The sequence below is a fragment of the Streptomyces sp. CB00455 genome, assembly GCF_001905445.1.
Taxonomy (GTDB): Bacteria; Actinomycetota; Actinomycetes; order Streptomycetales; family Streptomycetaceae; genus Streptomyces.
In genome coordinates this window covers 566,061-621,452 of the sequence record NZ_LIVQ01000005.1, presented here as the reverse complement: position 1 = coordinate 621,452, position 55,392 = coordinate 566,061, and the positions used below count along the sequence as shown (strand labels likewise).

52 protein-coding genes and 1 pseudogene (1 of these 53 cut by a window edge) are annotated in these 55,392 nt (G+C 73.2%); 23 read left to right on the top strand and 30 right to left on the bottom strand.

From position 1 onward, the window contains the following. From AMK16_RS23055 to AMK16_RS23045, 3 genes are all read right to left on the bottom strand, one after another. Positions 1-45, bottom strand: partial view of a 6-phosphofructokinase gene (locus AMK16_RS23055; RefSeq protein WP_073918618.1) — the start only. The gene continues 981 nt to the left of window position 1, outside the view; only the first 45 of its 1,026 coding nucleotides appear in the window; its start codon is at positions 43-45; its stop codon lies off the left edge, out of view. A 193-nt stretch (positions 46-238) separates the two neighbouring features. After that, on the bottom strand, positions 239-967 hold the full coding sequence (locus AMK16_RS23050) for a type 1 glutamine amidotransferase (protein ID WP_073918616.1): 729 nt from the start codon (positions 965-967) through the stop codon (positions 239-241). Between the two features lie 30 nt (positions 968-997). Then, positions 998-2,236 carry a MurT ligase domain-containing protein gene (locus AMK16_RS23045; RefSeq protein WP_073918614.1) on the bottom strand — a complete coding sequence of 413 codons (1,239 nt, stop codon included), beginning with the start codon at positions 2,234-2,236 and terminating at the stop codon, positions 998-1,000. A 123-nt stretch (positions 2,237-2,359) separates the two neighbouring features. On the opposite strand from AMK16_RS23045, the gene def reads away from it, so the two are divergent. Then, positions 2,360-2,914, top strand: coding sequence for a peptide deformylase (gene def, locus AMK16_RS23040; RefSeq protein ID WP_073918613.1), 555 nt, complete (start codon positions 2,360-2,362; stop codon positions 2,912-2,914). A gap of 46 nt (positions 2,915-2,960) precedes the next feature. Here the strand turns inward: def and AMK16_RS23035 are convergent, their stop codons facing one another. After that, on the bottom strand, positions 2,961-4,190 hold the full coding sequence (locus AMK16_RS23035; protein WP_073918611.1) for an acyl-CoA dehydrogenase family protein: 1,230 nt from the start codon (positions 4,188-4,190) through the stop codon (positions 2,961-2,963). 205 nt (positions 4,191-4,395) lie between these two features. Here AMK16_RS23035 and AMK16_RS23030 point away from each other — a divergent pair, with 205 nt between their 5' ends. Continuing rightward, the gene (locus AMK16_RS23030) at positions 4,396-5,040 is read left to right on the top strand and encodes a TetR family transcriptional regulator (protein WP_073918610.1); all 645 of its coding nucleotides are present in this window, start codon (positions 4,396-4,398) and stop codon (positions 5,038-5,040) included. 24 nt (positions 5,041-5,064) lie between these two features. Here the strand turns inward: AMK16_RS23030 and AMK16_RS23025 are convergent, their stop codons facing one another. Further along, a complete protein-coding gene (locus AMK16_RS23025) occupies positions 5,065-5,889 on the bottom strand; it encodes an LppU/SCO3897 family protein (protein WP_073918608.1) in 825 nt (274 codons plus the stop codon). Between the two features lie 66 nt (positions 5,890-5,955). Next, positions 5,956-6,393, bottom strand: coding sequence for an SRPBCC family protein (locus tag AMK16_RS23020; RefSeq protein WP_073918933.1), 438 nt, complete (start codon positions 6,391-6,393; stop codon positions 5,956-5,958). A 155-nt stretch (positions 6,394-6,548) separates the two neighbouring features. Here AMK16_RS23020 and AMK16_RS23015 point away from each other — a divergent pair, with 155 nt between their 5' ends. Next, complete coding sequence (locus tag AMK16_RS23015; protein ID WP_073918607.1) at positions 6,549-6,734, top strand: DUF5999 family protein; 186 nt, start codon at positions 6,549-6,551, stop codon at positions 6,732-6,734. Between the two features lie 144 nt (positions 6,735-6,878). Here the strand turns inward: AMK16_RS23015 and AMK16_RS23010 are convergent, their stop codons facing one another. Both AMK16_RS23010 and AMK16_RS23005 read right to left on the bottom strand, forming a co-directional pair. Beyond that, positions 6,879-8,975, bottom strand: a complete 2,097-nt coding sequence (locus AMK16_RS23010) for an ATP-binding protein (RefSeq protein WP_242438850.1) — start codon at positions 8,973-8,975, stop codon at positions 6,879-6,881. Positions 8,976-9,037: 62 nt separating this feature from the next. After that, positions 9,038-9,985: a fibronectin type III domain-containing protein gene (locus tag AMK16_RS23005; RefSeq protein ID WP_242438849.1), complete on the bottom strand. Its 948-nt coding sequence runs from the start codon at positions 9,983-9,985 to the stop codon at positions 9,038-9,040. A gap of 258 nt (positions 9,986-10,243) precedes the next feature. Between AMK16_RS23005 and AMK16_RS38335 the strand changes: the two genes are divergently transcribed. Together AMK16_RS38335 and AMK16_RS23000 are read left to right on the top strand one after the other, a co-directional pair. Continuing rightward, on the top strand, positions 10,244-10,408 hold the full coding sequence (locus AMK16_RS38335; RefSeq protein WP_158071234.1) for a hypothetical protein: 165 nt from the start codon (positions 10,244-10,246) through the stop codon (positions 10,406-10,408). A gap of 99 nt (positions 10,409-10,507) precedes the next feature. Next, positions 10,508-10,702 carry a hypothetical protein gene (locus AMK16_RS23000; protein WP_073918604.1) on the top strand — a complete coding sequence of 65 codons (195 nt, stop codon included), beginning with the start codon at positions 10,508-10,510 and terminating at the stop codon, positions 10,700-10,702. 50 nt (positions 10,703-10,752) lie between these two features. On the opposite strand, the gene AMK16_RS22995 is transcribed toward AMK16_RS23000, so the two are convergent. From AMK16_RS22995 to AMK16_RS22970, 7 genes are all read right to left on the bottom strand, one after another. Further along, on the bottom strand, positions 10,753-11,370 hold the full coding sequence (locus AMK16_RS22995) for a cytochrome b/b6 domain-containing protein (RefSeq protein WP_073918602.1): 618 nt from the start codon (positions 11,368-11,370) through the stop codon (positions 10,753-10,755). Next, positions 11,354-12,076 (bottom strand): molybdopterin-dependent oxidoreductase, encoded by a 723-nt coding sequence (locus tag AMK16_RS22990; RefSeq protein WP_073918601.1) that lies wholly within the window; start codon positions 12,074-12,076, stop codon positions 11,354-11,356. Before AMK16_RS22990 ends, AMK16_RS22995 begins: the two co-directional genes overlap by 17 nt. Before the next feature lie 63 nt (positions 12,077-12,139). Then, positions 12,140-13,273: an LLM class flavin-dependent oxidoreductase gene (locus tag AMK16_RS22985; protein WP_073918599.1), complete on the bottom strand. Its 1,134-nt coding sequence runs from the start codon at positions 13,271-13,273 to the stop codon at positions 12,140-12,142. A gap of 11 nt (positions 13,274-13,284) precedes the next feature. Continuing rightward, a complete protein-coding gene (locus AMK16_RS35240) occupies positions 13,285-13,428 on the bottom strand; it encodes a hypothetical protein (protein WP_199885525.1) in 144 nt (47 codons plus the stop codon). Then, positions 13,425-14,807 (bottom strand): NtaA/DmoA family FMN-dependent monooxygenase, encoded by a 1,383-nt coding sequence (locus AMK16_RS22980; protein ID WP_073918597.1) that lies wholly within the window; start codon positions 14,805-14,807, stop codon positions 13,425-13,427. Before AMK16_RS22980 ends, AMK16_RS35240 begins: the two co-directional genes overlap by 4 nt. 90 nt (positions 14,808-14,897) lie before the next feature. Continuing rightward, a complete protein-coding gene (locus tag AMK16_RS22975; protein WP_073918596.1) occupies positions 14,898-16,106 on the bottom strand; it encodes an LLM class flavin-dependent oxidoreductase in 1,209 nt (402 codons plus the stop codon). A 533-nt stretch (positions 16,107-16,639) separates the two neighbouring features. Beyond that, entirely contained in the window at positions 16,640-20,611 is a 3,972-nt protein-coding gene (locus tag AMK16_RS22970) for an nSTAND1 domain-containing NTPase (protein ID WP_073918594.1), read from the bottom strand. Between the two features lie 345 nt (positions 20,612-20,956). Here AMK16_RS22970 and AMK16_RS22965 point away from each other — a divergent pair, with 345 nt between their 5' ends. Beyond that, positions 20,957-22,018: a right-handed parallel beta-helix repeat-containing protein gene (locus AMK16_RS22965; RefSeq protein ID WP_073918593.1), complete on the top strand. Its 1,062-nt coding sequence runs from the start codon at positions 20,957-20,959 to the stop codon at positions 22,016-22,018. Between the two features lie 35 nt (positions 22,019-22,053). Continuing rightward, the gene (locus AMK16_RS22960) at positions 22,054-23,166 is read left to right on the top strand and encodes a methyltransferase (protein WP_073918591.1); all 1,113 of its coding nucleotides are present in this window, start codon (positions 22,054-22,056) and stop codon (positions 23,164-23,166) included. 75 nt (positions 23,167-23,241) lie between these two features. On the opposite strand, the gene AMK16_RS22955 is transcribed toward AMK16_RS22960, so the two are convergent. Continuing rightward, a complete protein-coding gene (locus tag AMK16_RS22955; protein WP_073918589.1) occupies positions 23,242-23,499 on the bottom strand; it encodes an acyl carrier protein in 258 nt (85 codons plus the stop codon). A gap of 13 nt (positions 23,500-23,512) precedes the next feature. After that, positions 23,513-24,634 carry a SchA/CurD-like domain-containing protein gene (locus tag AMK16_RS22950; protein ID WP_073918588.1) on the bottom strand — a complete coding sequence of 374 codons (1,122 nt, stop codon included), beginning with the start codon at positions 24,632-24,634 and terminating at the stop codon, positions 23,513-23,515. Between the two features lie 146 nt (positions 24,635-24,780). Between AMK16_RS22950 and AMK16_RS22945 the strand changes: the two genes are divergently transcribed. Beyond that, positions 24,781-26,427, top strand: a complete 1,647-nt coding sequence (locus AMK16_RS22945) for an FAD-dependent oxidoreductase (RefSeq protein ID WP_073918586.1) — start codon at positions 24,781-24,783, stop codon at positions 26,425-26,427. Positions 26,428-26,476: 49 nt separating this feature from the next. Here the strand turns inward: AMK16_RS22945 and AMK16_RS22940 are convergent, their stop codons facing one another. The 4 genes from AMK16_RS22940 to AMK16_RS22925 form a co-directional block, all read right to left on the bottom strand. Then, positions 26,477-27,232, bottom strand: a complete 756-nt coding sequence (locus tag AMK16_RS22940; RefSeq protein ID WP_073918584.1) for a metallophosphoesterase family protein — start codon at positions 27,230-27,232, stop codon at positions 26,477-26,479. Continuing rightward, complete coding sequence (locus AMK16_RS22935; RefSeq protein WP_073918583.1) at positions 27,229-27,483, bottom strand: hypothetical protein; 255 nt, start codon at positions 27,481-27,483, stop codon at positions 27,229-27,231. The genes AMK16_RS22940 and AMK16_RS22935 overlap by 4 nt, the downstream gene beginning before the upstream one ends. Continuing rightward, positions 27,480-28,151, bottom strand: a complete 672-nt coding sequence (locus tag AMK16_RS22930; RefSeq protein ID WP_073918581.1) for a nucleotidyltransferase family protein — start codon at positions 28,149-28,151, stop codon at positions 27,480-27,482. The genes AMK16_RS22935 and AMK16_RS22930 overlap by 4 nt, the downstream gene beginning before the upstream one ends. A 71-nt stretch (positions 28,152-28,222) precedes the next feature. Then, positions 28,223-28,783 (bottom strand): type 1 glutamine amidotransferase domain-containing protein, encoded by a 561-nt coding sequence (locus tag AMK16_RS22925; protein WP_073918929.1) that lies wholly within the window; start codon positions 28,781-28,783, stop codon positions 28,223-28,225. A 472-nt stretch (positions 28,784-29,255) separates the two neighbouring features. On the opposite strand from AMK16_RS22925, the gene AMK16_RS22915 reads away from it, so the two are divergent. Next, a complete protein-coding gene (locus AMK16_RS22915) occupies positions 29,256-30,371 on the top strand; it encodes a carboxylate-amine ligase (protein ID WP_073918578.1) in 1,116 nt (371 codons plus the stop codon). Between the two features lie 66 nt (positions 30,372-30,437). Continuing rightward, a complete protein-coding gene (locus AMK16_RS22910; RefSeq protein ID WP_073918577.1) occupies positions 30,438-32,099 on the top strand; it encodes a PP2C family protein-serine/threonine phosphatase in 1,662 nt (553 codons plus the stop codon). Between the two features lie 22 nt (positions 32,100-32,121). Here AMK16_RS22910 and AMK16_RS22905 read toward each other — a convergent pair whose 3' ends face one another. The 3 genes and pseudogenes from AMK16_RS22905 to AMK16_RS22895 form a co-directional block, all read right to left on the bottom strand. Further along, positions 32,122-32,361, bottom strand: coding sequence for a DUF6213 family protein (locus AMK16_RS22905; protein ID WP_073918575.1), 240 nt, complete (start codon positions 32,359-32,361; stop codon positions 32,122-32,124). Between the two features lie 188 nt (positions 32,362-32,549). Next, positions 32,550-33,122: pseudogene (locus AMK16_RS22900) on the bottom strand (TetR/AcrR family transcriptional regulator); the annotation flags it as partial. Between the two features lie 100 nt (positions 33,123-33,222). Beyond that, on the bottom strand, positions 33,223-35,289 hold the full coding sequence (locus AMK16_RS22895) for a galactose-binding domain-containing protein (protein ID WP_199885524.1): 2,067 nt from the start codon (positions 35,287-35,289) through the stop codon (positions 33,223-33,225). Positions 35,290-35,716: 427 nt separating this feature from the next. On the opposite strand from AMK16_RS22895, the gene AMK16_RS22890 reads away from it, so the two are divergent. The 4 genes from AMK16_RS22890 (at position 35,717) to AMK16_RS22875 (ending at position 39,429) form a co-directional block, all read left to right on the top strand. Beyond that, positions 35,717-35,944, top strand: a complete 228-nt coding sequence (locus AMK16_RS22890; protein WP_073918574.1) for a hypothetical protein — start codon at positions 35,717-35,719, stop codon at positions 35,942-35,944. Between the two features lie 201 nt (positions 35,945-36,145). Continuing rightward, positions 36,146-37,111 carry an LLM class F420-dependent oxidoreductase gene (locus AMK16_RS22885; RefSeq protein ID WP_073918572.1) on the top strand — a complete coding sequence of 322 codons (966 nt, stop codon included), beginning with the start codon at positions 36,146-36,148 and terminating at the stop codon, positions 37,109-37,111. 109 nt (positions 37,112-37,220) lie between these two features. Continuing rightward, entirely contained in the window at positions 37,221-38,627 is a 1,407-nt protein-coding gene (locus AMK16_RS22880; RefSeq protein ID WP_073918571.1) for an NADP-dependent succinic semialdehyde dehydrogenase, read from the top strand. Positions 38,628-38,763: 136 nt separating this feature from the next. Then, positions 38,764-39,429: an HAD family hydrolase gene (locus AMK16_RS22875; protein WP_073918569.1), complete on the top strand. Its 666-nt coding sequence runs from the start codon at positions 38,764-38,766 to the stop codon at positions 39,427-39,429. A 96-nt stretch (positions 39,430-39,525) separates the two neighbouring features. Here AMK16_RS22875 and AMK16_RS22870 read toward each other — a convergent pair whose 3' ends face one another. Next, complete coding sequence (locus AMK16_RS22870; RefSeq protein ID WP_242438848.1) at positions 39,526-40,137, bottom strand: hypothetical protein; 612 nt, start codon at positions 40,135-40,137, stop codon at positions 39,526-39,528. Next, entirely contained in the window at positions 40,134-40,676 is a 543-nt protein-coding gene (locus AMK16_RS22865; RefSeq protein WP_073918566.1) for a hypothetical protein, read from the bottom strand. Before AMK16_RS22865 ends, AMK16_RS22870 begins: the two co-directional genes overlap by 4 nt. Before the next feature lie 184 nt (positions 40,677-40,860). Here AMK16_RS22865 and AMK16_RS22860 point away from each other — a divergent pair, with 184 nt between their 5' ends. After that, positions 40,861-41,067, top strand: coding sequence for a DUF6479 family protein (locus AMK16_RS22860; RefSeq protein WP_073918565.1), 207 nt, complete (start codon positions 40,861-40,863; stop codon positions 41,065-41,067). A 301-nt stretch (positions 41,068-41,368) separates the two neighbouring features. Here the strand turns inward: AMK16_RS22860 and AMK16_RS22850 are convergent, their stop codons facing one another. After that, positions 41,369-42,733: a PP2C family protein-serine/threonine phosphatase gene (locus AMK16_RS22850; protein WP_242438847.1), complete on the bottom strand. Its 1,365-nt coding sequence runs from the start codon at positions 42,731-42,733 to the stop codon at positions 41,369-41,371. Positions 42,734-43,056: 323 nt separating this feature from the next. On the opposite strand from AMK16_RS22850, the gene AMK16_RS22845 reads away from it, so the two are divergent. After that, on the top strand, positions 43,057-44,334 hold the full coding sequence (locus tag AMK16_RS22845) for a glycoside hydrolase family 16 protein (RefSeq protein WP_073918560.1): 1,278 nt from the start codon (positions 43,057-43,059) through the stop codon (positions 44,332-44,334). Between the two features lie 79 nt (positions 44,335-44,413). Here the strand turns inward: AMK16_RS22845 and AMK16_RS22840 are convergent, their stop codons facing one another. Both AMK16_RS22840 and AMK16_RS22835 read right to left on the bottom strand, forming a co-directional pair. Beyond that, positions 44,414-44,737 (bottom strand): DUF427 domain-containing protein, encoded by a 324-nt coding sequence (locus AMK16_RS22840; protein WP_073918558.1) that lies wholly within the window; start codon positions 44,735-44,737, stop codon positions 44,414-44,416. 41 nt (positions 44,738-44,778) lie between these two features. Beyond that, positions 44,779-45,255, bottom strand: a complete 477-nt coding sequence (locus tag AMK16_RS22835; RefSeq protein WP_073918925.1) for a DoxX family membrane protein — start codon at positions 45,253-45,255, stop codon at positions 44,779-44,781. Between the two features lie 168 nt (positions 45,256-45,423). Between AMK16_RS22835 and AMK16_RS22830 the strand changes: the two genes are divergently transcribed. The 4 genes from AMK16_RS22830 to AMK16_RS22815 all read left to right on the top strand — a co-directional run bounded on the left by AMK16_RS22830 (position 45,424) and on the right by AMK16_RS22815 (position 49,892). Beyond that, positions 45,424-46,728, top strand: a complete 1,305-nt coding sequence (locus AMK16_RS22830; RefSeq protein ID WP_242438846.1) for a pyroglutamyl peptidase — start codon at positions 45,424-45,426, stop codon at positions 46,726-46,728. A 131-nt stretch (positions 46,729-46,859) separates the two neighbouring features. Then, positions 46,860-47,645: a methyltransferase domain-containing protein gene (locus tag AMK16_RS22825; protein WP_073918556.1), complete on the top strand. Its 786-nt coding sequence runs from the start codon at positions 46,860-46,862 to the stop codon at positions 47,643-47,645. Positions 47,646-47,747: 102 nt separating this feature from the next. Next, the gene (locus AMK16_RS22820; RefSeq protein WP_073918555.1) at positions 47,748-49,202 is read left to right on the top strand and encodes a glyceraldehyde-3-phosphate dehydrogenase; all 1,455 of its coding nucleotides are present in this window, start codon (positions 47,748-47,750) and stop codon (positions 49,200-49,202) included. A 177-nt stretch (positions 49,203-49,379) separates the two neighbouring features. Further along, positions 49,380-49,892: an SRPBCC family protein gene (locus tag AMK16_RS22815; protein ID WP_073918553.1), complete on the top strand. Its 513-nt coding sequence runs from the start codon at positions 49,380-49,382 to the stop codon at positions 49,890-49,892. Positions 49,893-50,010: 118 nt separating this feature from the next. On the opposite strand, the gene katG is transcribed toward AMK16_RS22815, so the two are convergent. Next, complete coding sequence (katG, locus tag AMK16_RS22810) at positions 50,011-52,242, bottom strand: catalase/peroxidase HPI (protein WP_073918551.1); 2,232 nt, start codon at positions 52,240-52,242, stop codon at positions 50,011-50,013. Between the two features lie 214 nt (positions 52,243-52,456). On the opposite strand from katG, the gene AMK16_RS22805 reads away from it, so the two are divergent. From AMK16_RS22805 to AMK16_RS37395, 3 genes are all read left to right on the top strand, one after another. Next, positions 52,457-52,867 carry a Fur family transcriptional regulator gene (locus AMK16_RS22805; RefSeq protein WP_073918550.1) on the top strand — a complete coding sequence of 137 codons (411 nt, stop codon included), beginning with the start codon at positions 52,457-52,459 and terminating at the stop codon, positions 52,865-52,867. A gap of 182 nt (positions 52,868-53,049) precedes the next feature. Then, the gene (locus AMK16_RS22800; protein WP_073918548.1) at positions 53,050-54,873 is read left to right on the top strand and encodes an ABC transporter ATP-binding protein; all 1,824 of its coding nucleotides are present in this window, start codon (positions 53,050-53,052) and stop codon (positions 54,871-54,873) included. 88 nt (positions 54,874-54,961) lie between these two features. Beyond that, a partial coding sequence (locus tag AMK16_RS37395) for a DEAD/DEAH box helicase (RefSeq protein ID WP_242438845.1) occupies positions 54,962-55,392 on the top strand: 431 nt, incomplete at its 3' end.

Sequence of the window (55,392 nt, the reverse complement as noted above, 5' to 3'; positions counted from 1 at the left end):
GAGGCCGGGGCAGTCGCCACCGGAAGTGAGCACACCTATGCGCATGGCAGGGACAGACCTTTGCAACGTGGGCCGACGACCGGACCACGTCGTCCGGTTGGAACTACCCGTCACCCTACAAGCGGAAGCGGGCTCGGCTGAACCATCCTCCACATGCTGGTCCGGCAGGTCGTGCGAACGCACGCCGGCCCGGTCCCACCAAGGGATCCGGGCCGGGCGTGGGGTGACGGGCGCCGCGCTACGCGGGCTGGGTCGCCGCCGCGATGCGCTCGGCGCGCAGCGCCTCGTACCAGCGGTCCTCTATGGCCGGCAGCGCGTTCACGTCGAGGGCCAGCTTCAGCAGCAGGTCCGCGATCTGCGGGTTGCGGGCCATCACGGGGCCGTGCATGTAGGTGCCGAAGACCGTGTCGTTGTACGCGCCTTCGGTGCCGTCGCCGGTGCCGTTGCCGCGGCCCATGGTCACCCGGGCGAACGGCCGCGCCGTCGGGCCCAGGTGCGTGATGCCCTGGTGGTTCTCGAAGCCCGTCAGCTGGGGCAGGCCGAGCCTCGGGTCGATGTCCCCGAGGACGTCCCCGACGCACCGCTCGCCCTCACCGCGGACGGTGACGACGTCGAGCAGGCCCAGACCCTCCTGGCGCTGCCCGATGTCGTTGACGAACTCCTGGCCGAGGATCTGGTACCCGGCGCAGACGGAGAAGACGATCGCCCCGTTGGAGACGGCGCGCTCCAGGCCGCCGTCGCGCAGCAGGCGCTCGGCGGCCAGCCGCTGCGGCCGGTCCTCACCGCCGCCGATCAGGTAGATGTCCCCCGAGGTGGGGATCGGCTGGTCGCTGCGCACGTCCACGCGGTGCACGTCCAGGCCCCGCTGGCGCGCCCGGCGCTCCACCACCAGGGCGTTGCCCTGGTCTCCGTACGTGCTCAGCAGGTCGGGGTAGACCCACACCAGACGCAGGCTGTTGTCGCTCATGCTCTTGTCCTCTGCGGTTCTGAAGGGGCGCTAGTTGCCGACGCGGCGGCGGACGTCCTGGAAGGCGGTGTAGTTGGCGATCAGCTCGATCTGACCGGGCGGCGCGAGCTGCACGGCTTCGTCGAGGGTCTCGCACACCCGGAAGTCCAGGCCCGCGACCTCGAGGCGGACCGCGAGGTCCAGCTTCCGGTCGCCGATCACGAAGATCGGGTGGCCTGCCAGGCGCGGGTAGTCCACGTCCCACAGCCAGGAGGTGTCGGTGCCGTCGGCGCCGCGCGCGTTCACCGAGAGGATCACCGGAGTGGGCGGCGGGTCGATCAGCGAAAACGTTTCGAGCCAGCCCGCCGGGTTCTTCGCGAGCAGCAGCCGCAGCTCGCGGCCCTGGAAGTTCACCACGTCGTAGCGGCCGGCGACGGCCTGCACCTGGTACATCCGCTCCAGCGCGACCTGCGGCGGGACGCCGAAGACGGCGGCGACGGCGGCCGACGTCGCGGCGTTGGCCTTGTTGGCCCTGCCGGGCAGCTGGAGGTGGATCGGCCAGGCGCTGCCGTGCGGGTCCAGCACGTGGTCGCCGGAGAGCACCCAGCTGGGGGTGGGACGGCGGAAGCCGCACTCGCCGCAGAACCAGTCGTCTCCCGGGCGCTGCATGACGCCACCGCAGGAGGGGCACGACCAGGCGTCGTCCTTCCACTCCTGGCCGGCCGCGACCCACACCACGTTCTGGGAGGAGGAGGCGGACCACACGATCAGCGGGTCGTCGCAGTTGGCGACGATGACGGCCTTGGAGCCCTGGAGGCCCTCGCGCCACTTCTCCGCGAGCATGCGGGTCTCTGCGGCGCGGTCCAGCTGGTCGCGGGAGAGGTTCAGCAGGGCGATCACCTTGGGGGTGACGTCCCTGGCGACGCCGGCGAGGTACTTCTCGTCGACCTCGATGACGCCGTACTTGGAGTCCGAGCCGCCCGCCAGCGCCGAGGTGATGCCGGCCGGCATGTTCGCGCCCAGCGCGTTGGAGACGACCGGACCGCTGGCCCGCAGGGCCTCCGCGATCAACCGGGTCGTCGTGGTCTTGCCGTTCGTCGCGGAGACGAGGACGACGTCGAGATGCTGCGCCAGCGCGCCGAGGAGATCCGGGTCCAGCCTGAGTGCGACCTTGCCCCCGATCACCGATCCGCTTCCGCGTCCCGCGGCCCGCGACACCGCCGCCGCGGCCTTGCCCGCCGTCACGGCCAGCTTGGCCCGCGGCGAAAGCGGCTCCGTGTTGCCTGCCATCGTCCCTTGTCCTCCTTGCGTCGGTCGCCCCCAGCCTATCCAGTACCGGCCGGGGCCTTGACCGCGGCGCCCCCGCGCCACGTCGGATCTCCTCATATATTCGCCCGTCGTACCCTTACGGCCATGCGACAGCGCCCCCTTCCCGGTACCACCGGACTCGTCCGCACCATGAGCCTGCTGGGCGATCCGGTGCTCCACTCCGTCTGCGCGGAGGTCACCGCATTCGGGCCGGACCTCGGCCGGCTCGTGGAGGACATGTTCGCGACGATGTACGCAGCCGAGGGGGTAGGTCTCGCCGCGAACCAGATCGGGGTGGGGCAACGGGTCTTCGTCTACGACTGCCCCGACGACGAGGACGTCCGCCACGTCGGACACGTCGTCAACCCGCGGCTGGTGGCCGCCGACGGGGAGGAGTTCACCGGACCCGAGGGGTGCCTGTCGCTGCCGGGGCTGGAGGCGGCTACCCCGCGGTTCGACCGGGCGGTCGTGGAGGGGGTCAGGTCGGACGGGACCCCCGTGCGGATCGAGGGGACGGGGTTCTTCGCGCGCTGCCTCCAGCACGAGTGCGACCATCTCGAGGGAACGGTGTACGCGGACCGGGTCACGGGGCTGCGCGGGCGTCGCCTGCGGCGGGCGATCCGCAAGACCCCCTGGGGCGCCGAGGCGCTGCGCGGCTAGGCCGGGCCGCCGCCGGGGCCGGGACCGGCCCCGGCGGGGTCCGTGCCTAGCGGATCGGCATGCCGGAGATGGTGCGGGCGATCACCAGGCGCTGGATTTCGCTCGTCCCCTCGAAGATCGTGTAAATGGCGCTGTCGCGGTGCATCCGCTCCACCGGGTATTCGCGGGTGAAGCCGTTGCCGCCGAGGATCTGTACCGCCTGCGCGGTCACCTTCTTCGCGACCTCGCTGGCGAAGAGCTTGGACATCGAGCCCTCTGCCGAGGTGAACGGACGGCCCGCGACCGCCATCCACGAGGCACGCCACACCAGCAGCCGGGCCGCGTCGATCTGCGTCCGCATGTCGGCCAGTTGGAAGGCCACGCCCTGGTTGTCGATGATCGGCCGGCCGAACTGCGTCCGCGTCTTGGCGTACTCCAGGGCGACCTCGTAGGCCGCGCGGGCGGTGCCCACCGCCATCGCGCCGACCGCGGGCCGGGACGCCTCGAAGGTGGCCATGGCGGCGTTCTTCACGCGCTCGCCGCCACCGCTGCGGGCCCGCTCACGGGCCCGCGCGAGCCGCTCGTCCAGCTTCTCCTTGCCGCCGAGCAGGCAGGAGCCGGGGACGCGGACGTCCTCCAGCACCACCTCGGCCGTGTGCGAGGCGCGGATGCCGTGCTTCTTGAACTTCTGGCCCTGGCTCAGGCCGGGGGTGTTCGGCGGCACGATGAAGGAGGCGTGCCCCTTGCTGCCGAGCTCCGGGTCGACGACGGCGACGACGATGTGGACGTTGGCGATGCCGCCGTTGGTCGCCCAGGTCTTGGTGCCGTTCAGCACCCACTCGTCCTTGGCCTGGTCGTAGACGGCCCGGGTGCGCATGGAACCCACGTCGGAGCCGGCGTCCGGCTCGGAGGAGCAGAAGGCGGCGACCTTGACGTCGTTCTGGTCGCCGTACATCTGCGGGATCCAGGTGCCGATCTGCTCCTCGGTGCCGTTGGCGACGACGCCGATGGCCGCGAGGCCCGTGCCGACGATGGACAGGGCGATGCCCGCGTCGCCCCAGAAGAGCTCCTCCATGGCCATCGGGATGCCGAGGCCCGTCGGGTCGAAGAACTGCTGGGCGTAGAAGTCCAGCGAGTAGATGCCGACCTTGGCGGCCTCCTGGATGACGGGCCAGGGAGTCTCTTCGCGCTCGTCCCACTCCGCGGCCGCGGGGCGGATCACGTCGGCGGCGAAACCGTGGACCCAGTCCCGTACCTGCTTCTGGTCGTCGTTGAGCTCCATGGTGAACTCCGCCATGTCCCCTCCAGCTGTCTGTGCTCGTCCATGCGTAAGTTACTAGCGGTAACCACACGAAGGCCACAGTCTGTTACCGGTCAGTAAGCAGTGTCAAGCAAGGGCCGGGGGCCAGTCGCGGCCGCTGCCGCTTCGATCGTCCGGGTGTGCGGGGTGTTACGTTGCGTGGGCGTCACGCACATCGCAAGGGCGGGGAGAGAAACACATCATGGAGACCACGCAGCAGACAGGCGAGCCCGGAGCGGCCGAGCGCCGCCGCCGGGAACTGCTCGAAGCCGCCGACCGGGTCGTGCTCAGGGACGGCCCGAGGGCCTCCATGAACGCCATCGCGGCCGAGGCCGGCATCACCAAGCCCATCCTCTACCGGCACTTCGGCGACAAGGCGGGCCTCTACCAGGCCCTCGCCGTCCGGCACACCGACGCCCTGCTCGACTCCCTGCGGGCCGCGCTCGACGCCCCGGCGGAACGCCGCCGCAGGGTGGAGGCCACCCTGGACACCTACCTCGCCGCCATCGAGGCCCGGCCGCAGGTCTACCGCTTCCTGATGCACCCCGCCGAGGACTCCCATTCCGCCGAGCGCGGTTTCGACGTCGGCCTGCACTCGGCCCCGCTGCTGCGCCGGCTCGGCGAGGAACTGGCGGAGGTGATCGGCGAACGCGTCGACCTCGGTCCCGGCGGCGACCGCCTGGCCCGCGTCTGGGGCCACGGGATCGTCGGCATGATGCACGCCGCCGGCGACTGGTGGCTCGGCGAGCGCCCCTGCGACCGCGCGGAACTGGTCACCGGCCTGACCGACCTGCTGTGGGGCCGCCTCGGCACCGCGGGCAACCGCCCAGACGGTCCGGGCTTCTGACCCCACCGGGCGGCCGCCCGGCCGTCAGCGGAGCGCCCTGAGGCAGGCGGCGGTCCAGCCGTCCTCGCTGTATTTCGGGTCTCCGATGTACTCGCCGGGGGCGCAGGTGGCTCCCGGAGTGCCGAGCAGCCCCGTCACCTCGTACTCCGCGCTGACCGAGCCGCACCCGGTCACCCGCAGGTCCTGCTCGCTCCAGTCGCCCGCGTTGCGCACGCACTGGCCCACGCTCAGCCGGGACGGGTCGCCGCCGCCCAGGACGGCGACCAGGATCAGGACCGGGACGGCGAGCGTCACGGCCAGCAGCGGAACCAGGACGGCGAGCGCGGCCGGGCGCCGCCACAGCGGCCTGCCCGGGTCGAGCGCGGGCACCGCGCCGCCCACCGGCGGGCCGAGCCTGCGCAGCCGGCTCCACGGGCCCAGGTTCGTCAGCAGGGTCACCGGCGTGACGAACAGCGACAGCGGCCCCCACCACCCCTGCCACAGCGTTCTGGCCGTCATGTCGCGCAGGACTGCCAGCCCGCAGTCCCGGCAGAAGGGGCCCTTGCGGCTGAGGAAGCGCATCAGCACGACCATGCCCTGGTGGCCGTGCACGGTCGTGTCCGCGACCGGCAGCGCCCCGCAGAGGCGGCACCCGTACGCCCCCTGCTCCGGGGTGACCGGCGCGTAGGACGTGAAAGGGGCCTGGGGAGCGTGGGCGGGGAGGGGCGGGCCGGCGTACGGAGCGTACGGACCGGCCTGCGGCCCCGTGCCCTGCTGTGGGTACGGACCGGTGTGCCGCCCCGCGCTCTGCTGCGGGTACGGGTGGGCGTGCGGGCCTGCGCCCTGCTGCGGCGGTGGCGGGGTGGCCACGGAGATCCCCCTCGGTTCTCGCGGTGATCACCGGTCGTGGTGACGGGGGAACCCTAACCCCGGGCGCTACCCGGCCAGCAGGCGGTGCAGGGCGCGGGAGAAGACGAGCCGTCCGGCCCATGCGACCAGCGGGTCGAGCGCCCGGGGCAGTCCGCGCAGGCTCAGGTCCTCGATCCAGTGGACCTCCGCGCCGCCGGCCGCGACGGGGCGGACCTCGATCTCCGCCCCGCCCCGCACCACCCGGCCGCGCTTGACCAGCTTCACCAGCCCCGCCGAGGACCCGTCCGGAGGCTGCCAGTGGACCACTTCCATCGGGTCGTCGAAGGTGATCCCGCCCACTCCCGTGCGCGCCGTGAAGAGCGTTCCCACGTCCGTCGGGGGCGCCGTCCCCACGATCGTGCGGGTGAAGGGGACCTGGGCGCCGTGGCGCTCCCAGTCCGTCAGGCGCCGCCACGCCTCGGCCGGCGGGAGCTGGGTGCGGCGAATGATCCGGATCGCTGGCATGAGCGCATCGTAATCGGGCATACACACCGTGAACTGGACCGTCAATATGGGTTCCGTCCGGGGGCGGCGATCAGCAATACTCACCGCCACCGTGGATCGCGGATTCGACCGGGTGACCACCGGCCCTCCCGCCCCACTTCGCGAGGAGGTGCGCCATGTGCTCCCACCAGCCCCCCTGCCCTGCCGCAGACAGCGCCGACCACGATGCCGCCCGCACCGTGGCCTTCCACCCCGAGCAGGGCTGGAGCCTGCTGTGCAACGGCGCGGTGATCTTCGATGACACCGGTGAACTGCTCCCCGACGGCCGCTCGGTGGAACCCCGCCGACCGGCCCTGGTCTGAGCCAGGAGGCAGCATGCGCCAGCAGCTGATCCGCAAGCCCGTCCCCAAGCCCGCCCCCCGAGACCTGGACCTGCGCACACCGTCGGGAAGGACCCTCCCGTACTGACGGGAGCCCCCCGAGTCACGCGGCCCACCGGCGCGCAGTCAGCCGGTGGACGCCGCAGCGCCGCCCAGGAACGCCGTCTCGAAGGCGGCGTCGCCGATCGCCTCCCTCGCCTGCCGCTCACCCTGGTCCCGCAGGGCCGTCAGCGAGGGTGAGCCGCCCATCTGCGGCCTGCCGACCGTGCGCCACCAGGCGTGCCCGGCACCCAGCAGCCGCGCCGCCAGTTCCCCGTCGCCCAGCCCCGCCACCGCCGCCGCCAGCACGTCCAGGCCGAGCGCGATCCCGAAGCGGTCGCCGAGCAGGCGCTTGCCGGACAGCATCGCCCGCACGTGCCGGGCCGCCTCCCCGTGGTCGCCCAGGCGCAGCGCGGCCACCGCCAGGATGTAGTCCGCGTAGGCCCTCAGCCAGCGCTCGCCCAGCTCCGCGCACGCCTCCCGCAGGGAGCGCGCCTCCTCGGCCGCCTCCTCGAAGCGCCCGAGGTCGCACAGGGCGTAGCCGGTCGCCAGCTTGCACAGCAGCCAGCCCGCGCCGTTCGTCCGCCCGCCGTGGCCCGCCCGCGCGCGCGGACCGGCCAGTGCGAGGGCCGCCACGGGATCGCCCGGCATCAGGACCGACACGGCCCGCAGGTAGGCCGCGCGCAGCTCGCGCTCGGGCTCCGCGAGCCGGGCCGCGCCCAGGGCGCACTCCCCGCCGAACCGCCGGGCGGCGTCCATGTCGCCCTGGAGCAGCGCGGTGAGCCCGAGGGCCCACAGGGCCTGGTTGTGGGCGTGGCCGGTGTGCGGGGCGGCGTCAAGGGCCCGTTCGAGGAAGCCGCGCCCCTCGTGCACGTGGCCGCACGCGAACCAGAAGAACCACAGCGCCCCGGCCATCTCCAGGGCCGCCGCCGGGTCGCAGCCCATCAGATGTTCCAGGGCCGTGCGCAGCTGCGCGTGCTCGGCGGTCATCCTGCGGTACCAGTCCATCTGGGCCGGCCCCAGCCAGCCCCGGTCGGCGGCCTGGCAGAGCGCCGCGTACCAGTGGGCGTGCCGGTCCGCGACGATCCGTGCCTCGCCGAGCTCGCCCAGCCAGTCGTGGCCGTACTCGCGGATCGTGTCCAGCATGCGGTAGCGGGGCCCGGCGCCCCGATCCTGTGTGCGCCGTACGACCGACTTGGCCACCAGGCCCGCCAGGACCCGCTCCACCCGGGCGGCGGCCAGGGGACCCCCGGCGCACACCGTGCGGGCCGCCGCCACGTCGAAGTCCCCGGTGAAGACCGAGAGCCGGGCCCACAGGAGCCGCTCCAGCGGCTCACACAGCTCGTGGCTCCAGCCGATGGCGGTGCGCAGGGTCCGGTGCCGGGGCAGCCGGTCGGTCCGGGTGTCGGCGAGCACGTCGAAGCGCTCGCCGATGCGCTCGGCCATCTGCTCCACCGTCCACAGCCGCATCCGGGCCCCGGCGAGCTCCAGTGCCAGCGGGATCCCGTCGAGGCGGCGGCACAGGTCGGCGGCCACCGCGGTGCGGCCGGCGTCCTCGAAGGTGGCGGCGGCCCCCGGGGTCGCGGCCAGGGCGCAGGCCCGGAAGAGGGCCAAGGCGTCGCTGTCGGGTCCCTCGCAGGGCAGCGGGCGCACTTCGACGACTTCCTCGCCGGGGGAGCCCAGCGGTTCCCGGGACGTGGTCATGACCGTCAGTCCGGGCGCGGACTGCAGGAGTTCGGCGGACAGGTGACGGCAGTCGGCCACCATGTGCTCACAGGTGTCCAGGACGAGGAGGAGTTCCTTGTCGGCCATCCACGCGCACAACTCCTCGTCGAGGTGGCGCGCGGAGTGGTCGGCGAGGCCGACGGCGTGGGCGATGGTGGCGGCCAGCAGGTGCGGGTCGCGCAGCGGCGACAGCTCCACCCACCAGACGCCGTCGCGCCGTGCCCGGCCGGCCTCGGCGGCGGCCCGCAGGGCGAGGCGGGACTTGCCGACGCCGCCGACACCGGTGAGGGTGATCAGTCTCCGGTCGTGCAACAGGACGTCCAGGAGGCGCAGTTCCCGCTCACGCCCGACGAAGCCCGCCGGTTGCGACGGCAGGTTCCCCGGCAGGGGGCCGCGGTCCGGCCCGCCGCCGCCCGCGGAGCCTGCCTGATTGTTGTTGGACGAGCACTCTCCGAACACGGATGTATTGTGCGTGATCTTCTTTCACGGCAATGGCGTTCGCGCCAGATCGCCGTGAGATCTCACGAGACGAGGGTGACCGTCCGCTCCGCGGAGAAGGACCCCCAGTTGCCGTCCGGCAGCCGTGCGCGCAGTTTCACCGTCCACACCGTGCCCGCCGGTTCGGTCACCGTGATCCGGTGCTCGGCCCGTCCGGCGGGTACCGCGCCGACGCCGAACTGGATGACGGTGGTGGGCTTTCCGTTGACGTACAGCTGGTACTCGCTGGTCTCGCGACCGGTGTCCGGGGCGGACCAGGCGAGGGTGACGGCGCCGGGGGAGGCGCTCGCCGTGAAGGCGCCGGGCGCGGTGCCCGGTCCGCTGCCGGAGGAGGGCGGGGTCGTGACGTCCACCGCCGGGCCGTCGGGGGAGGAGTTGTCGGCGCCGTCGCGGGCCCGCACGGTGAAGGTGTAGACGGTGTCCGGCTGGAGGCCGCTCAGTACGGCGTCGCTCTCGCCGGGGCCCGCGGTGTGGATGCGGACGCCGCCCTGGTAGACGTCGTACGCCGTCACGCCCGTGTCGTCCGTCGCGAGCGACCAGGAGACCCGGGCGGCCCGGGGCCCGGTGGGCCCGCCGGTGGTGGCGGCCGGGGCGCTGGGTGCCAGGCGGTCCTCGGCCACGGCCGCCGGGGTGGTGGCCCGTACGGCGGGGCCCGCCGCGGAGAGGTTCCCGGCGGCGTCCTCGGCGCGGACGGTGAAGGCATAGCCGGTCTGCGGGGTGAGACCGGTGACGTCCACCATGGTTTTGCCGGCCGGGAGTTCGCGCACCAGACGGCCGCCTTCGAAGACCTGGTAGGCCGTCACCCCCGAGCGCTGCGCCGCCGCTTCCCACATGACGTGCACGCTGGTGGCGCTGCCGGCCCGTGCGGTCAGGCCGGCGGGGGCCGGCGGGGGCTCGGTGTCGGGCGCGGTGCACGCCGCCGGGCCGGCCAGGGCCAGGCAGAGGGCGAGCGCCGGGGCGGTGCGTCGCACGGGGTGCCTACCTCCGCTTCCTCGTAAAGGTCTAGACATATATGGCACGTGCGGGCGGCGCCGGGCAAGCCCCCTGCGACGTCCGTGTTGGGCATCCGCGGGGAAGTGGAGCAATGTCTCGCGGAGTTGACGCGGCGTGTCGGGCCCGGTGGGAATCCGCTCTCGCGGGCGCCCCCACGCGGTCGGTGACGGCCGGCCGCACGGCGCCTGTCCCGCCCGCGCCCTGGGGCTGCGCCCGCGCCGGCCGTTCCGCGAGCGATGACCGCGATGCCGGCCGGCACCACCACGGCCGCCCTGGTCACGGCGGTCGAGGAGTACCGCGCCGAGAGCGGGGCCGGCCCCCTCGCACGGGGCCGCGAACAGGTGCTGTCGGAGCGCTGGTGCGGCCGCGCCGCCCACGGGAACGGGGGCGTCAAGGACTGACGAGCGGTCACGGACGGTCAACACCCGTACGGCGGACACGGCTTTCGCCCGGAAGCACCCCTGCCTGCGCCACCATGACGCCGAGTCAAGGAGGTTTCGATGGTGATTTCCCTCTCCGTGGTCGTCCTGCTCCTCATCCTCGCCTGGATCTTCGTACGCAGCGGCGGCCTCAAGTTCTCCCACGCCCTGGTCTGCGTGCTGCTCGGCTTCTACCTCGCGAGCAGCAGCATGGCCGCCACCCTGCACGAGGGCTTCGCGGCCACCGCGAACGTGGTATCCGGTCTCAGACCGTAGGGGGGCGGCCAGGCCCGTCGGTCCCGTCCCGCCGGTCCCGTGCCGCCCCGTCAGTCCCCGTGCCGCCACAGCGGGTGCTCACGCTCGGCCCACTGGCGTTCCACGGACCCCGTGCGCATTCCCCGCCGCGCCTCCGGGTCCGCCAGGGCCTTCCCGACGTGCCCGGCCAGCACGACCGCCAGCGCCAGGGCCAGCCAGTCGTGCACGAAAGTCGCCGAGGTACGCCACACCAGCGGCGCCAAGCCCGTGAACCACATCAGGACCCCCGTGCCCAGCATCACCAGGACGGCTCCGGCCAGCCAGCCCGCGTAGAGCTTCTGGCCCGCGTTGAATTTCCCGGCGGGCCGCCGCGACCAGCGGTCCCGGCGCAGGGCCGCCCGCAGCCACTGCTTGTCGTGCGGCCCGAAGCGGCCCAGGCGCCGCAGGTCGGCGCGGAAGGCGACGGAGGCGAGACCCGCCAGGAAGGGAGCGGGCAGCAGCAGCCCCGACCACTCGTGCACCGTGACCACCAGGCGGCGGCGGCCCACCAGTTCCGCCAGGGGTGGCAGGTACAGACAGCCGGCCGAGGCCAGGCACACCAGTGCCAGTGTCGCCGTTGACCGGTGGATCCACCGCTCCGCGGCGGTGAACCGGCGCACCCTGCCGGGCCGCTCAGACGGTGGGCGCATCATCACGTCCGTTCGACCGGCCGACCCAGGCGTCGACGTCGTAGCCGAGGCGCTCCCAGTAGCCCGGCTCGACGCCCTCGGTGAGCGTGATGCCCGACAGCCACTTCGCCGACTTGTAGAAGTACATCGGGGCGACGTACAGCCGGACCGGGCCGCCGTGGCCGTGTCCCAGGGGCTTGTCCCGCATCCGCAGCGCCACCAGGACGTCGTCCCGGCGGGCCTGCGGGAGGGTGAGGCTCTCGGTGTAGGCGCCGTCGAAGCAGTCGAAGCGGATCGCCCGGGCCTCGGGCCGGACCCCGGCCGCCTCCAGCAGCCGGTTCACCGGCACCCCCTCGAAGGGCGTGCCGGGCACCCGCCAGCCCGTCACGCACTGGACGTCCCGCACCACCCGGGTCTGGGGGAGCGCACGCAGGGCGTCCAGGGTGTAGGAGGCGGGGCGCTCGACGAGACCGCCGACGGTCAGCCGGTAGTCCTGCGGACCGCGCTCGGGTACGGACGAGGCCACCGAGTAGTAACGGAATCCGCCGCCGTTGGGCAGCAGCCCGGACAGGCCCGTCGGGTCGCTGCCGGTGACGGCCTCGAAGCCGCGTTGCAGGGAGGGGGCGGCGACCAGCCCGGCTGCGCCCAGGCCGAGCATGCCCAGGACCAGCCGGCGGCCGACCGGGGTCCCCCGGCCGTCGGGGTCGGCGTCTTCTTCGATGCTCACCCGACGATTCGACCACCCCCGGCCCGCGCACACCAGGGCCGGCCGCACCCCGTCAGACTTCCGTCACACCTGGCGGCGCCGCCACTCCTCGGCCAGGAGGCGGTAGGAGCGCACCCGGTCCGCGTGGTCGTGCGTGATCGTGGTGATCAGCAGCTCGTCCGCCGCGGTGGCCTCCTGGAGGCGCTCCAGGTGGTCGGCCACCGTCCTGGCGGAACCGACGAACTGCGTCTCCACCCGGTCGGCCACGAGATCCCGGTCCGCGTCCGTCCACGGCAGCGCGCGGGCCTGTGCCGGGGTGGGGAAGGGGATGGCTCCCTCACCGGTGCGGATGCTGCGCACCCACGGCGCGTAACCCGCGGCCAGCTCCCGCGCGGTGGCGTCGTCCTCGGCCACCACCACGTCCGCGGACACCGTCAGGTAGGGCCGGTCGAGCTCCGCCGACGGCTTGAAGGCGGCCCGGTACCCGTCGGCCGCCTGAAGTACCGAAGCCGGACTGACGTGGTAGTTCGCCGCGAAGCGCAGGCCGCCCCGGCCGGCCGTCTCCGCGCTGACACCGCCGCTGCTGCCCAGGATCCACACCTGCACCCGGGCGCCCTCACCGGGGACCGCGTGCGCCTCCACCCCTTCCGGGGAGCGGTACTCGCCGCGCAGCAGCGCGAGCACGTCGTCGACCTGCTCGCCGTACTCCTGCGGCCGCGCACCCGGAAGGTTCAGCAGCTTCTGCTGGAGGGCGACCCGCGGATGACCGAGCAGGTGGGCGAAGGAGAACCGGGCCGGAATGCGCAGGCCGCCGGGCGTGTAACCGTCCACGACGGGGGTGAGCGCCCGCGCGGGCTCCCCGGAGGGGGGCTGCGGGCGGCCCGCCGAGCGGCCCAGGCCCAGGTCGAGGCGGCCGGGGTGCAACGCGTCGATCAGGCCGAACTCCTCGACCGTGGACAGCGCGGTGCGGTGGCCGAGCTGCACGGCTCCGGAACCGATGCGGATCCGCGTGGTCGCCGAGGCCGTCAGCGCCAGGAGCACGGCCGGCGAGGTCCCGGCGACCCCCGGATTGAGGTGGTGCTCGGCGAACCAGTAGCGGGAGTAGCCGAATGCCTCCGTCTGCCGGGCGAGGTCGATGCTGCGGTGCAGGGCCTCGGCGGCCGTGGAACCGGAGGACACCGGGACGAGGTCGAGGACCCCGAGGGGGATGCCGGACATTTCCGGGCTCCTTACTGGTCGGGGAAAGCCGGATCGGGGGTCTCGCGGCGCAGCACCGGCGCGATCCGCGACGGGAAGAGCTCCAGGGCGGCACGGTGCTCCGCGCCCGTCAGCCCGCCGGGCTCCGCCTGGAGGCGCAGGACGGTGTGGCTCACGAGACCGCGGCCTGCCGGGCGCCCGGCCGCGCGCCGGGCACGGCGAGTCCGAGGTGCTCGCGCAGGGTGGTGCCCTCGTAGTCGGTCCGGAACACCCCGCGTTCCTGGAGCAGCGGGACGACGGTGTCGGCGAAGACGTCCAGGCCGCCCGGGGTGATGTGGGGGACCAGGATGAAGCCGTCGGCGGCGTCCGCCTGCACCAGGTCGTTGATCGCCCCGGCGACGGTTGCAGCGGATCCGACGAAGGTCTGACGGGAGGTCGTGGCGATGACGAGCTCGCGGATCGACAGGTTCCCGGCCCGGGCGAGGTCGCGCCACTGCCGGGCGGTTTCCAGCGGGTCGTGGAACTGCCGGACGCCGGCCCGCCCGAGGGCGATGGTGTTCTCACCGACCGCGGGGTCGATGTCGGGCAGCGGCCCGTCCGGGTCGTAGCCGGACAGGTCCCGGTTCCAGACGTGCTCCAGGTACTTGATCGCGGTCTGCCCGCTCACCTGGAGGCGGCGTACCTCGTGGGCCTTCTCGTGTGCCTCGGCATCGGTGTCGCCGAGCACGAAGGTGGCCGCGGGCAGGATCTTCAACTCGTCGTGTCGGCGGCCGTACTTGGCCAGCCGGCCCTTGACGTCCGCGTAGAAGGCACGGCCCTCGTCGAGGGTGCCGTACCGGCCGAAGACGGCGTCGGCGGTGGAGGCGGCGAACTCGCGGCCCTCGTCGGAGTCGCCCGCCTGGAAGAACACCGGCCTGCCCTGCGGGCTGCGCGGCACGTTGAAGCGGCCCTCGATGTCGAAGTGCCGGCCACGGTGGGCGAAGGCGCCGGCCCGGGCGTCCCGCAGGAAGGTGCCCGCCGCGGCGTCGGCGGCGATCTCGGTGCCGTCCCAGGAGTCGAAGAGCCCGGTTGCGGCTGCCAGGAACTCCCGGGCCCGGGAGTAGCGGTCCTCGCGGGGCAGGAACCCGCCGCGCCGGAAGTTCTCGCCGGTGAAGGCGTCCCACGAGGTGACGACGTTCCAGGCGGCGCGGCCGGCGGAGAGGTGGTCGAGGGTGGCGAACTGGCGTGCCACCTCGTAGGGCTCGTTGAAAGTGGAGTTGATGGTGCCGGTCAGGCCGAGCCGCTCGGTGACGGCTGCCAGGGCGGCGAGCACGGTGAAGGTGTCGGGCCTGCCCACGACGTCCAGGTCGTAGATCTGCCCGCCCTGTTCGCGCAGGCGCAGCCCCTCGGCGAGGAAGAGGAAGTCGAATTTGGCGCGCTCGGCGGTCCGCGCGAAGTGGACGAAGGAATCGAAGTCGATGTGGCTGCCGGCCGCCGGGTCGCTCCACACGGTGGTGTTGTTGACGCCCGGGAAGTGGGCCGCGAGATGGATCCGCTTGAGCGGCTTGGTGCTCATGGTTCGTCGTCCTTCCGGAAAGGTCCGGGGTCCCGGGGGCCTGAGGTCCTCGAGGCCGGTGCGCCGGCGAGCCGGTGGTCCGGGCCCGCGTCAGGCGGCGGAGTCGGGCGCGGTGCGGGCGCCGTAGCGGCCGGCGGGCCGGGCCAGACCCAGCAGTCCGCGCAGCGTGTCCGCCTCGTACGCGCGGCGGAACGCCCCGCGCCGCTGCAGTTGCGGTACCAGGCCCCGGGTGAGGGCGGGCAGGTCGTGGGCGAGCACGCCCGGGTGCAGCCGGAAGCCCGACAGGCCCGCCTCCCGGCGCTCCAGGAGCAGGTCGGCCAGCTGGGCGGGTGTCCCGGTGAAGACCTCCGTGCCGCCGCCGTCGTACGGGTGGCCGGCGAGCGCGTCGAGCCGCTTCAGGCGCCCGCGGGCCGCCGCTGTGTCCTCGTCCAGGAAGACCGTGAGGTCGCCGAAGAGGTGCAGCGGGTCCGCCGCGAGGCCGGCTCTCTCCCGGGCCAGGCGGACGGCGGCGACGGCGGCGCGCGTCCCGTCGGCCGTGGGCGCGGCCAGGTACCCGACGTCGGCGGACCGGGCGATCAGCTCGTACGCCGGAGCGGCGCCACCGGGCGCACCGGCGGCCGCGGCGGCACTGACGACCGGCTGGCCCTGCGGAGGGCGCGGGGTGATCGAGGGGCCCCTGACCTTGAAGTGGCGCCCTTCGAAGTCGATGTGGTGCAGCTTGTCGCGGTCGACGAAGCGGCCGGTGGCCACGTCGCGGATCTCGGCGTCGTCCTCCCAGCTGTCCCACAGTCGCCGGACCACCTCGACGTGATCGGCGGCCTCCCCGTACAGCTCGTCCGCGGGGATCTCGGCGGCGCGGCGGCCGAAGTGCCGGGCCTCGTGCGGGAGTCCGGACACCTGGATCCGCAGGCCGGCCCGGCCACGGCTCACATGGTCGAGGGTGGCGAGCGCCTTGGAGATGTGGAAGGGCTCGGTGTGGGTGGCGGCCACGGCCGGGACCAGGCCGATGTGACGGGTCAGCGGCGCGACCCGGGCGGCGGTGAGGACCGCGTCCAGCCGCCCTCGGACCTGGTCCGTGCGCTCGTCGTGGCCGGTGGGCGAGGCGGACTGGAGGGCGAGACCGTCCTCGAAGGTGACGAAGTCGATCAGCCCGGCCTCGGCCTCGGCGACGAGCGCCGCCCAGTGGCGGGCGGTGAACAGCTCCCCGGGCCGGGCGCCCGGCTCCCGCCAGGCGGCCGGGTGCCGGCCCGCGCCGTCGAGGGCGACGGCCAGGTGCAGGGGGGCGCGGGAATGGGACACGTCGAATGACGCCTTCCTGATCGGCGGGCGGAAAAGAAACCGGTGCGGGTCGGGTCTGAATTCGGCCCGCCGTCTCTTTCCGCAAAAACGCTACGCCGGATATCGGTGCCATACAATGACCGCAGCATTAAGAGCATTTGGCGGGGGTGTGGCCCGCCCCCGGCGACGCCCCGGCCGTCCCCGGAGCCCGGACCGCCATGAAGCACGGCCGGCGCCGCATGGATGTGCGTATCCGGAAAAGCCCGGGGTAATGTCATCCGGCGTACACACAACGCCTTCGGCTGAAATAATCCAGGGTTTTGTCACGGCCGCGCAAACCGGTCGGCGCAGTAGCGGTGGGCGCGGAAGACGGAGTTCTGGGCGCCCGGGCGCGGACTCCACGCCCGTGCCCTCGCCGAAGGAGAGATTCGTCGTGCCGTGGGTGGCAGCCTGTCGCTCGGGCCCCGCCCCCGGGAGGGCCCGGCGCGCACCCGTCCGCCGTGCGGGCGACGGGAAACCCGGGACCACCCACCGGGCAGGTCGGGTGGGCCGGGTCAGCGGCGGGGGCAGGCCCGGGCGGGGGAGAGCCGCAGCCCCGGCGCCGGAGCCTGCCGCCGACCCGGCCCGGAGGTCTCCCACAGGCGGCAGACCTCCGCCAGCCGGGCGCCGACGTCCAGACTCCACAGCCGTACGGTGCCGTCGGTACTGCTGCTCGCCACGGCGCGTCCGTCGGGGGCGAAGGCGACCCCCCACACCGCGCTGGTGTGACCGCTCAGCGCGGCCACCGGCCGGCGCCCGGCCACGTCCCACAGGCGCACGGTGCGGTCGTTGCCGCTGCTGGCGAGCGTCCGGCCGTCGGGGGAGAAGGCGATGCCCCGCGCGGAACCGGTGTGGCCGCTCAGTGCCGCCTCGAAGCGGTGGCGGCGGGCATCCCACAGACGCACGGTCCCGTCGTTGCCGCTGCTGGCGAGCGTCCGGCCGTCCGGGCTGAAGGCGACCCCGCGCACCGCTCCCGTATGCCCGGTGAGCGTGGCCAGCGGCAGCCGCCCGGCAACGTCCCACAGCCGTACGGTCAGATCGTCGCCCGCGCTCGCCAGGGTCCGCCCGTCCGGGCTGAACACCACGTCGTTCGCGAAGTCCGTGTGCCCGGCGAGCACGGCGAGCGGGCGGCGCCCCGCCACGTCCCACAGCCGTACCGTGCCGTCCGAGCCGGCCGAGGCCAAAGTCCGCCCGTCGGGGGCGAAGGCCACCGCGAACACAGTTCCGTCGTGGCCGGTGAGGGCGCCCGACGGGGCGCGCGCCGCCACGTCCCACAGCCGTACCGTGCCGTCCGAGCCGGCCGATGCCAAGGTCCGCCCGTCGGGGGCGAAGGCCACCGAGAAGACGGTCTCCGTGTGCCCCGCCAGCGCGCCGACGACGCGGCCGGAGGCCACGTCCCAGAGCCGCACCGCATGATCCGCCTCCGCTGCGGCCAGCAGCCGGCCGTCGGGGCTGTACGCGGCGTGCCAGACCTCCGTGAACGGACGCGACGTCAGCACCCGCCCGCGCAGGTCCCACAGCACCACCGACTGGTCGAAACCGGCCGTGGCCAACAGCGCGCCGGCGGGATCCACCGCCACCCCCAGCACGTAGTCGGTGTGCCCGGCGAGCGTGGTCGTCAGCCGTCCGGAGCGCACGTCCCACAGACGGGTGGTGCCGTCCCCGCCCGCGCTGAGGACCGTCGTGCCGTCCGGTGTGTAGGCCACGCCGTTGACGTCGTCGCTGTGGCCCGTCAGCGTCGCGGCCGGCCGCCGGGCGGCCACGTCCCACAGCCGTACGGTCCGGTCGGCGCCGCCGGTGGCGACCGACCGGCCGTCCGGGGCGAACGCCGCCCCCAGGACCTCGTCGGTGTGTCCGGCCAGGACGGCCGACGGGCCCGCGGCCACCGGGTCCCACAGCCGTACGGTCCGGTCGGCGCCGGCCGAGACCAGCGTCCGGCCGTCCGGCGCGTACGCCAGGGCGTTGACCCTCCCGGCATGGCCGGCGAGGAGCGCCACGGCCCGGTGGTCCCCGCCGGCCTCCCACAGCCCGACCGTCCCGTCCGGGGCGCCCACGGCCAGCGTCCGGCCGTCGGGGGCGAAGGCCAGGGCCCGCGAACCGGTGGTCCCCGGAGCGAGGACCGCCGCCGTGCGGTGTCCGGCGACGTCCCACAACCGCGCCGGGCCGTCCGTGGAGGCGGCCGCCAGGACGCGCCCGTCCGGGCTGAAGGCGACGGCGCGCACCCGCCCCGGCATGCTGAAGGACGCCGTCGTCCGGCGGTCGGCCACCCGCCGCAGGGTCACCGTCCCGTCCGAACCGGCCGTCGCCAGCACCTCGCCGTCCGGTGCGAAGGCCACCGCGTTCACCGCACCGCCGTGTCCGCCGAGCCGGGCGACGAACGGCTGGGACTGGGTGCTCAGCAGGGCTCCGCGCGCCTCGCTGGTCGGCTCCGTCCCGTATGCCTGCGCCGCCAGCAGCATCGACCCCTCCGGCTGGCCCGCCGCGAGCGAGGCGGACTGCAGGGCCAGCGCCCGCGAACGCGCCACGCGCTCCTGGCCGATGGCGCCCTCACGCTGCTGGTACGCCAGCCCGCCGGCGCCCACGGCCAGCACCAGCAGGACGACGAGCGTGGCCAGCATCCGCTGCCGAAGCCGCACCTGGCGCCGGACTTGGCGCTCCCGGGCCTCCTCGGCGGCCCGGCCGGCCCGCAGGAACGCCTCCTCCCGGGGGCCCAGCCGGCCGCTGCCGTCGAGGTCCCGCGCCCAGGAACGGGCGGTCTCCAGCCGCGTCCCGCGGTAGAGGGCCGACGGATCGCGGCCCTCGCGCTCCCACTCGGCGGCGGCGTGCGCGAGCTGCTGGTGGATCAGGAGCCCGGCCCGGTCGGCCTCGATCCAGTCGCGCAGCCGGGGCCAGGCGTGCAGCAGCGCCTCGTGGGTGATCTCGACGGTGTCGCTGTCCATGGTGACCAGCCGGGCCCGGACGAAGGCGTCGAGCGCCGTCGCGGCCCGCTGCGGATCGGCCAGCCGTTCCATCAGGGCGCGCCGGCCCATCCGGCGGCGCGTCGTCCCCGCCCCGTCGGCGACGTGGACCAGCCCCACCAGGACGTGCCGGACGGTCCGCTGCTGCGCCGGGTACAGCCCGGCGAACACGGTCTCGGCGGTCCGCGCGATCGCGCCCTGGATCCCGCCGGTCTGCTCGTACCCGGCGACGGTCAGCGTGGATCCCGTACGGCGCTGCCAGGTGGCCATCAGCGCGTGGGAGACCAGCGGCAGCACTCCGGTGGGCGTGTGACCGGGGGAGTCCTCGCGCAGGCCTGCATCACGCAGCAGTAGGGGCACCAGGCCCGCTTCGAGGCCCGCACCGGCGAGCTCCGCCGGGCGCGTGATCGATTCCCGCAGCTCCGCCAGGGACATCGGCGGCAGCACGAACAGCCCCGCTGTGAAGACCGGCGCCAGCTCCGGCAGGTCCAGGCATTTCCCGGAGAAGTCGGCCCGTACGCCGAGCACCACCACGGCCGGGTCCGGGCCGGCCCCGGGGACGGAGGCGGACAGGGCCGAGAGCAGCCGGACGAAAGCGCGCCGCTCGCCCGCGTCGGGGCACAGGGTGAACAGTTCCTCGAACTGGTCGACGATCAGCACCGGCCGCACGGGAGGCGGCTCGCGGTCGTTCTCCGCGGCAGGCTCCCGGTGCCGGCCCGCGGCCGGGCCGGTGTCGCGGTCCGCGGCACGCCCCGGCCCGGGGCCGTGGTCCGCGGTCCTCGCCCGGGAGGCGTCCCACAGCCGGACGACCGCTTCGAGCAGCGCCCGCGGCCGCTCCCGCAACTCCCGGGCTCCGATACCGAGATCGCCCCCCAGGGCCTTCGCCGCGCAGTCCAGCAGCTCCTCGACCGGATGCGCCGTGGGGGTGAACCGCACCACCGGCCACGTCTGGGCGCCCGGCATCGGAAAGCCGCCGGGGCGCCGCAGCGCCGCTACGAAGCCGGCATTCAACAGGGAGGACTTCCCCGCCCCGGAGGGGGCGACCAGCATCAGTGGCCCGTGGCCGATCCGATCGAAGACCCGCTCGACCAGCTCGGCGGTGGCCCTTTCCCGGCCGAAGAACCAGCCGGCGTCCCGGGTCGTGAAGGCCGGCAGGCCGCGGTAGGGGCACTCGCCCTGCGACCGCGGACCGAGCCCGGTGCGAACACCCTGGCCCGCCTCCCGGTCGTGCGCTGCCCCGGGCGTTCCTGCGGGCACGGCCGCACCCGCCTCCCGGACCAGCCGCAGCAGTTCCCCGCCCGCCTCCAGCACCTCGTCGCAGCGACGGGCGACATCCGCGGTGGCCCGCTTCGAGCCGGTTTCGATCTTGCTGAGATAGCCCTTGCTGTAGTGCGTGCGGCGTGCCAGATCGGCCAGCGACAGGCCGCGCTCGACCCTGAGCCGTCTCAGCTGCGCGGGAAAGGGCAGGGCGCCGCCTTCCCCGGAATCGTGGTGGTGGTCGGTCTTGCGCCGGCGGTCCGGATCCCCCAAAGCATCCCCCATGGCAATGCGCGCCCAGGCGGCGAGATGGCGGTCTCCAGGCTACAGCGGGGGTCGGACGGACGGCCCGGACTTGCCATCGGTATGACGAGACCAGGAACGTCCGGGGGCGGCGTGGATGCAGAGCGCCCCGTCCGGGCAACACGGCCACCGCCGCCGCGGCGGCGGTGAGCCCGCTCGGCGGGGGCGCCGCGGCGCTCACGGCGTCAGGGCCGCCAAGGCGACGCGCGGGCATCCACCCGTCCGGACCTGGAAATGAGACCGTTTGCCGACGGCGCGTATCCATCCGCCCGGCCGGTGTGGCGGGGCGCCCGGATCGCCCCTAGCTTCGGCATCGTGACGAACCGACAGCTCACGGTCCTCGCATGCATCTCCGTCGTCGTGGCCACAGGCCTCGGCGCGGCAACGCCGTCCGCCGCCGCGGACCGGCACACGGTGCATCCGGGCGAATCGATCCAGGAAGCGGTGGACGCCGCACGGCCGGGGGACAGCATCTTCGTCCTCGCCGGCACCTACTACGAGAGCGTGCACATCACGAAGTCCCTGACCCTGCGCGGGTCGGGACCCAAGACCGTGATCACGCCGCCGGCCTCGCCCACGCGCGCCGAGAACCCCTGCGCACAGGCCGGCAACGGCATCTGCGTCATAGGAGCACCGGACCGGACGGTCGACCGGGTCAACATCCGGACCCTGACGGTGAAGGGGTTCCGCAAGAGCGGGATCTGGGCCTCGCGCACCGACCGGATGACCGTCGAACAGGTCACCGCAGAGAAGAACGGCACCTGGGGCATCGCCCAGGAGCGCTCCACCCGGGGCGTGTTCCGTTTCAACAGGGCCCGCGACAACGCGGAGTCCGGCATCTTCCTCGCCAACACCATCGACCGCGAGGGCGGCGCCACCGACACCCGGCACGCCCTGGTCCGCCACAACACGCTCACCGGCAACCGCATCGGAGTGACGGTCAGGCGGGTACGCAACCTCGCCGTCAGCGACAACGTCCTCACCGGCAACTGCGGCGGCATCTTCGTGGTCGGCGACGAGGGCGTGCCCGGAGCCGGAGCCATGACCATCCGGGGCAACCGCATCCACACGAACAACAAGTTCTGCAAGGGCAACAGCCGCCTCCCCGACATCCAGGGCGCCGGCATCGTCCTCACCGGGGCCGAGGAGACCGTCGTACGGGACAACTCGGTCCGCGGCAACGTCGGCGCCTCTCCGCTGTCCGGCGGGATCCTGCTGTTCAAGAGCTTCGTGGGAGCCCGGAACACCGACAACGTGATCAAGGACAACGAGGTGCAGGGCAACCAGCCGGCGGACCTCGCCAACCAGGGAACGGGCTCCGGCAACACCTTCACCGGCAACCGGTGCGTGACCTCCCAGCCCGCCGGGATGTGCTGACCGGTGTTCCCCTACCCCAGGAGAAACGAGCCCGCATGACCACGGTAAGCCCCACCCCCACCCCCACCCCGACCGCTTCCACCCCCACCCCGACCGCCGCTCCCGTTCCCGCCACCGTCCCGGTCGCCCCGGGGCCCGCCCCGCAGTCGGCCATGCGGCTGCGCGAAATCGTCTTCGGCGCCGCGATCGCCGCCGCCGTCCGGGCCGCGGCCCGCCTCGGCGTCGCCGACGCGCTCGGTGACTCGCCCGCCACCGCCGCCGAGCTCGCGGCGGCGGTCGGGGCCGAGCCGCAGCCGCTGCACCGCCTGCTGCGCGCCCTCTCCTGCTACGGCGTCTTCGCGCAGACCGAGGACGGCCGTTTCCTCCACACCGACATGTCCCGGATGCTGCGCGAGGACGACCCGCACAGCCTGCGCTACATCTCCCTGTGGTGCACGGAGCCCTGGACCTGGCAGGCATGGCCGCGGCTCGACGACGCGGTGCGCTCCGGCGGCAGCGTTTTCCAGGAGCTGTACGGCAAGGGCTTCTTCGACTACCTCCACCAGGACGCGCACGAGTCGGCCCACGTCTTCAACCAGGCCATGACCACCTCCAGCACGCAGTCGGCGCTGGACGTCGCGGAACTGCTCGACCTCACCGCAGTCCGCGTCGTCGCCGACATCGGCGGCGGCCAGGGCCACGTACTGGCCAGTCTGCTGGAGAAGCACCCGGACGTCCGGGGCGTCCTGCTCGACCTGCCGGGGGTGGCGGCGAAGGCGGACCCGCGCCTGCGCGAGGGCGGCCCGCTGGCCGGGCGGACCCGCATCGTCCCCGGGGACTGCCGTGAGGCCATCCCGGTCGAGGCCGACATGTACATCATCAAGAACATCCTGGAGTGGGACGACGACAGCACCTGCAGGACCTTGCGGAACGTCATCGCGGCGGCCCGCCCCGGCGCCCGCGTCGTCGTCATCGAGAACCTGGTGGACGACACCCCGTCGATGAAGTTCACCACCGCCATGGACCTGATGCTGCTGCTCAACGTGGGCGGTGCGAAGCACACCCGGGACAGCCTCGTCAGCCGGATGTCGCAGGCCGGGCTGGAGCTCCGCGAGATCCGTCCCGTCAACGCGTACCTGCACGCATTCGAGTGCACCGTCCCCGGGTGACCTTGCCCGGCGCGCACCACGACGCCTCGGGACCGGCCGTGGGCCGGTCCCGAGGCGTCGGGCACGTGCGACCGGTCAGGCGCCGGTCATCAACGCACTGTTGACGAGGTCCAGGAACTCCTGCGGAGACTTGCACCGGTCGGCGTCGGGGGGCAGGGGGCGGCCGTGCCGGTTCTCCAGCTCCCCGACGATGCCGAGCAGACCCAGCGAGTCGAGCCCCCACTCCTCGAAGGCCGCTTCGGGGCGGGCCGTCATCGCGGCCGGGTCGACCGTGATGCCCGCGCCCTTGTGCATCAGCGCGGCCAGCTCTTCCATCGTCACTGCAACGGTCATGACGGACCTCTCCTCAGACTCGCGCCGGCGAACGCCGGTCGGTGATCAGACGCATTTCGGAGCGGGCGAGGAAACGGGAGATCTCCTCGTCGGTCGTGGGGACGCCGTCCTTGGCGCTGTCCAGCAGCCGGGCGAGCACGGCCGCCTTGTGGCCGCCCTCGACCCCCAGCGTCAGGGCGGGCCGGGCGTCCAGCGGGCCGCGCACGTCGAGCATCCGGACCACGATGTCGTCGCGCTGGAAGACGGTGCTGGCCTCGATCGGAGTCGCCGGATCGTCCACGGCGGCCTCGTCCTGGCGGGCGAGGAGCCGTGCGAGCGCCATGCCGCAGCCGTCCTTGGCGGGATAGATGAGGGCGTGGCGCCGCAGGTCCTGCGGATCCGCGCCGCCGGACGCCACGTGGTGCACCGCGGGGAGTGCGGCGCGGGTGAAGAACAGCCGGGCCGAGGCCGGATCGCCGAGGTCCCGGTCCTGTTCCAGATACGGGTTGACGGCCTCCTCCAGCGCCCGGACCCCGGGCTGTTCGGCCACGTGGCGCAGGGCGTCCAGGAGGTCGCCCTCGACCTCGACGGTCCGCACGACACGGTTCCCGTGCATGAACAGGGAGGTGCGGCGCAGCCGGGTCTTCTCGTCGACCTGCGCCTGCGGGGAGGTGTACCCGGCCAGCAGTTGCGCGACGACGGCCTCGCTGCCCGGCTTGACGGTGAAGGTGAGGGCGTGGCGCACGATGCCGTCCCCCCGCCGCGGCACGGACGTGGTGGCCACGTCCGCCGGGGCCCCGCCCGAGACCGGCGTCTTGCCGGTCTCGCGCAGCACGCTGAAGCGCAGGGAGCGGGTGTCGCGCACACAGCCGTGCAGGGGCTGGACCATCGCGACGTGCTCCTCGCTGCTCAGCCAGCTCAGGAAGCGCGGCGCGCTCTCCCACTCGCTGGTGATGAGCCACTGCGAGGGGTTCTCGATGGACTGGCACAGCTCGTCGCTGATGTGTCCGGGGACGGACGACACCTGCCGGCGCATGTGCTCGTAGACCTCGAGGAACTGATTCTGAGCCCCGTCGTACAGGTCAAGCAGCAGCACGACCCGAAGCCTCGCGTCGTCGAAGGCGGACTGGGATATCCGTTCCGACAAGGTCGTCATCGTTCACACTCCTTCGAGACATCGCGGTCGCCCTGGCCGGCGCCACCCGGAACGATCGTGGTCCGGTAGTGCCATCGGCGCGACAGGAGAGAAGCAAGCGGGTGAACGCGCGAGCGAACGCCCCTCGCACAGGGCATGGAAGAGCCATGAAGGAAAACGTCGACCACCGCGTCCCGGTCCTCATCGTGGGCGGCTCACTGGTGGGCCTGTGCACCTCGCTCTTTCTGGGCCGGCACGGCATCAGACACATGCTGGTCGAGAAGCACGCGGGCACCTCGGTGCACCCGCGCGGACGCGGCATCAACGTACGGACCATGGAACTGTTCCGGGTCGCCGGTGTGGAGGACCGGATCCGGGAGGCCGCCGCGGTCCTGGCGGACAACCACGGCATCATGCAGGGCGGCTCGCTGACCGGCGAGGACCAGGAATGGCTGTTCCAGGAGATCGACCCCGGGGGAGCGCTGGCGCGGTTCAGCCCGTCCGCGTGGTGCCTGTGCAGCCAGAACGACATCGAGCCGGTGCTGATGTCGGTGACGCCCGGCCTCGGAGCGGACCTGCGGTTCTCCACCGAACTCCTGTCCTTCGTCCCCGACGAGACCGGCGTCACCGCGATCATGAAGAACCGGGAGACCGGGGAGCACACCACCGTGCGCGCCGACTACCTGGTCGCCGCCGACGGGCCCCGCAGCCCCGTACGGGAACAGCTCGGCATCGGGCAGAGCGGCCACGGGGACCTGTTCCACAACGTGAGCATCACCTTCCGCTCCCGCGGGCTCGCGGAGGTCGTCGGCGACCGGCGCTTCATCGTCTGCTACCTCACCAAGCCCGAAGCGGACGGGGCCCTGCTCCCCGTGGACAACACCGAGCGCTGGGTCTTCCACGCGCCCTGGCACCCGGACCGCGGCGAGACCCTGGAGGACTTCACCGACGAGCGCTGCGTCGAGCACATCCGCCGGGCCGTGGGCGCGCCCGATCTCGACGTGGAGGTCCTGGGGAAGGCCCCCTGGCACGCCGCCGAGCGCGTCGCGGAACGGTACCGGGACGGGCGGGTCTTCCTCGCCGGGGACTCCGCCCACGAGATGTCCCCTACGGGCGCGTTCGGTTCCAACACCGGCATCCAGGACGCGCACAACCTCGCCTGGAAGCTGGCCGCGGTGATCGACGGCTCGGCGGGTCCGCGTCTGCTGGAGACCTACGAGGCCGAGCGGCTGCCGGTGGCCCGGGCGACGAGCGAGCGCGCCTCGGCCCGCTCGGTGGAGCACAGCCACCCGGGCTACGAGCCCGATCCCGCCACCGCCCCCGCCCAGCCCGGTGGCGGACGGGCGGGCGGGGTCCTGTCCGTCGTCCTGGGCTACCGCTACGGCCGGGGCGCCGTCCTCGGCGCCGATCCGCAGCTGCCCGTCCTGCCCGACGGGATGCGGCTGACCGGCGATCCCGGCACGCGCGCGCCCCACATGTGGCTTCACGGGCCGGGCGGCCGCACCTCCACGGTGGACCTCTACGAGCGGTCCTTCGTACTGCTGGCCTCCGAGGGCGCGCCCTGGGCCGAGGCGGCGCGTTCCGTGGCCGCGGACCTCGGTGTCCGGCTGGACGCCTACGCGATCGGCGCCGGCCCCGCGGCGGACCTGGCCCCGGAGGAGGGCGCCGACTGGGCCGCGGTGCACGGCGCGACCCCGGCCGGGGCCGTCCTCGTCCGCCCGGACGGGTTCGTGGGGTGGCGCACGGAAGGGGCGGTCGCCGATCCGCGGGCCGTCCTGCACGAGGTGCTGAGCGCCCTGCTGGACCGCGCCTGAGCGTGAGCCGGCCCCCACCCCGCCGGGGTGGGGGCCGGCTCACGTCTTCTCAGGTCGGCCGTGCGGCCTTCCCGTCCCCGCCGGCCGGGGACAGGTGGTACACGGCGAACGCCCGGTCGATGACGGGCATGGCGACGTTGCGCACGCGGACCCCGCCCGCCGTCGTGCCGTGTTCGGTGCCCATGTGCGCGTGCCCGTGGACCGCGAGGTCCGCGCCCGCCTCGTCCATGGCCTCCGCGAGGAGGTAGCTGCCGAGGAACGGGTAGATCTCCGGCGGCTCGCCCGCCAGGGTGTCCGGGACGGGCGAGAAGTGGGTGAGGGCGATCCGCAGGTCGCTGCCCTGGTCGCGCAGTTCGCGCAGGGCCCGGCCCAGGCCCTCGGCGCAGGTCCGGGTGTAGCGGATGAACGCCTTCATCTCCGGTTCGCCGAACTCGCTGGCGCTGCGCCCGGCGAAGCCGCCGCCAAAGCCCTTGGTGCCGGCGACACCCACCTTCGTGCCGCCGATGTCGAGCAGTACGCCGTCGCCCTCCAGGACGTGCACCCCGGCCGCCGTGAGCTCCCGCGCCACGGCCTTCTCCTGGTCGCTCTGGTAGTCGTGGTTGCCGAGCACGGCCACCACCGGCACGGGCAGAGCGCCCACTTCGTCCGCCACGACCCGCGCCTCCTCGACCGTCCCGTGGCGGGTCAGGTCGCCGGCCAGGAGCAGCACGTCGGCGCAGTCGCCGAGGGTCTCGAAGGCGGGCCGCAGCAACCCGGCGCTGCCGGGGCCCAGGTGGATGTCACCGACGGCCGCGATGCGGATCACGACAACTCCTCGCAATGGTCGGGCGGGTTCGCATGGCTGACGGTGAGGTCGATCTGCCAGGGCACGTCGGCGAGTTCCTCCCCGGCGAGGCGCTCCAGCACGGACCGGCACTCCGGATCGGGGACGCTTCCCCAGATCACCACCCGTGCGCCGCGCAGCTCGATCCGCACACCGAGCTCCGCGAGCTCCTCCTGCGCCAACCGGTCGCGCAGGTGCTCGATGCGGTACTCGATGATCTCGGTGTCGGTCATGGCGTGCCCTCCGAATCCGTTCGGCCCGGGCGGGGGCCGATGACCTGGAGCCGTTCGAGGAGGTACAGGAAGGAATCGGGCAGCGGGGTCCCGCGGTGGTCGTGGTCCAGGCGCTCCCAGTCGATCTGCTCCCGCAGCATCCGGGCCATCGGCAGCAGGTCGCCGAAGTCGCAGTAGTGTTCGCACAGCGCGGAGAGCCTGCTGTCCATCAGGTCGGTGGGGGCCAGCACCGGCATCCACACCGAATCCACCGCCTTCACGGTCGCCCGCTCCAGCAGCTCCGTACTCACCGGGCGCCGGGCCAGCTCGAAGATCAGGTCGATCTCCTCGCCGCCGGAGCGCCCCTTGACCAGCCAGTCCTCCGGGGCACGCCGCATCGCGATCCCGCCGTCCTCCAGAGCTTTGATCACCTTGTCGGCGTCCTCGGGACGGACGCAGAAATCGGTGTCGTGCTGGAAGCGGGCGGGCAGGCCGTGGGCGAACGCGGCCACGCTGCCGGCGAGCGCGAAGGGCTGCCCCGACCGCTTCAGCAGGGCCGCCACGTGCTTGGTGGTCTCCAGGATCGCCTGGGTGTGGTCCTTGGGAAGCAGGCCGGCCGGCGCCACGGGCGGCCCCAGGGCCTCCACGGGAGCGACGGCGTCCGGGGGGCCGGCTGGTCGAGGGGTCACTGCACGAACCTCTGCTTTCGGTCGGGCGCTGGGGCAGGTGTCTGGATGCGCGCGGCGCGGCGGTCACAGCACTAGGGGGTGTCCCGCCCGCTGTCCTGCCCGCCGGCGAACTCGGCGACGAAGGTCGTGCAGAAGGCGTCCAGGTCGTCCGGCTTGCGGCTGGTGACCAAGGTGGCCGGGCCCTCGTGGCAGACGCTGACCTTCTCGTCCACCCAGGTGCCGCCCGCGTTGCGGATGTCGGTGGCCAGGCTCGGCCAGGAGGTCAGCGTGCGGCCCCGCACGACATCGGCCTCCACCAGCGTCCAGGGAGCGTGGCAGATCGCGGCGACGGGTTTGCCGGCCTCGAAGAAGCTCCGGATGAATCCGACGGCCCGCTCGTCCATGCGCAGGGCGTCCGGATTGGCGACCCCGCCCGGCAGCACGAGCGCGTCGAACGCGTCGGCCGTGTCACCGGCGAGCACGTGGTCGACGGGGTAGGTGCCCGCCTTGTCGAGGTGGTTGAACGCCTGGATCCGGCCGGCTTGCGTGGAGACCAGCTGGGGGTTCCAGCCCGCCCCTTGCACGGCCTTCCAGGGCTCGGTCAGTTCGATCTCCTCCACGCCCTCGGGCGCCATGAGAAAGGCGATGCGCACCAGGTTCACATCCTTCACAGTCGTTGGTTCGTCGTGTTTCGTCGTGGTTCGTCTTTGTTCGCGCGGGTCGTGGTCGCCGGGCCCGGGCGGGGTCATCGGATCGCATGCCCGGCGTCTCGTGGCCGCTTGTCAGTCGGGAGGTTCCGGCGCACCCGCCGGCTCGTCCCCGGCAGGCTCCCCGGGGGCCGGTCCGCCCGGGTCCGGCCCGGGAGCATCCGGTTCGTGCCCGGGATCGCGCGGGCGCGGATCACGGGGCACCGGGTCAGGTCCCGCGGGGGTGGGTCCGGGGCCCTCGGGCTCCCGCTCGTTCGCCGGTTCCATATGCCCTCACCTCGCTGTTCGGCGCAGCGTGCGGCTCTCGCGTACCTTCTGCGCCTGCCCGCCCCGGCGCGCCTCATGTACGGCATCCCGCGCCCCGGTATGAGTCCGGTCCGGACGGGTAGGCGCCGGTCACCCGTTCGAGGAGGAGTCGATGGACGTTCTCACCATGGGTGTCGAGGAGGAGTACCTGCTGGTGGACCGCAGCAGCAGGGCGCCGGTGAACCGCGCGCCCGAGGTCATCGGCGCGGTCGCCGGGCGGCTCGGCCCCCAGGTCCAGACGGAGTTCTACAACGCGCAGGTCGAGGTGTGCACCGAGCCGTCCGCCGACTGCGCGGACCTGCGGGCCCAGCTGGTGCGCCTGCGGGACACGGTCGCGCGGAGCGCAGCGGCGGCGGGCTGCCTCCTGGTGGCCTCGGGCGTCCCGGTCATCGCACCGCAGGAGCCGCTGACGGTGACGGACGGTGAACGGTACGGCCGCATGGCCCGCCGGTTCACCGCCCTGCTCGGCCCGCGCGGCCTGGTCTGCGGGTGCCACATCCACCTCGGCGCCCTCGACCGGCGGCGGGCACTGACCCTCTCCAACCACATGCGCCCCTGGCTGGCGGTGCTCCAGTCGCTGACCGGGAATTCCCCCATCGCCTGCGGCGGGGACACGGGCTTCGACAGCTGGCGCTCGGTCGCGTTCTCCTCCTGGCCGACCGTCGGGCCGCCCCCGCTGCTGGACGAGGCCCGGTACGCCGAGTACGTCGACGGGCTGGTCAACTCCGGGGTGCTGCTCGACCGCCGGATGCTCTACTGGTACGCCCGCCCCTCGGAGCACGTGCCGACCCTGGAGATGCGGATGGCCGACGTCAACGCCGACGTCGACACCGTCGTCCTGACGGCGGCCCTGGCCCGTGGTCTCGCCGGGACGCTCCTCGCCGAGGCCGACGCGGGTCTCCCGCCGCCGCACCCCGCCGATGTCCTGCTGCGCCGGGCGCACGAGCTCGCCGCGGCGCACGGCCTCGTCGGCCCGGGCCTCGATGCGGTGAGCGGCCGGGAGGTGCCCGCCGCGGAGCTCGTCGAGCGGCTGCTGGAGCGGGCGGCGCCCGGCCTGGAGGCGGCCGGCGACCTCTACGCCGTGCACACGCTGTGGGACGCGCTGCGCCGGCGTGGCACCGGCGCCGCCCGCCAGCGGGCCGTCTTCGCGCGCGCCGGCAGCCTGCGGGCCGTCGTCGACAGCCTCGCCGTGACCCCGGTACCCGCCCCGGCCCCGCTGCCGGGCTGAGGCGGCCCGGAAACCGCCTTTCCGCGGGAGGGTCCTTCGCGACCTTCGGCATGCCATCCTCGGGGGATGACGCCCACTTCCGCGTCCCAGCCCGGTGACGGTGCCGCACCCGAGGTGCTCGCACCGGGCAGGCCCGTGGCCGCACTGCGCCCGGAGATCGCGGACCGCGAGGACCTGCTTGCTGCCACGGTCGTCCTGGAACGGGCCAAGGGCGTCCTGATGGCCCAGGCGGGCCTCTCGGCCGAGGGGGCGCACGAGACGCTGCTGCGGCGCGCCGCCCGGCGGGGGCGGACCCTCGACGAGGAGTGCCGCAGCACCTTGGGGCGGCTGCGCTCGCCGCGTGGGGGCGCCGGGTCCGCGCGCACGGCGGCGCAGGCGCGGGCGGAGCCGGCCCCGCGGGCCGCGTCCCCGGCCTGCGGACCCGAGGGCGACACGTCGCAGACGGCGCAATCCGTCCAGCGGATCCTGGACGCGCTCCCGGGGACCGCGGTCCTGCTGACCCCCGTGCGCTCGGAGACGGGCGAGGTGGAGGACTACCGGATCGACGCGGCGGCGCCCGGATCGGTCGACCCGTCCGGCCGCCGCGGCAAGGAGCTGGTCGGCCGGCGCGTCCTGGAGACCTACCCCGCCGTGGCCGGCTCGGCCCTGTGGGAGGGGTGCCTGGACGCCCTGACCACCGGCACGGTCCACGAAGGCGCGCCCTTCCCCTGCGAAGAGGCCGTCGCCGCAGGCCCGCGGCGGTCCGCCTTCTCCGTGCGCGCGGCCCGCCTGGGGGGCCGGCTCATCGTGTCCTGGACCCGGCACGACCGCGAGGAGCGCGAGGAGCGCGAACCTCAGGATGCGCGGCTGCCGGGCGCCCCCGCACGCGCGGACCGCAGCCCGGCCGCCGCCGCCGACCGGCCCGGCCAGGAGCCGGATGACCCGCGCAGCGCCGAAAGCGCGCTGCTGGAGAGCGAACGCACCGTCCTGGTCGAGCGCGGCAAGCTCCAGGCCGAACGCACCCTCGCCGCCCGGCTCCAGCACGCGCTGCTCCCCACCCCCGAGCGGTCACTGGAGCTCGCGGGCCTCCATGTGGACATCGCCTACGTCCCCTCCGACGCCGGAGTGAACGTCGGGGGCGACTGGTACAGCGCCATCGAACTCCCCGACCGGAGCGCGCTCTTCGTCGTCGGGGACGTCGCCGGACACGGCCTGGACGCCGTCGGCACGATGGCGCAGCTCCGGTTCACCGCCAAGGGCATGACCATCACGGGTTCGGCGCTGCCCGATGTGCTCGGCAGGCTCAACTCCCTCCTGCTGCACACCGCTTCGGAGCCCTGCGGCGCAACCGCCACCATGATCATGGCCCGCTACCAGCCCTGGGACCACCGGATGACCTGGGTACGGGCCGGGCACCTGCCGCCCCTGCTGATCCGCCGGGGCGAGGCGCGGTTCCTGCCCCAGCCGCAGGGCAGGCTCCTCGGCGCGAGTTTCACCTCCGCGTACGAGCAGGAGATGATCGGCCTGGAGGCCGGTGACCACCTGGTGCTGTACACGGACGGGCTGGTCGAGGAACCGGGGGAGAGCATCGACACCGGGCTGGCCCGGCTCGCCGAGACCGCCCGGGCACTCGTGGCCGAGGGCCGCGCGGACACCCTCGCCCGCACGCTGGCCGCTCAGCGGCAGGGGAACCGCGACGACATCTGCGTGCTGGACATCCACGTCCCCGGGTCCGGCGGGGCGCCGTGACGGGCCCCGCCCGTGGCGGCCGTCAGAAGCCTTCCTCCCCGCAGGAGGCGAAACCGATGCACTCCACGTCGATCTGGTCGGCGAGCTCGGCGAGGACACCGGCCAGGGCCAGCGCCGTCTCCTTGTCGGCGCGGATCTCGCCGGCATCCGTCGAGTGCTCCCAGTCCTGCGCGAGGTTGCGCAGGAGGGCGGTGACGTGGTCGGCGGGGATCAGCAGCATGCCGTCGCTCGCGGGGATCAGCGGTATGGATGCCTGGATCATGAAGCCGCCTCCCTGGGGGTGCCGGGTTCCGGTGCCCGGCGGGGGTTCTCCTCCAGCGGCTACCCCGGCGTCCGGGAGGTAAGCGCCGCCGGGCCGCCCGGACTGGATCCCCGATCCCCGGGGTCCCTGGCCGGGTCCGGGGCCGGTGTTCCGGCCGGGTCGCCGCCGAGGCCGGTGACGTGGTCGCCGACGTGGTCGGTGATCATGTCCAGGACGTCCGCGGGGACCGCGTCGTGGCCCAGGACCAGGACGCTGAGGGTCACCCCGTCGGTCATCGCCGCGAGGTAGCGGGCCAGCGAGGGGGCCGGTACGCGCAGTTCGAAGCCCATGGCGGCACGGAGCTGCTCGATCAGCTCGGTGTAGGTGTCGGCGTACAGCTCGTACTGCCGCCGCGCCAGGTGCTCGAAACCCGGCTGGCGCAGGGCGTACTGCGTGAGCTCATAGGTGAGCATGTGCTCACCGGGGTGGGCGGCCACGTGGTCCCAGTACGCCCGGAAGCCGGCCCGGATGGTCTCCCGCAGGGTGCCCCTCGGCCGGATGGCCGCCTTCACCACCTGGATGTAGTGGCCGGTGATCGTCTCGATGACCGATTCGAGGAGCACCTGCTTGGAGTCGAAGCAGTAGTGCAGGACGCTCAGCGACACGCCCGCCTCGGCGGCGATGGACCGGGTCGTCGTCCGGGCGACGCCGTCGCGGGTCATCGCCCGGATGGCCGCCTCGGTCAGCTGGCGGCGCCGCTCGGCCGAGGGCTTGCGTGCCATGGGCGTTCCTCCGGTCGTGGGCGGCGCAGGGGAGCGGTGCGCAGAGGGAAAGGGCCGGCGGGATCTCCCGATCCCGCCGGCCCGCGCGCCCCGGGAGGGGTCAGCTGCTGTAGACGCCGACCTCGCGCAGGGAATAGCCCCACTGGGTCGCCCGGTGGAGCCCCTGGACGCGCAGGTAGCGGGCCGGGACCCCGGAGAAGCGGGCCGTGTCCAGGCCGCCGTCCCCCTCGGCCGTCGACCAGACCGTCTGCCAGTCGGCGCCGTCCGTGGAGACCTCGATGCGGTACGCCTTGCCGTAGGCGGCCTCCCAGTCGAGGGTCACCCGCCCCACCCGGCTCGCGGAGCCCAGGTCGATGCGCAGCCACTGGTCGTCGTTCCACTCGCTCGCCCAGCGGGAGCCCGGATCGCCGTCCACCGCCCGGCCCGGTGCGAAGTCCACGAAGGGGTTCCACCACTGCGCGGTCGACGCCGAGGCGGAAGAGCCCGGGGCGAGGTTCACCCCGGCCTTGTGCCGCTCGGAGTTCCCCCACGTGGTGAGGTAGGACTCGGCGCCCTTGAAGAGGTCGTCCACCACGCCCTGGCCGCCGACATGGCGGATGTCCTCGATCCAGTCGGGGACCAGGCCGTAGTGCGCGGCGCCGTCGGTGTTGATGTCCCAGGTGCGCGAACCGGTGGTCTGCCGGTCGATGACGGATCCACCGTCGGTACTGCGGAAGGGGTAGCGCACCGGATTCGGGGTGTCCGCCCCGCGCGGTCCGGGCCAGCCGCCGACACCGTTCATGTCGGTGCCGTAGCCGTATCCCACGCCGTACTTGTCGCGCAGTGCGTCCGTGCGCTTGGCCTCCGCGCTGAACGCCTCGGCGCCGTTCATGTACTGGGCCACGAAGCCGCCGAGCCGGTAGACGCGCTCGGTCCAGTCCAGGTCCATCCAGCTGTGCGAGGAGATCACACCGGGGTAGGACTCGGATTCCATGATGTCGAAGGCGCGGCCCGCGGCCTTGACGCCCATGTGGTCGATCTCCAACATCATCTTGCGCTTCACCATGCCGCGCACCGCGTACTCACCGAGGTCCGTGAGCCCGCGCGCGTTGCACCGGGCGTCCGCCGCGTACGACGGTACGGCCACGCCCGCCGGCAGTTCCTTCTGGGCCGAGGGCGCCGCCGCCGTCCCGATGGGGTTGTCGTGCTGCGCGCCGGCGCACTTCTCCGTCTTCCAGAAGGTCCCCGTCGACAGGAACTGGCCGACGTTGATCGCCGTGCCGAGGGCGCCCTCGTCGAAACGGACCCCGCACAGGGCGTTGTCGAACTTGTGGCAGAGGAACATGCTGCGCACACCCAGGCGGTACAGCTCGTCCAGGCCGCGGTCGATGTCCTCCTTGCCGCACTGCGCGACGTCGAGGATCTGTTTGCACCCGAACGGCTCCGAGGTCTCCACTCCGAGGACGACGGCGAGCTTGCCCTGCCGGATGACGTCGCGGGCCTGCGCGGAATCGGTGACGATGCGGAACCAGCCCTTGCCCGGGCCGCCGTACATCGTGTCGACGAAGGTCTGCATGTCGTAGGTCTTCTGCGCCTCCAGGCGGATGGCGGTCATCTCGTCGCAGCCGCGGTCCTTGAAGAAGTAGACCGAGCAGATCACCCCGTTGGTGACGAGGTCGTTGACGAGCACCCGCTGACCGCCGCGCCAGGCCCGCTCGACCCAGGCGTAGTAGTTCTGCTGGTGGGTGAGGGAGTCGTGGGCGGGCCAGTCCGCGAAGGTGGGCCACCCGTCGGGGTCGTGCCTGCCGTCGCCGCCCTTGGTGATGAAGTCGAAGACGGCGAGCGATCCGTCGGGGTAGTGCTCGGGACAGTCCTTGAGGGCGTCGGCCACTCCCTGGTCCGAGAACGGCTTGCCGCAGATGAGGCGCCCGCCGAAGCCCTCGTTCGACATCAGGTGGTCATGGGCGTCGACGAAGCCGCGGACCCGGCCCTCGGCATCGGTTCCCTTGAAGGGTTCGCCCGTGACGTCGATCCGCGAGTCGGGCGCGGGGCGTGCCACCGGGTCCCACCAGCCCGGATCGGCCCAGGAGCCGGCTGCGGAGCCGAGCACCAGGGCCATGGCGGTGAGGAGCAACGACAGCACCGCGAGGGGCCTGCGCCGGTGGAGCGGGGGTCCGGTCATGGTCATCACTCACGTCTCCGGTCGGCGGACGACGGCCCACGGTTGTCATGGCCCGCACATGTGTGAGGACGAGAATCCCGACCGCCACCCGCGGAGTCAAGGGTCCGGGACGCTTGACCTGATGGAACGTCAGAATGTTGGTGCGGTGGCGTGATGGGCTCATTCGTCCCGGAATCCGGGACGAATCGTTCCGCATCGCGGTCGGGTGGCTGCGGCCCGCGATGACCCCCCGCCGGTCCGGGCAGGCACCCGGCCGGCCCCGGAGCAGTGGGCGCGGCGCCCCGTGGCCGCATACCGTCGAGACGTGAACGGGATGTCGCCCCAGCCCCCGGGAGGTGGCCCGCACCGCAGGCGAAAACGCGGCGGGCATCGGCCGGAGATCTGGGTAGGCGGACCAGGTCGGACCGAACAGGACCACCGAAGGAGCGCAGTGATGAGCGAGCAGAAGAAGTCCCAGGGGCACCCGCGGACGACCCCGTCCGAGGCGCCCGGCGAGGCCGGCGACCAGGAAGCCCGGCGCCAGGCGGACGAGGCCGTGCAGGACGGCTCCGGGGACGACGCGGACTCCGGCGGCGCGGGCCGCACCGCCAAGCGCGAGCGGCCCGGCATCGGGCGCGAGGAGCAGGTGCGCCCCTCCCCGCCGAAGCGGTCGGAGGGCTGAGACCGGCCGGCCCGGCCCCGCCGCCGCGAGCGGGCGGTGGTTCCGGCCCGGCCCGGGGCGCGGCGCCCCGGGTTCCCGGGCCGGGCGCCGGGTGCCGGAGGGCGACGTGCAGGACGCGGCGGTAGGGACGTGCGGCAGGAAGGTCCCGCAGGGGGCCGACATTCGGATTTCACCAGGGCGAGAGCGGTTAAGGCGGAGCACATGGTGCGCATCGGGTACACGATGATGACGGAGCAGGCGGGCCCCAGGGAACTGGTGGCCCACGTGGTGGGAGCGGAACGGGCCGGGTTCGACTTCTCGGTGATCTCCGACCATTCCTTCCCCTGGCTGGAGTCCCAAGGGCACGCGCCCTACGCGTGGAGCGTCCTGGGAGCGGCCGCGCAGGCCACCACGCGGATCCCGCTGATGACGTACGTGACCTGCCCGACCTTCCGCTACCACCCGACGGTGATCGCGCAGAAGGCCGCCACGATGCAGCTGCTCTCCCAGGGCCGCTTCCGACTCGGCCTCGGTTCCGGGGAGAACCTCAACGAACACGTCATCGGCGCCGGCTGGCCCGCCGCCCACGTCCGCCTGGAGATGCTCGAAGAGGCCGTCGAGATCATCCGTTCCCTCTTCACCGGCGACTCCGTCAGCCACCACGGCGCCCACTTCGACGTGGAGAACGCCCGGATCTGGGACCTCCCGGACGAGCTGCCCCCGATCGGCGTCGCCGTGTCGGGCGAGCGCTCCTGCCAACTCGCGGGCCGGCACGGCGACCTGGTGATCGCCACCGAACCGAAGCCGGAACTGCTGGAGAAGTTCGACGCGCACGGCGGCGCGGGCAAGCCCCGCGTCGGCCAGCTGCCCGTCTGCTACGACCCCGACCGCGACGCGGCGGTGGCACGGGCCCACGACCAGTTCCGATGGGCCCTGGGCGGCTGGAAGGTCAACGCCGAGCTGCCCGGACCGGGCGCCTTCGAGCAGGCCTCCACCTACACCCGGCCCGAGGACGTCGCGCAGTCCATCCCCTGCGGCGACGACGTCGACGCCTTCGTCGACGCCGTACGCCCGTACGTGGAGGCCGGGTTCACCGAGGTCGCCCTCGTCCAGATCGGCGGCGAGCACCAGTGGGCCTTCCAGGACTGGGCGGAGTCGAAACTGCTGCCTGCCCTGCGGGAACTCTGACCCCACCGGCGCACGCAACCGGAGCATGCCACCGGGGCCCCGCGACGCCGGGGCCCCCGAGCGCGGGGCGCGGCCGGTGAGCCGCGCCCCCACCGAGGAAGGCCGCACCATGCCCATCGCCACCGTCGACCCGACGACCGGCAGGACGCTGCGCACGTTCGACGCGCTCGACGAGGCGGGCGTCGAACGCCGTCTGGCGGACGCCGCGCGCACGGCCGCCGAGTACCGCCGCACTACCTTCGCGCAACGCGCCGCGCTGCTGATCCGTGCGGCCGAGCTGCTGGAGGCGGAGACCGAGGACATCGCGCGGACGATGACCACGGAGATGGGCAAGCCGCTGGCCGCGGCCCGCGCCGAGGCCGCCAAATGCGCCAAGGCGATGCGCTGGTACGCCGCCCGCGCCGAATCACTCCTCGCCGACGAGCACCCCGACCAGGCCGACGTGCGCGACGCGGGCGCCGCGACCGCCCGCGTCGTCTACCGGCCCCTCGGGGTGGTCCTCGCCGTCATGCCGTGGAACTTCCCCCTCTGGCAGGTCGTACGGTTCGCCGCGCCGGCGCTCATGGCGGGGAACGTGGGCCTGCTCAAGCACGCCTCGAACGTCCCGCAGACCGCGCTCTACCTCGGTGAGCTCTTCCAGCGCGCGGGTTTCCCCCGTGGCTGCTTCCAGACCCTGCTGATCGGCTCCGCGGCCGTGGAGGACGTCCTGCGCGACCCGCGCGTCGCCGCGGCCACCCTCACCGGCAGCGAGCCCGCCGGGCGCGCGGTCGCATCGGTGGCCGGCGACGTGGTGAAGAAGACCGTCCTGGAACTGGGCGGGAGCGACCCGTACATCGTGATGCCCTCGGCCGACATCGCCAAGGCCGCCGCCACCGCCGTGACCGCGCGCGTGCAGAACAACGGACAGTCCTGCATCGCCGCCAAGCGCTTCATCGTCCACACCGACGTGTACGACGAGTTCACCGAGCGGTTCACGGCCGCGATGGCGGACCTCACCGTGGGCGACCCGATGCAGGAATCCACCGACGTGGGCCCGCTGGCCACCGAGGCCGGACGCAAGGACCTCGAAGAACTGGTCGACGACGCCGTCCGCCAGGGCGCCACCGCCCTGTGCGGCGGACGGCGCCCGCCCGGCTTCGACCAGGGCTGGTTCTACGAGCCGACGGTGCTGGCCGGTGTCACCCCCGGCATGCGCATCGACCAGGAAGAGGCGTTCGGACCCGTCGCCACCCTCTACCGCGTCGCGGATCTGGACGAGGCCGTGCAACGGGCCAACGACACGCCCTTCGGCCTGAGCTCCAACCTGTGGACCCGCGACGAGGATGACATCGCGCAGGTCGCCCGCGACGTGCAGGCCGGCGGTGTCTTCGTCAACGGCATGACGGCCTCCCACCCCGCCCTGCCGTTCGGCGGCGTCAAACGGTCGGGGTACGGCCGCGAGCTGTCCGGCCACGGGATCCGCGAGTTCTGCAACGCCACCACCATCTGGCAGGCGGCGGATCAGGACGCCCCGTAGGCCGCCGTGGGCGTCCTGCCGGCCGGGCCGGGCCGGGGGCTGATCCGGCCCGGCGTCAAGGCACCCCCGGGCGGGTGTTCCGGGGCGCAGGGGGTAGGCGCCCGACATCTTCCCCGCGCCGATCCTGGAGGCCCACATGACCCGCGCCGCGCTCTTCGATGTCGACGGGACCCTCGCCGACACCAATCATCTGCACGTCGTCTGCTGGTGGGAGGCGCTCCGGCAGGCCGGACACGACGTCGCCATGCACGACATCCACCACGCGATCGGCCTGCCTGGAGAAGGGCTCCTCGCGCACCTGCTCGGTGAAGGCCGGGACACCGGCCAGGACGATGCCCTCAGCGCCGCCCACGACACCCTCTACGGCACCTACTTCGACCGGCTGCCCCCCTTGGAGTCGGCCGCCGGGCTGCTGCGCGCACTGCACGGCCGGGGCTGGCGCGTGGTGCTGGTGACCTCCGCGAAGGACCACGAGCTGGAGGCGCTCAGGCGGGCCGTCGACGCCGACGACGCCATCACCGCCACGGCGAGCGCCGACGACGTGAGCCAGGGCAAGCCCGCCCCCGACCCCGTGCGCCACGCCCTCGGCCTCGTCGGCGCGGATCCCCGCGACGCCGTCTTCGTCGGGGACACGGTGTGGGACATGAAGGCCGCCGCCAAGGCGGGCGTCACGTCCGTGGGCCTGCTGTGCGGCGGCATCTCCCGGGCCGATCTGGAGGAGGCCGGGGCCCGCGCCGTGTACGCGAATCCGGCCGATCTGCTCGCCGACCTGGACCGCAGCCCCTTCGCCTCCGGCGCGTAGGCAGGCCCCCGGCACACGCGAGCGGCGTCCCTGCGGACCTGGATGAGGTCCGCAGGGACGCCGCTCGACCGCCCGGTGTACGGTGCGCGCCGTCGCTCAGGTGTTGAGCAGCCGGTTGAAGAACGACCGGTAGTGCTGTAGCGCGAGCCGCAGGTCTTCGGTGGCCACCTGCTCACCGCGGTCCCACTGGCCTTCGAGTCCCTGCTTGTGCGAGGAGAACGTGGCGGCGAGGGTCTGCATGACCTCCGCCACCAGGGAGTCCGCCGACCTGACCGCATCCTGCGGGTCGTCGACGAACCGTCCCTGGATCTCACTCCACTTCGTGCGCAGGTCCTCCGTCTCCCCGCTGCCGAGGAGCGGCTCGTCGGCGTCGTGCCCCGCCCCGCCCCGTCCGGCCGCGGTGTCGTTGCCCTGGACGGCGCCGTTCCCGCCGGCCAGGTCGTGCCGCCCGGCACCAGCATCGCCCTTGACCACGTCCTCACCGGCCGGGAACCCCTCGCCGTAGGCATCCCGGGTGTCGGCGCGGTCCGCGTCGTCCCGGGCGCCCGCGCGGTCCGCGTCGTCGGTGGCGGTCGCCTCCCCCGGGAAGACCGCCGCGCCGCGCTCACCGGCCGCGCCCGCGCCCGCGCCGGGGTGGGCTATGTCCTGCGTGGTCAGGCCCGGCTCACGGTCCGGGTCCGGCCTGTCGTCGCGGCTGTGCATGGTCATCGGCTCCTCTGATCGGTGAGCAGCTCCTCGAACAGGGCGCGGTAGTGGACCATCGCCCCGCGGAGCTCTTCTGTCGTCGCTGTTCCCTGGCCGCTGCGGTGGCGGATCTCGTGGGCGGCGCGGTAATGCTCCAGCGTCCGCCCGTGCTCGACCGAGAGGTCGCGCAGCTGTCCGTCGAAGTCGTCGGTGGGATAGCCGCGCTCCCGCATCAGGCGGGACACCAGCTGGTCGGCTTCGGCGACGGAACCCTCCGGACGGTCCACGAAGTGTTCCTGGACGCCGCTCCACTCCTCGGTGTAGTGGCGCCGGCGCTCCGGCGGCAGTTCCTTGATTTCGAGCTCGTCGTGGCGCTGCTCGCGGGCCCGCAGGTCGCGCTCGGCGGCGCGCCGCCCGCCCTGTTCGTCCACCGTACGGTCGTACTCCGGTCCGAATTGGCTCCGCAGGTGACGTCGTCGCGCCGCCATCCGCAGCGCCACGGCCAGCGCGATCAGCACGACCGCCGCGACGACGATGACGGCTATGAGGGTGCCTTTCGACATGTCCGGGCCTCCATTCCGGGCCTTGGCGTGTGTCGATGCCCGTGTGCTGACGCGGCTGCCCCCGCTGTCGCCGGGCAAACACGGGCCGCCGCAGGGCCGCCGGGTGCATGGCCGAGGTGATCCCCGGGCACTCGGACCGCATGGCTCCCCAGGCCCGGCAGAGCGGGCAGGAAGGTGGACCGCGATGGTGCACGAGATGATTCCCCTGGCGGTGAACGGCCCCGCGGCCGGCGTCCTGCTGGCCGTCGGCATGGTGATCGCCGCACTGCTGACCGGGGCCGTTTGGTGGGGCATCAGGCGCCGCTCCTCCGAGCCACCGCCGCCCACGCCCGCGCGGCAGCCGCACCGCCCCGACCGGCAGACCCGCGCCGAGCAGACGGAGGCGCTGTGAGTACCACCCTGCCCGGCGCGCCCGGCACCCCTCCGAACGATCCCGTACCTCCCAGCCCCACCCCTGCGCCGGGACCCGGTCCGGGACCCGGCCCAGGCCCGTTGCCGGGTCCCGTACCCGGTCCCGGGGGTCCCGATCCCGTCCCGCCGGCGCCTCCGCAGCCGGCGCCGGACCCGCCGGCTCCGCCCGCTCCCGAGCCGGACCCGCTGCCGCCTCCGGGCCCCCTGCCCGGGCCCGGGCCGTTCCCGCAACCGGCGACCTGAGGCGAGCGGAGCCGGCGTGCCCCGGGCACCTGAGATCCTCAGGTGCCCGGGGCGCCGGCGGGTTCCGGGGCGCCCACAGCACCGAGGAGGCCGTCCGCCCCGCCGGCAGGGGCCGGTTCCCGGTGCGGGTGCCACTCGGCGAGCAGGATCGTGGCGTCGTCGCAGAGGCGGTCGTCGTGGTGGTCGAGGATGGCCCGGATCAGCCGGCGCAGGGCCTCGGGAGCCGCCTCGCCCGCCGCCGTGGCCCGTACCACCGTGTCGATCAGCCGCTCCTCGCCGAACAGCTCGCCCGTGGCCGAGCGGGCCTCGGTGACCCCGTCGGTGTGGACGAGGATCCGGTCGCCCGGCTCCAGCTGGGCGTGGTGGACCGTACTGGGCGCGGGCGGCCCGTGCCGGGGGCCGAGGCCCAGCGGCAGCTGCGGGGTGCGCGACAGCGCGCCGGGCACGACGTGGTGGCCGCGGATCAGCAGCGGCGGGGGATGGCCGCGGTTGACCCAGCTGAGCGCGCCCGTCTCCAGATCGAGGTCCGCGAAGACCGCCGTGAGCAGACGGTCCGGGATCCACCGGTTCAGCGCGTCGTCCACCGCCACGGTGATGTCGGGCAGGCCCCCGTCGGCGCGGCGCGTGGACCGGCACCCGGCCAGCGCGACGGCCGCGCACAGCCCCGAGGCGAGGTCGTGCCCCATCGCATCGACGAGCGTGACGTGCAGGGTGCGGGCGCTCAGCGTGTGGTCGAAGGCGTCGCCGCCGATCCGGTAGGCCGGTTCCAGCACCGCGCTGGAGGTGGCCCGGTGGCTGCCGATCGTCCGCGGCGGCATGAACGCCCAGGCCAGCTCCGCCTGGATGCTCATGGGGCGGGTGCGCACGGTGCGCGGGACGGTGTCGCTGAAGGCGCTCTTGGTCGCGACCAGCTCCCCGAACAGGGACGCCAGCACCTTGCACCGTTCCAGCGTCACGGCGTCCAGGGACGGCGCCGTGAAGCGCAGGACGCCGAGCCGTTCCACCCCGTCGACGAGGGGGAGCCACAGCACCAGTCCGGCGCCGGTGGACAGTTGCAGGGAGCCCGTCCGGTAGACCCAGCCGGCGAGCGTGCCGTCGACCGCCAGCCCCGTCCGCGACGCCTCCGGCGCCTCCGCCGGGCCGGCGGGATCCGGTGTCCCGCGGGGCTGCGGCCCGCTCCCCTCACCGGTCAGCGGGATCAGGCGCGTCTGCTGCACGTCCACCAGGAGGATCGCCGCGTCGTGCAGCCCCATGGCGCGGACGGCGCTCCGCAGGGCGCCGGGCAGGTCGTCCACGTCCAGCCGGTGTGACGCCTGCAGGAGCGCGCCCAGCAGACGACCGAATTCCGCGTCCTCCACGCCCGTCACGACCCTCCGCGTGCCGTGCCCGAGGGGCTCGGGCACGCCCGGCGCCTGCCCGGCCGCCCCCTGTCCATGCCTCGCGGCGCGGCGGCCGCGGGTGCGGACGCGCGACCCGGGGCCGGCGACCGCCGTGCGGGGATCCGTACCAGACCCTTGACAGGCAAATTGTTCACTTCTTAAATCACGTAGTGAACTAAGCCGCGCTGCTCCGCTTGCCTGCCCCGGCACCCGGTCGGCGCGGCGATCACATCATTCCGTATGCGCCGTTCTGTCATGTCCATGTCCATGTCCATGTCCATGTTTCCATGCTCATGTCCTGGCCGACGGCGTGCGGTCCTACCGGCACGTTCCTGGAAGGAAGTCCCATGGGTGCTCCCTGGTTACCCCGCCGCCTGCTGGTGCCCCTCCTGTCCTGCGCCGCCGTCCTCGCCTCGCTCTCCGGTGGACCGGCCCTGGGTGCCGTCGAGGCGGCCACCCCCGGACCCGCCGCCCCCGCTGCCGCGGCCGCCGCCGTCACCTTCGCGGACGAGTTCGACGGGCCCGCGGGCTCCGCCGTCAACGGCGGCAAGTGGCAGATCGAGACCGGCGACAACGTCAGCAACCACGAGCGGCAGTACTACACCGCCGGCAACGGCAACGCCGCCCTCGACGGCCAGGGCCACCTGGTCATCACCGCCCGCCGGGAGAACCCGGCCAACTACCAGTGCTGGTACGGCCGGTGCGAGTACACCTCCGCCCGGCTGAACACGGCCGGCCGGTTCACCACCACCTACGGCCGCGTCGAGGCCCGCATGAAGATCCCGCGCGGGCAGGGCATGTGGCCGGCCTTCTGGATGCTGGGCAACGACATCGGCCAGGTGGGCTGGCCGGCCTCGGGCGAGATCGACGTCATGGAGAACGTGGGCTTCGAACCCTCCACGGTCCACGGCACGCTGCACGGCCCCGGGTACTCCGGCTCCGGCGGCATCGGGGCCGGCTACACCCTGCCCGGCGGACAGGCCTTCGCCGACGCCTTCCACACCTTCGCCGTGGACTGGAGCCCCGGCGCGATCACCTGGTCCGTCGACGGCGCCGTGTACCAGCGACGGACCCCCGCCGACCTCGCAGGCCGGCAGTGGGTCTTCGACAAGCCCTTCTTCGTGATCCTCAACCTCGCCGTCGGCGGCTACTGGCCGGGTGACCCCGACGGCAGCACCGCCTTCCCCCAGCAGCTCCTCGTCGACTACGTACGGGTCAGCACCGACACGGGGGGCCAGCCTTCGGGCGGTCCCGTCACCGGCGTCGGAGGCAAGTGCGTGGACGTGGCGGGTGCGGCCACCGCCAACGGCACGGCGGTGCAGCTGTACGACTGCAACGGTACGGCGGCCCAGCGGTGGAGCGTGGGCGGCGACGGCACGATCCGGGCGCTGGGGAAGTGCCTGGACGCGGCCTCCGGCGGCACGGCGGACGGGACGCGGGTGCAGTTGTGGGACTGCAACGGTACGGCGGCCCAGCAATGGGCGGTTCCGGCGGCCAGGGACATCGTCAACCCGCAGGCGAACAAGTGCCTCGACGCGGCCGGCGGCAGCACGGCCAACGGCACCCGGCTCCAGTTGTGGACCTGCACCGGAGCCGCCAACCAGAAGTGGACGGTGACCCGATGACCATCGGGTCACCGTGCCACCCCCGACCCTGACCCGCACCCTTCGTGGCGGCGCGTCGGCGGACGGCCCGGACACGCCGTCAGACGACCTCGGTGTCGTAGAAGCAGAAGTGGTTCCTGATGACGGCGACATCGGGCCTGGGGTCCGGATAGGCCCATACGAGGTCGGCGCCGCCCGGCACGGACCAGTAGTCGGCGTCGCCCTTGAACGGGCAGTGGGTGTGCGTGCCCGAGGGCGTCAGCAGGTCGGTCCGCACGTCCTCGGGCGGCAGGTAGTAGCGCACCGGGCAGCCCGTCTCGCGCAGCACCAGCGGCCGCCGGCTGTCGGCCAGCACCTGCCCGTCCCGCACCACGCGTACGTGCCGCTCGCCCTGCTCGATGGTGATGTCGTGTCCACGTGTCATACCTCTTCGAGCAACGGCGGCCGGCCGGTTCTTCCCGCTTCTCACACCGCTGAAGCCCGGCGGCGGACGCTGCGGCCCGCGGAGGCGGCGGCGGCGCGGGAGCGGTAGGCCAGGGACGGCTTGCCGTGGGTGTCGGCCGCGGCGATGAGCAGACCCCCGAAGAGGGACAGGTTCTTCGTGAACTGCAGGCGCTGGCGGGCCCTTTCCTCCGGCTCCTCGGCGTTCCACCAGGCGTGCCCCGCGATCGTCGTGGGGACGAGCGACGCCGCCAGGGCGAGCGCCGAGATCCGGGGGAGCCTGCCGGTGGCGAGGAGGAGACCGGCCCCCAGCTGCAGGGCACCGTTGATCCGCACCAGGCGCTGCGCGTCGACCGGGAGCCCCGGCACCCGCTGCGCCAGCGGCAGGGCCACCGAGGCGGCCGCCGGCGTCAGCGGGTCCGGGTCGCGCAGGGTGCGGAGCCCGCCCGAGACGAAGACGGAGGCGAGCAAGGGACGAGCGGCTTTCCTGAGAATGGTCATGTACCGGCGTGTGCCCACGCTCCGGCGCGGCATGTGCCCCGGTCCGGCGGCTCCCGGGGGGAGGGATCGTCCCGCGCCCGGGACGGCCGCCGGGCGCGCGTTCGGGAGCGCCCGACGGAACGGACGTGGCCCTGACAGGAACTGACGCTCTGTGTAATGTCACATCGCATGATGCGCTTACCTCGCGCGGCCCTCGTCGCCGCTCTGCTCGGTGTCGCCACCCTCCTCCCCTCCGCCCCCCGCGCGGACGCCGCGCCGGCACCCGCCTGCCGCACGGACGCCGCCGCCCCCCGCACCCCCGCCGCCCCCGCGGATCCGGAGCAGAGCCGGCTCGCGGATCCGCGCACCGCCGTGTTCCCGCAACGGGCAGGGCTCGACGACTTCGTGCGGCGCTTCCCCGCGGCGCTCTGCGCCGCCCGTGACGCCGCCGAGGCCGGGCGGCTCCTCGGGACCTGGGGGGAGGCGCTGTGGCAGGCCGCGGTGAACCGGGCCCAGGGACGGCGCCCCGCCGGCGACCTGCCCACAGGGGACGACCGGCCCCTGTACTGGACCAGGCTCGCGATGACCGTGCAGCTCGACCGCTGGCAACCGGACTTCCCCGTCGACCGCCCCGCCCTGCGGAGCCGGTTCGAGGACGCGTCCCGCGGCCTCAGCGCCAACGAGTTCAGCGGGACGCCGGGAGTGCGGCGCGTCTTCGTCAGCGGCTTCGACCCCTTCGGGCTGGACGCCGAGCTGCGCCGGGCCAATCCCTCAGGCTCGGCCGCCCTCCAGCTGAGCGGCCGTCGCATCACGCTGGCCGACGGCACGCGGGCCGAGCTGCGGGCGGTGGTGCTGCCCGTGCGGTACGCCGACTTCGACGCCGGCATCGTGGAGCGCGCCTACGGCCCGCGACTGGCCGCCGGGCCGCGCGCCGCGGACATGATCACCAGCATCAGCCAGGGGTACCCCGGCCTGTTCACCCTGGAGGCATGGGCCGGCCGGGCCCGCTCGGCCGACCCGTACCCGGACAACACCCGCGCCCTCTCCGGCGGCACCTACGACCACCCCGTCACGGCGCCGGGCATGGGCCCCGGAGCGGAGTTCCTGCGGACCACCCTGCCCACCGCGGCCATGACCGCCGTACAGAATCCCTATCCGGTCCGGCTGAACACGGCCGTCACCGAGATCCCGGCCGGGGGGCAGGAGCCGGTGGACCGGGCCGACGGACCCACCCCCGGCTCGCGCGCCGTGGCGGGCGGAGGCGGCGGCTACCTCTCCAACGAGGTCGCGTACCGGTCCAACCGGCTACGCCTGGAGCTCAGCCCCGGACTGCCCGGCGGCCACCTGCACACGCCCGTCCTCGACGGCCTGCCCGCCGACCCCGCCCAGCTGACGGGGGCGGACTTCGAGCGGAACGAGAGCGCGATCACGGCGCAGGTCCTTCAGGTGCTGCGGCACTCGGCCGCTACCGCTACCGCCGGCGGTAGCGGCTGAACCGTTTTCCCGGCCCCGTGGAGGGTGCGTCCCGGGCCGGATCACCGTAAAGTATCTTGACGTCAAGATATCGAGGCCGCAGAAGCCGGAAGAACGACGAAGAACCACGAGGACGAACGAAGGGGCTCTCCATGCGCACGTCACCCGTCTGGAATCCAGAGCAGTACGGGAAGTACGCCGACGAACGGGGCCGCCCCTTCGCCGATCTCCTCGCGCGGGTACGGGCCGAGGAGCCCTCGGTCGTGGTCGATCTGGGCTGCGGCCCGGGCAACCTCACCGCCACGCTCCGGGACCGGTGGCCGACGGCCGCCGTGCACGGCGTCGACAGCTCGCCGGAGATGATCGACGCCGCCCGGCCCCTGGCCACCGACCGCCTCACCTTCGAGGTGGGCGACCTGCGCGCATGGGCGGCGCCCCCGGAGTCGGTCGACGTCATCGTCTCGAACGCCACCCTCCAGTGGGTCCCCGAGCAGCTCGACCTCCTTCCGGGCTTCGTCCGCGCGCTGCGCCCGGGCGGCTGGCTCGCCCTCCAGATCCCCGGAAACGGCGACGCACCCTCCCACGCGATCCTGCGGGAACTGGCCGGCGCCGAACCGTACGCGCCGTACGCGGGGGAGGCGGCGCCCCGGCCGGACGTCCCGGGCCCGGCGCAGTACGTCGCCGCGCTCAGCGCCGAGGGGTGCTCCCTCGACGCCTGGGAGTCCACCTACAGCCACCTCCTGCCGGGCGAGAACGCGGTCCTGGAGTGGGTCAAAGGGACCGGTGCGCGGCCCGTGCTCCAGTCGCTGCCGGACGGACTGAGGGAGCGGTTCGAGGTGGAATACGGGGCCCGGCTCGCCGTGGCCTATCCGCGGCGGAGCTTCGGCACGCTGCTGCCGTTCCGGCGGGTCTTCGCCGTCGCGCGCAAGGAGAGGTGAAGGGGCCCACGGGTCCGGCGGAGACCGCTCGGGGGGCCGTTTGAACGATCAAAGCAGGGGCGGGTTAGCATATGAGCGCCGCCTAGCTCGAAAGATAAACCTGTGACTGTCAATGACGACTCGTTCACCAATTGGAAGAACCGCGAGGAGATCGCGGAGTCGATGATCCCGATCATCGGGAAGCTGCACCGCGAGCGGGACGTCACCGTCCTGCTCCACAGCCGCTCCTTGGTGAACAAGTCGGTGGTCAGCATCCTGAAGACCCACCGGTTCGCCCGTCAGATCGCCGGCGAGGAACTGTCCGTCACCGAGACGCTGCCGTTCCTCCAGGCCCTGGCCGCCCTCGACCTCGGCCCGTCCCAGATCGACATCGGCATGCTCGCCGCGACGTACAAGAGCGACGACCGCGGGCTGTCGGTGCAGGACTTCACCGCCGAGGCCGTCGTCGGCGCCACGGGGGCCAACAAGATCGAGCGCTCCGAGTCGCGCGACGTCGTCCTCTACGGCTTCGGCCGCATCGGCCGCCTCGTCGCCCGCCTGCTCATCGAGAAGGCCGGCTCCGGCAACGGTCTGCGCCTGCGCGCCATCGTCGTCCGCGGGGGTGGCGGCCGGGCCGCCGAGGACCTCGTCAAGCGGGCCTCGCTGCTGCGCCGCGACTCCATCCACGGCCAGTTCCAGGGCACCATCACCGTCGACGAGGCGAGCAGCAAGATCATCGCCAATGGCAACGAGATCAAGGTGATCTACGCCAACGACCCGTCCGAGGTCGACTACACGGCGTACGGCATCAAGGACGCCATCCTCATCGACAACACCGGCAAGTGGCGCGACCGCGAGGGCCTGTCGAAGCACCTGCGCCCCGGTGTCGCCAAGGTCGTCCTGACCGCGCCGGGCAAGGGCGACGTCCCCAACATCGTCCACGGCGTCAACCACGACACGATCAAGCCGGACGAGCAGATCCTGTCCTGCGCCTCCTGCACCACCAACGCGATCGTCCCGCCGCTGAAGGCGATGGCGGACGAGTACGGCGTGCTGCGCGGCCACGTGGAGACCGTCCACTCGTTCACCAACGACCAGAACCTGCTGGACAACTACCACGGCTCCGACCGCCGCGGCCGTTCGGCGCCGCTCAACATGGTGCTGACCGAGACCGGCGCCGCCTCCGCCGTCGCGAAGGCGCTGCCCGACCTCAAGGCCCGCATCACCGGCAGCTCGATCCGCGTCCCGGTGCCGAACGTCTCGATCGCGATCCTCAACCTGCGGCTCGGGCGCGAGACGACCCGCGAGGAGGTCCTGGACCACCTGCGGGACGTGTCGCTGAACTCGCCGCTCAAGCGCCAGATCGACTTCATCAGCGCCCCCGACGCGGTGTCGAGCGACTTCATCGGCTCGCGCCACTCCTCGATCATCGACGCGGGCGCCACCAAGGTCGAGGGTGACGACGCCATCCTCTACCTCTGGTACGACAACGAGTTCGGCTACTCCTGCCAGGTCATCCGGGTCGTCCAGCACGTCTCCGGGGTGGAGTACCCGACCTACCCGGTTCCGGCCGTCTGACCGCCGGCGGCCCCGGCCGCCCGCGTCCGTGCACGCCGCCTGAGGCGCCTGCTGCGGGATCCCTCCCGCGGCAGGCGCCTTCGCCGTGTCCGACCGCTCCCGCGCCCGCCGAAGTTACCGGAAGGTAGCCAAGGGTGGTGGCGGGACGGTAGCGTCGGCCGCGGAGAGGGGAGAGCCATGCCTCGTACATTCACGGTGTCCGACAGCATCGTCGTCCGGGTCCGTCCCGCCGACGTCTACCAGCACGTTTCCGACCCCGCCCGGATGGGCGCCTGGAGCCCGGAGAACCTCGGCGCCACCGTCCACGGAGACGCCGGCGAGACCCGCCCCGGGATGGTCTTCGACGGGCGCAACAAGCGGGGGGCCTTCCGCTGGACCACCCGGTGCACGGTGACGGCGGCCGAGAAGGACCGGCTGTTCCGCTTCCGGGTGCACGCCATCGGCATCCGGCGCCCGCGGCTGCCCGGCCGTATCGCCACCTGGGAGTACCGGTTCGAGCCGGTCCCGGAGGGCACCCGGGTGACGGAGACGTGGACCGACGACCGCCGATCCTGGCCGGACTTCGTGGCCCACGCCTTCGACCGGCTCGCCACGCGAGGCCAGACCTTCGCCGATTTCCAGGCCCGGAACATCGCCACCACCCTGCGGAATCTCAAGAAGGTCATGGAGTCGGCGTCCGGCACGCCCTGAAACGGCAGGGCGCTGCCCGTGTCCGCCACCGGTCATGGCGGCGGACACGGGCAGCGCCCTCGTCCGTGCCCGGACGTCCGGGCACGGACGGGGGACCGTCCGTGCCCGGACGCCGGGGTCAGACGAGGTCGAACCGGTCCAGGTTCATGACCTTGTCCCACGCGGCGACGAAGTCGTTCACGAACTTGCCCCGGGCGTCGTCGCTCGCGTAGACCTCCGCCAGCGCGCGCAGCTCCGAGTTCGAGCCGAAGACCAGGTCGGCCCGGGTGCCGGTCCACTTGACCTCGCCGGTGGCGGCGTCACGGCCCTCGAAGGTGTTCTGGTCCTCGGACGTCGCCTTCCACGCCGTGCCCAGGTCCAGCAGGTTGACGAAGAAGTCGTTGGTGAGGGTCCCGGGGGCCGTGGTGAAGACGCCGTGCGGGGACTGCTGGTGGTTCGCGCCCAGGACGCGCAGGCCACCGACCAGCGCGGTCATCTCGGGGGCGCTCAGGTTCAGCAGGTTCGCCCGGTCGACCAGCAGGTACTCGGCCGGCAGCCGGTTGCCCTTGCCGAGGTAGTTGCGGAACCCGTCGGCGGCCGGCTCCAGCGCGGCGAACGACTCCACGTCGGTCTGCTCCTGCGACGCGTCCACGCGGCCCGGCGTGAAGGGGACCTCCACCTCGAAGCCGGCGTCCTTCGCGGCCTTCTCGACGGCGGCGGCGCCGGCCAGCACGATCAGGTCGGCGAGGGAGACGCGTTTGCCGCCGCCCTGGGCGGAGTTGAAGCCCTCCTGGATACCGGTCAGGGTGCGCAGCACGGTCGCCAGCTCGTCCGGGTCGTTGACCTCCCACGAGCTCTGCGGCTGGAGGCGGATGCGCGCACCGTTGGCGCCGCCGCGCTTGTCGCTGCCGCGGAAGGACGAGGCGGACGCCCACGCGACGGAGACGAGCCGGGAGACCGGCAGGCCCGATCCGAGGACCTGCTCCTTGAGGGCGGCGACGTCACCGGCGTTGACGAGCTCGTGCGTCACCGCGGGGAGCGGGTCCTGCCACAGCAGCGTCTCGGACGGGACCTCGGGGCCGAGGTAGCGCGCGACCGGCCCCATGTCGCGGTGGGTCAGCTTGAACCAGGCGCGGGCGAAGGCGTCCGCGAACGCCGCGGGGTCCTCGTGGAAGCGCCGGGAGATCTGCTCGTAGGCCGGGTCGAAGCGCAGTGAGAGGTCGGTCGTCAGCATCGTCGGGGCATGGCTCTTGGCCGGGTCGTGGGCGTCGGGCACCGTGCCCGCCCCCGCGCCGTCCTTCGGCCGCCACTGGTGGGCGCCGGCCGGGCTCTCGAACAGCTCCCACTCGTAGCCGAAGAGGATGTCGAAGAAGCTGTTGTCCCAGGTGATCGGCGTGTTCGTCCAGATGCCCTCGAGGCCGCTGGTGATCGCGTCGGCGCCCTTGCCGGTGCCGAACGAGTTCGCCCAGCCGAGGCCCTGCTGCCCGATGGAGGCGGCCTCGGGGTCGTCGCCGACGCTCTCCGCGGGGCCCGCGCCGTGCGTCTTGCCGAAGGTGTGACCGCCCGCGATCAGGGCGACCGTCTCCTCGTCGTCCATCGCCATCCGGCGGAAGGTCTCACGGATGTCGCGAGCGGCGGCTAGCGGGTCCGGATTGCCGTTGGGGCCTTCGGGGTTGACGTATATGAGGCCCATCTGCACCGCGCCGAGCGGGCTTTCGAGGTCCCGGTCGCCGGTGTAGCGCTCGTCGCCGAGCCAGGTGGTCTCGGGGCCCCAGTAGACGTCCTCGTCGGGCTCCCAGACATCGGCGCGGCCGCCGCCGAAGCCGAAGGTCTCGAAGCCCATCTGCTCCAGGGCGACATTGCCGGTGAGGATCATCAGGTCGGCCCAGGAAAGGCTCTGGCCGTACTTCTTCTTGACCGGCCACAGCAGGCGGCGGGCCTTGTCCAGGTTTGCGTTGTCCGGCCAGCTGTTGAGCGGGGCGAAGCGCTGCTGCCCGGCCCCGGCCCCGCCCCGGCCGTCGCTGATCCGGTAGGTGCCGGCGCTGTGCCAGGCCATCCGGACCATGAAGGGGCCGTAGTGGCCGAAGTCCGCGGGCCACCAGTCCTGTGAGGTCGTCAGCACCTGCGCGATGTCCTGTTTCACCGCTGCGAGATCCAGGGAGTTGAACGCCGCGGCGTAGTCGAACCCCTCGCCGAGCGGGTTGGCCACGGCCGGGTTCTTGGCCAGGATCTTCAGATTGAGCCGCTCCGGCCACCACTGGCGGTTGCCCCCACCCTGCGTCGGGTGCGGGGCGCGGCCGTGCGCCACCGGACAGCCCCCTGAGCTCTCGGACTTGGCGTCTACGACGATGGCGTCATGGTTCTCAGACATGGGAATCCTTCCGGACCAGCGGATCACGGTGCTCAGGAACTGCTCTCCCGCCGCTCCGGAGGCTTCGGCTTCCAGTCCCTTGGCTGTCGACGGAACCGATCCTACGATGGACGCATTCCAAGTCAAGAAGAAGACCAAGCCCATATCCCATCGGATTCCGGACGTTTCTCGGCAGCCTTCGGGCCGTGGGCCGGACCGGGAAAGGTGAGCCGACATGAGTGACCTGCTGGGGCGACTGCGCGGGCGCGGCTGGCGGATGACCTCCCAGCGGCGGGTCGTCGCGGAGGTCCTCGACGGCGAGCACGTGCACCTCACGGCCGACGAAGTGCACGCGCGTGCGGTGCGGTTGCTGCCGGAGATCTCCCGGGCGACCGTCTACAACGCCCTGGGCGAACTGGTGTCGCTCGGTGAGGTGGCGGAGGTCTCCACCGACGGCAGGGCCAAGCGCTACGACCCCAACGCCCGTCAGCCGCACGAACACCTGGTGTGCTCCGGCTGCGGACTCATCCGCGACGTCCACCCCACCGGCGACCCGCTGGCGGACCTCCCCCAGCAGGAGCGGTTCGGCTTCACGGTGTCCGGGGCCGAGGTCACCTACCGGGGGCTGTGCCCGGCCTGCGCGTAGCGGCGGCCGGTCCCGCGCGGCGCGTTCTCGCGCCAGCACCGGGGCGCGGGGAGAAGAGTCGGACGGTGGGGGCGGTCCGAGGCCGGGTCATGACCGTCGCCCTCGGAAAACGCTTGGACGCGGCCGGTGCCCCCGCGGGACACTGCGGTTCCCGGTCCGCCACACGACACCACAGGGGTGCCATGGGATCGTCCGCATTACGAGAGGGCCCGCCCGCCAGGGGTCCGGTCCGCCTCGCACTCCACTACTACGGACGGGAGTTGAAGCGGCTGCGGTGGCTCACGGCGCCCGGCATGCTGCTGCCCGCCCTCGGCAACATCGGCATCAACTACATCGCCCCGCTCATCGTCGCGAAGCTCGTCGGACGCATCGCGGGCGGCACCGTCCCGGCGGTCGGCGCGATGCTCCCTTACGTCCTCGCGTTCGCCGGCGTCCTGCTGTTGTCGGAGGCGCTGTGGCGCCTCGGCCTGCACTGCCTGAACCGTCTCGACGCCCTCGGCATCGAGCACCTGTACGTCGTGGGCATGGACGAACTGTTCGCGAAGGACGCCGCGTTCTTCCACGACAACTTCGCCGGCTCGCTGACCAAACGGGTCCTGAGCTTCGCCTCCCGCTTCGAGGAGCTGGTCGACACGCTGACCTTCTCGGTCGTGGGCCGTTTCCTGCCCCTGCTGTTCGGCTCCGTGGTGCTCTGGCGCTACGACCCGCTGTTCGTCGCGGCCCTGCTCGCCATGATCGTGCTGACGGCGGTGTGCGTGCTGCCCCTCATCCGACGCCGCCAGGCGCTCGTCGTCCGTCGCGAGGAGGCGATCGCCCGGGTGTCGGGACACGTCGCCGACAGCCTGATGAACATGGACACCGTCCGCGCGTTCGCCGCGGAGGAGCGCGAGGCCGCCGAGCACCGGTCCCGGGTAGCCCAGTCGCGCGGGCTCACCCTGCGGTCCTGGGACTACGGCAACCTGCGCATCGACACCGTCGTCGCGCCCATGTCCGTAACTACCAACGCGCTCGGCCTGCTCCTCGCGGTCGTGATCGCCGCGGACGGGCACGGCGTGGAGGCGGTCGTGGTCGCCTTCACCTACTACTCCAACGCCACCCGGATCATGTTCGAGTTCAACCAGATCTACCGCCGCCTGGAGAGCGCGATGACGGAAGCCGGGCAGTTCACGGAGCTGCTGCTGGACCCGCCGACCGTGCTCGACCCGCCGTCACCGGAGCCGCCGCCGACCCGGTCCGCCGACATCCGCTTCGACCGGGTGACCTTCGCCCACGCCGGCGCGGAGCCGCTCTTCCGGGGCCTGGACCTGAGCGTGCCCAGCGGTGCCAAGATCGGTTTCGTGGGACGCTCCGGCGGCGGCAAGACCACGCTCACCCGCCTGCTGCTCCGCATGACCGACATCGACGCGGGCCGCATCCTGATCGGAGGCCAGGACATCAGCCGGCTCCGCCAGAAGGACCTGCGCGCACTGATGGCCTACGTACCCCAGGACCCGGCCATGTTCCACCGCACCCTGCGCGAGAACATCGCCTTCGCCCGTCCCGGCGCCACCGAGGCCGAGATCCGCCGCGCGACCGACGCGGCGCACGTCACGGAGTTCGCGGACGCCCTGCCCCAGGGACTCGACACGATGGTCGGCGAGCGCGGCGTCAAGCTCTCCGGCGGCCAGCGCCAGCGGGTCGCCCTGGCCCGGGCGATCCTGCGCGACGCCCCCATCCTGCTGCTCGACGAGGCGACCAGCGCCCTTGACTCGGAGAGCGAGATCCTCGTCCAGGAGGCGCTGTGGCGCCTCATGCAAGGGCGGACGGCCCTCGTGGTGGCCCACCGGCTCAGCACGGTGGCCCACATGGACCGCCTCGTCGTCCTCGACCGCGGACGGATCGTGGAGCAGGGCACGCACCAGGAGCTGCTCGCTCACGACGGGGCGTACGCGAAACTCTGGCAGCACCAGTCGGGCGGCTTCCTCGACGGCAGTGCGCCCAGCCCCGTGCGCTCCGACCTGCACTGAGCGCGGGCCGGCCCGGGCCCCCAGGGAGTTGTCCACAGGCCCGGGCGGCCCGGTCCGCGGTGTCGGCGGGTGACGTTAGGCTTCTTGGATGGCCCTTCCGGACACTTCCCCCGAGATCTCCGCCCCTCTGCAGGTGCTGCACCGCGTCTTCGGCTACAGCTCTTTCCGCGGCGAACAGCAGGAGATCATCGAGCAGGTCGTGGGCGGCGGTGACGCCCTCGTGCTGATGCCGACCGGTGGCGGCAAATCGCTCTGCTACCAGATCCCGGCGCTCGTCAGGGAAGGCACGGGCGTCGTGATCTCGCCCCTCATCGCCCTGATGCAGGACCAGGTGAACGCGCTCACCGCCCTCGGGGTGCGGGCCGGGTTCCTCAATTCGACACAGGACGCCCACGAGCGGCAGGCCGTCGAGCGGGCCTTCCTCGACGGTGAGCTTGACCTGCTCTACCTGGCTCCCGAGCGGCTGCGCACCGAGAGCACGCAGCGGCTGCTGGACCGCGGCGAGGTGGCGCTCTTCGC

What these genes read in the sequence shown, in the direction of transcription:
- AMK16_RS22995 (WP_073918602.1), bottom strand. Translation starts at nt 11,370, where the DNA reads ATGCGCCCACCGTCTGAGCGGCCCGGCAGGGTGCGCCGGTTCACCGCC.
- AMK16_RS22815 (WP_073918553.1), top strand. Translation starts at nt 49,380, where the DNA reads ATGCCTCGTACATTCACGGTGTCCGACAGCATCGTCGTCCGGGTCCGT.
- AMK16_RS22980 (WP_073918597.1), bottom strand. Translation starts at nt 14,807, where the DNA reads ATGAGCACCAAGCCGCTCAAGCGGATCCATCTCGCGGCCCACTTCCCG.
- AMK16_RS22885 (WP_073918572.1), top strand. Translation starts at nt 36,146, where the DNA reads ATGGTGCGCATCGGGTACACGATGATGACGGAGCAGGCGGGCCCCAGG.
- AMK16_RS22950 (WP_073918588.1), bottom strand. Translation starts at nt 24,634, where the DNA reads ATGACGACCTTGTCGGAACGGATATCCCAGTCCGCCTTCGACGACGCG.
- AMK16_RS22870 (WP_242438848.1), bottom strand. Translation starts at nt 40,137, where the DNA reads ATGACCATGCACAGCCGCGACGACAGGCCGGACCCGGACCGTGAGCCG.
- AMK16_RS23050 (WP_073918616.1), bottom strand. Translation starts at nt 967, where the DNA reads ATGAGCGACAACAGCCTGCGTCTGGTGTGGGTCTACCCCGACCTGCTG.
- AMK16_RS23035 (WP_073918611.1), bottom strand. Translation starts at nt 4,190, where the DNA reads ATGGCGGAGTTCACCATGGAGCTCAACGACGACCAGAAGCAGGTACGG.
- AMK16_RS22840 (WP_073918558.1), bottom strand. Translation starts at nt 44,737, where the DNA reads ATGACACGTGGACACGACATCACCATCGAGCAGGGCGAGCGGCACGTA.
- katG (WP_073918551.1), bottom strand. Translation starts at nt 52,242, where the DNA reads ATGTCTGAGAACCATGACGCCATCGTCGTAGACGCCAAGTCCGAGAGC.
- AMK16_RS22905 (WP_073918575.1), bottom strand. Translation starts at nt 32,361, where the DNA reads ATGATCCAGGCATCCATACCGCTGATCCCCGCGAGCGACGGCATGCTG.
- AMK16_RS22865 (WP_073918566.1), bottom strand. Translation starts at nt 40,676, where the DNA reads ATGTCGAAAGGCACCCTCATAGCCGTCATCGTCGTCGCGGCGGTCGTG.
- AMK16_RS22955 (WP_073918589.1), bottom strand. Translation starts at nt 23,499, where the DNA reads ATGACCGTTGCAGTGACGATGGAAGAGCTGGCCGCGCTGATGCACAAG.
- AMK16_RS22845 (WP_073918560.1), top strand. Translation starts at nt 43,057, where the DNA reads ATGGGTGCTCCCTGGTTACCCCGCCGCCTGCTGGTGCCCCTCCTGTCC.
- def (WP_073918613.1), top strand. Translation starts at nt 2,360, where the DNA reads ATGCGACAGCGCCCCCTTCCCGGTACCACCGGACTCGTCCGCACCATG.
- AMK16_RS22860 (WP_073918565.1), top strand. Translation starts at nt 40,861, where the DNA reads ATGGTGCACGAGATGATTCCCCTGGCGGTGAACGGCCCCGCGGCCGGC.
- AMK16_RS22910 (WP_073918577.1), top strand. Translation starts at nt 30,438, where the DNA reads ATGACGCCCACTTCCGCGTCCCAGCCCGGTGACGGTGCCGCACCCGAG.
- AMK16_RS22935 (WP_073918583.1), bottom strand. Translation starts at nt 27,483, where the DNA reads ATGACCGACACCGAGATCATCGAGTACCGCATCGAGCACCTGCGCGAC.
- AMK16_RS23020 (WP_073918933.1), bottom strand. Translation starts at nt 6,393, where the DNA reads ATGCCAGCGATCCGGATCATTCGCCGCACCCAGCTCCCGCCGGCCGAG.
- AMK16_RS22960 (WP_073918591.1), top strand. Translation starts at nt 22,054, where the DNA reads ATGACCACGGTAAGCCCCACCCCCACCCCCACCCCGACCGCTTCCACC.
- AMK16_RS22830 (WP_242438846.1), top strand. Translation starts at nt 45,424, where the DNA reads ATGATGCGCTTACCTCGCGCGGCCCTCGTCGCCGCTCTGCTCGGTGTC.
- AMK16_RS22880 (WP_073918571.1), top strand. Translation starts at nt 37,221, where the DNA reads ATGCCCATCGCCACCGTCGACCCGACGACCGGCAGGACGCTGCGCACG.
- AMK16_RS22800 (WP_073918548.1), top strand. Translation starts at nt 53,050, where the DNA reads ATGGGATCGTCCGCATTACGAGAGGGCCCGCCCGCCAGGGGTCCGGTC.
- AMK16_RS22945 (WP_073918586.1), top strand. Translation starts at nt 24,781, where the DNA reads ATGAAGGAAAACGTCGACCACCGCGTCCCGGTCCTCATCGTGGGCGGC.
- AMK16_RS23015 (WP_073918607.1), top strand. Translation starts at nt 6,549, where the DNA reads ATGTGCTCCCACCAGCCCCCCTGCCCTGCCGCAGACAGCGCCGACCAC.
- AMK16_RS22890 (WP_073918574.1), top strand. Translation starts at nt 35,717, where the DNA reads ATGAGCGAGCAGAAGAAGTCCCAGGGGCACCCGCGGACGACCCCGTCC.
- AMK16_RS22825 (WP_073918556.1), top strand. Translation starts at nt 46,860, where the DNA reads ATGCGCACGTCACCCGTCTGGAATCCAGAGCAGTACGGGAAGTACGCC.
- AMK16_RS23030 (WP_073918610.1), top strand. Translation starts at nt 4,396, where the DNA reads ATGGAGACCACGCAGCAGACAGGCGAGCCCGGAGCGGCCGAGCGCCGC.
- AMK16_RS22805 (WP_073918550.1), top strand. Translation starts at nt 52,457, where the DNA reads ATGAGTGACCTGCTGGGGCGACTGCGCGGGCGCGGCTGGCGGATGACC.
- AMK16_RS38335 (WP_158071234.1), top strand. Translation starts at nt 10,244, where the DNA reads ATGACCGCGATGCCGGCCGGCACCACCACGGCCGCCCTGGTCACGGCG.
- AMK16_RS22915 (WP_073918578.1), top strand. Translation starts at nt 29,256, where the DNA reads ATGGACGTTCTCACCATGGGTGTCGAGGAGGAGTACCTGCTGGTGGAC.
- AMK16_RS23000 (WP_073918604.1), top strand. Translation starts at nt 10,508, where the DNA reads ATGGTGATTTCCCTCTCCGTGGTCGTCCTGCTCCTCATCCTCGCCTGG.
- AMK16_RS22835 (WP_073918925.1), bottom strand. Translation starts at nt 45,255, where the DNA reads ATGACCATTCTCAGGAAAGCCGCTCGTCCCTTGCTCGCCTCCGTCTTC.
- AMK16_RS22895 (WP_199885524.1), bottom strand. Translation starts at nt 35,289, where the DNA reads ATGACCATGACCGGACCCCCGCTCCACCGGCGCAGGCCCCTCGCGGTG.
- AMK16_RS22985 (WP_073918599.1), bottom strand. Translation starts at nt 13,273, where the DNA reads ATGTCCGGCATCCCCCTCGGGGTCCTCGACCTCGTCCCGGTGTCCTCC.
- AMK16_RS23045 (WP_073918614.1), bottom strand. Translation starts at nt 2,236, where the DNA reads ATGGCAGGCAACACGGAGCCGCTTTCGCCGCGGGCCAAGCTGGCCGTG.
- AMK16_RS22875 (WP_073918569.1), top strand. Translation starts at nt 38,764, where the DNA reads ATGACCCGCGCCGCGCTCTTCGATGTCGACGGGACCCTCGCCGACACC.